Annotated in this window: 50 protein-coding genes (1 of these 50 running past the window's edge); 24 read left to right on the top strand and 26 right to left on the bottom strand. The window is 49.8% G+C overall.

All coding sequences use genetic code 11. The features are described 5' to 3' along the window. On the bottom strand, nt 1–1,403 hold the 5' portion of the coding sequence (locus KME12_15465; protein ID MBW4489187.1) for a hypothetical protein. The gene continues 73 nt to the left of window position 1, outside the view; only the first 1,403 of its 1,476 coding nucleotides appear in the window; the start codon lies at nt 1,401–1,403; its stop codon lies beyond the left edge, outside the window. A gap of 308 nt (nt 1,404–1,711) precedes the next feature. On the opposite strand from KME12_15465, the gene KME12_15460 reads away from it, so the two are divergent. Both KME12_15460 and KME12_15455 read left to right on the top strand, forming a co-directional pair. Then, nucleotides 1,712–2,284: a DUF721 domain-containing protein gene (locus KME12_15460; GenBank protein MBW4489186.1), complete on the top strand. Its 573-nt coding sequence runs from the start codon at nt 1,712–1,714 to the stop codon at nt 2,282–2,284. A gap of 497 nt (nt 2,285–2,781) precedes the next feature. After that, nucleotides 2,782–3,069: a hypothetical protein gene (locus tag KME12_15455; protein ID MBW4489185.1), complete on the top strand. Its 288-nt coding sequence runs from the start codon at nt 2,782–2,784 to the stop codon at nt 3,067–3,069. Nucleotides 3,070–3,358: 289 nt separating this feature from the next. Here the strand turns inward: KME12_15455 and menB are convergent, their stop codons facing one another. The 5 genes from menB to KME12_15430 form a co-directional block, all read right to left on the bottom strand. Next, nucleotides 3,359–4,192 carry a 1,4-dihydroxy-2-naphthoyl-CoA synthase gene (gene menB / locus KME12_15450; GenBank protein MBW4489184.1) on the bottom strand — a complete coding sequence of 278 codons (834 nt, stop codon included), beginning with the start codon at nt 4,190–4,192 and terminating at the stop codon, nt 3,359–3,361. Between the two features lie 134 nt (nt 4,193–4,326). Next, nucleotides 4,327–4,917 carry a TerB family tellurite resistance protein gene (locus KME12_15445; protein MBW4489183.1) on the bottom strand — a complete coding sequence of 197 codons (591 nt, stop codon included), beginning with the start codon at nt 4,915–4,917 and terminating at the stop codon, nt 4,327–4,329. Between the two features lie 52 nt (nt 4,918–4,969). Further along, complete coding sequence (gene menD, locus KME12_15440; GenBank protein MBW4489182.1) at nt 4,970–6,778, bottom strand: 2-succinyl-5-enolpyruvyl-6-hydroxy-3-cyclohexene-1-carboxylic-acid synthase; 1,809 nt, start codon at nt 6,776–6,778, stop codon at nt 4,970–4,972. A 77-nt stretch (nt 6,779–6,855) separates the two neighbouring features. After that, the gene (locus KME12_15435) at nt 6,856–7,245 is read right to left on the bottom strand and encodes a RidA family protein (GenBank protein ID MBW4489181.1); all 390 of its coding nucleotides are present in this window, start codon (nt 7,243–7,245) and stop codon (nt 6,856–6,858) included. Between the two features lie 360 nt (nt 7,246–7,605). Beyond that, nucleotides 7,606–8,037, bottom strand: a complete 432-nt coding sequence (locus KME12_15430; GenBank protein ID MBW4489180.1) for an NUDIX hydrolase — start codon at nt 8,035–8,037, stop codon at nt 7,606–7,608. A gap of 106 nt (nt 8,038–8,143) precedes the next feature. On the opposite strand from KME12_15430, the gene malQ (KME12_15425) reads away from it, so the two are divergent. From malQ (KME12_15425) to KME12_15405, 5 genes are all read left to right on the top strand, one after another. Continuing rightward, entirely contained in the window at nt 8,144–9,646 is a 1,503-nt protein-coding gene (gene malQ, locus KME12_15425) for a 4-alpha-glucanotransferase (GenBank protein ID MBW4489179.1), read from the top strand. Nucleotides 9,647–9,729: 83 nt separating this feature from the next. Then, entirely contained in the window at nt 9,730–11,046 is a 1,317-nt protein-coding gene (locus KME12_15420) for an ABC transporter substrate-binding protein (protein ID MBW4489178.1), read from the top strand. A 162-nt stretch (nt 11,047–11,208) separates the two neighbouring features. Beyond that, entirely contained in the window at nt 11,209–11,427 is a 219-nt protein-coding gene (locus tag KME12_15415; GenBank protein ID MBW4489177.1) for a hypothetical protein, read from the top strand. 408 nt (nt 11,428–11,835) lie between these two features. Further along, complete coding sequence (locus KME12_15410; GenBank protein ID MBW4489176.1) at nt 11,836–12,348, top strand: hypothetical protein; 513 nt, start codon at nt 11,836–11,838, stop codon at nt 12,346–12,348. Beyond that, nucleotides 12,341–12,568: a hypothetical protein gene (locus KME12_15405; GenBank protein ID MBW4489175.1), complete on the top strand. Its 228-nt coding sequence runs from the start codon at nt 12,341–12,343 to the stop codon at nt 12,566–12,568. The genes KME12_15410 and KME12_15405 overlap by 8 nt, the downstream gene beginning before the upstream one ends. A gap of 115 nt (nt 12,569–12,683) precedes the next feature. Here KME12_15405 and KME12_15400 read toward each other — a convergent pair whose 3' ends face one another. After that, nucleotides 12,684–12,926 carry a DUF1653 domain-containing protein gene (locus KME12_15400; protein MBW4489174.1) on the bottom strand — a complete coding sequence of 81 codons (243 nt, stop codon included), beginning with the start codon at nt 12,924–12,926 and terminating at the stop codon, nt 12,684–12,686. A 609-nt stretch (nt 12,927–13,535) separates the two neighbouring features. Between KME12_15400 and malQ (KME12_15395) the strand changes: the two genes are divergently transcribed. Continuing rightward, nucleotides 13,536–15,050: a 4-alpha-glucanotransferase gene (malQ, locus tag KME12_15395; GenBank protein MBW4489173.1), complete on the top strand. Its 1,515-nt coding sequence runs from the start codon at nt 13,536–13,538 to the stop codon at nt 15,048–15,050. Between the two features lie 83 nt (nt 15,051–15,133). On the opposite strand, the gene KME12_15390 is transcribed toward malQ (KME12_15395), so the two are convergent. From KME12_15390 to KME12_15370, 5 genes are all read right to left on the bottom strand, one after another. Then, nucleotides 15,134–16,105 (bottom strand): DUF4115 domain-containing protein, encoded by a 972-nt coding sequence (locus tag KME12_15390; GenBank protein MBW4489172.1) that lies wholly within the window; start codon nt 16,103–16,105, stop codon nt 15,134–15,136. A gap of 67 nt (nt 16,106–16,172) precedes the next feature. Next, complete coding sequence (locus tag KME12_15385; protein MBW4489171.1) at nt 16,173–16,928, bottom strand: rRNA pseudouridine synthase; 756 nt, start codon at nt 16,926–16,928, stop codon at nt 16,173–16,175. 75 nt (nt 16,929–17,003) lie between these two features. Next, nucleotides 17,004–18,512, bottom strand: coding sequence for a PAS domain-containing sensor histidine kinase (locus KME12_15380; protein MBW4489170.1), 1,509 nt, complete (start codon nt 18,510–18,512; stop codon nt 17,004–17,006). A 102-nt stretch (nt 18,513–18,614) separates the two neighbouring features. Then, nucleotides 18,615–19,367 carry a response regulator transcription factor gene (locus KME12_15375; GenBank protein MBW4489169.1) on the bottom strand — a complete coding sequence of 251 codons (753 nt, stop codon included), beginning with the start codon at nt 19,365–19,367 and terminating at the stop codon, nt 18,615–18,617. 107 nt (nt 19,368–19,474) lie between these two features. After that, nucleotides 19,475–21,820, bottom strand: coding sequence for a DUF4101 domain-containing protein (locus tag KME12_15370; protein ID MBW4489168.1), 2,346 nt, complete (start codon nt 21,818–21,820; stop codon nt 19,475–19,477). Nucleotides 21,821–22,312: 492 nt separating this feature from the next. On the opposite strand from KME12_15370, the gene pdhA reads away from it, so the two are divergent. From pdhA to KME12_15345, 5 genes are all read left to right on the top strand, one after another. Next, nucleotides 22,313–23,347 (top strand): pyruvate dehydrogenase (acetyl-transferring) E1 component subunit alpha, encoded by a 1,035-nt coding sequence (pdhA, locus tag KME12_15365; protein ID MBW4489167.1) that lies wholly within the window; start codon nt 22,313–22,315, stop codon nt 23,345–23,347. Nucleotides 23,348–23,611: 264 nt separating this feature from the next. Further along, complete coding sequence (locus tag KME12_15360) at nt 23,612–24,595, top strand: alpha-ketoacid dehydrogenase subunit beta (protein MBW4489166.1); 984 nt, start codon at nt 23,612–23,614, stop codon at nt 24,593–24,595. A gap of 79 nt (nt 24,596–24,674) precedes the next feature. Next, nucleotides 24,675–26,099: a protein translocase subunit SecD gene (secD, locus tag KME12_15355; protein MBW4489165.1), complete on the top strand. Its 1,425-nt coding sequence runs from the start codon at nt 24,675–24,677 to the stop codon at nt 26,097–26,099. After that, a complete protein-coding gene (gene secF / locus KME12_15350) occupies nt 26,096–27,085 on the top strand; it encodes a protein translocase subunit SecF (protein ID MBW4489164.1) in 990 nt (329 codons plus the stop codon). The genes secD and secF overlap by 4 nt, the downstream gene beginning before the upstream one ends. 45 nt (nt 27,086–27,130) lie before the next feature. Next, entirely contained in the window at nt 27,131–27,532 is a 402-nt protein-coding gene (locus KME12_15345) for a hypothetical protein (protein ID MBW4489163.1), read from the top strand. 70 nt (nt 27,533–27,602) lie between these two features. Here the strand turns inward: KME12_15345 and KME12_15340 are convergent, their stop codons facing one another. The 4 genes from KME12_15340 to KME12_15325 all read right to left on the bottom strand — a co-directional run bounded on the left by KME12_15340 (nt 27,603) and on the right by KME12_15325 (nt 31,679). Then, nucleotides 27,603–28,337 carry an ABC transporter permease gene (locus KME12_15340; protein MBW4489162.1) on the bottom strand — a complete coding sequence of 245 codons (735 nt, stop codon included), beginning with the start codon at nt 28,335–28,337 and terminating at the stop codon, nt 27,603–27,605. Nucleotides 28,338–28,502: 165 nt separating this feature from the next. Then, nucleotides 28,503–29,396 (bottom strand): ABC transporter permease, encoded by an 894-nt coding sequence (locus tag KME12_15335; protein MBW4489161.1) that lies wholly within the window; start codon nt 29,394–29,396, stop codon nt 28,503–28,505. A gap of 39 nt (nt 29,397–29,435) precedes the next feature. Further along, nucleotides 29,436–30,524: a spermidine/putrescine ABC transporter substrate-binding protein gene (locus tag KME12_15330; GenBank protein MBW4489160.1), complete on the bottom strand. Its 1,089-nt coding sequence runs from the start codon at nt 30,522–30,524 to the stop codon at nt 29,436–29,438. 27 nt (nt 30,525–30,551) lie between these two features. Further along, nucleotides 30,552–31,679, bottom strand: a complete 1,128-nt coding sequence (locus KME12_15325) for an ABC transporter ATP-binding protein (protein ID MBW4489159.1) — start codon at nt 31,677–31,679, stop codon at nt 30,552–30,554. Nucleotides 31,680–32,005: 326 nt separating this feature from the next. Between KME12_15325 and mrdA the strand changes: the two genes are divergently transcribed. From mrdA to KME12_15305, 4 genes are all read left to right on the top strand, one after another. Then, nucleotides 32,006–33,820 carry a penicillin-binding protein 2 gene (gene mrdA, locus KME12_15320; GenBank protein MBW4489158.1) on the top strand — a complete coding sequence of 605 codons (1,815 nt, stop codon included), beginning with the start codon at nt 32,006–32,008 and terminating at the stop codon, nt 33,818–33,820. 290 nt (nt 33,821–34,110) lie between these two features. Next, nucleotides 34,111–34,692 (top strand): biotin transporter BioY, encoded by a 582-nt coding sequence (locus KME12_15315; GenBank protein ID MBW4489157.1) that lies wholly within the window; start codon nt 34,111–34,113, stop codon nt 34,690–34,692. 91 nt (nt 34,693–34,783) lie between these two features. Then, on the top strand, nt 34,784–35,284 hold the full coding sequence (locus tag KME12_15310) for a lipoprotein signal peptidase (protein ID MBW4489156.1): 501 nt from the start codon (nt 34,784–34,786) through the stop codon (nt 35,282–35,284). A gap of 125 nt (nt 35,285–35,409) precedes the next feature. Further along, entirely contained in the window at nt 35,410–37,665 is a 2,256-nt protein-coding gene (locus tag KME12_15305; protein MBW4489155.1) for a transglycosylase domain-containing protein, read from the top strand. Between the two features lie 24 nt (nt 37,666–37,689). Here KME12_15305 and KME12_15300 read toward each other — a convergent pair whose 3' ends face one another. Both KME12_15300 and KME12_15295 read right to left on the bottom strand, forming a co-directional pair. Further along, nucleotides 37,690–38,013 (bottom strand): DUF1825 family protein, encoded by a 324-nt coding sequence (locus KME12_15300; GenBank protein ID MBW4489154.1) that lies wholly within the window; start codon nt 38,011–38,013, stop codon nt 37,690–37,692. 130 nt (nt 38,014–38,143) lie between these two features. Continuing rightward, nucleotides 38,144–39,049, bottom strand: coding sequence for a DnaJ domain-containing protein (locus KME12_15295; GenBank protein ID MBW4489153.1), 906 nt, complete (start codon nt 39,047–39,049; stop codon nt 38,144–38,146). A 559-nt stretch (nt 39,050–39,608) separates the two neighbouring features. Between KME12_15295 and KME12_15290 the strand changes: the two genes are divergently transcribed. Further along, nucleotides 39,609–40,022, top strand: coding sequence for an NINE protein (locus tag KME12_15290; protein MBW4489152.1), 414 nt, complete (start codon nt 39,609–39,611; stop codon nt 40,020–40,022). Nucleotides 40,023–40,030: 8 nt separating this feature from the next. Continuing rightward, nucleotides 40,031–40,591 (top strand): ComEA family DNA-binding protein, encoded by a 561-nt coding sequence (locus tag KME12_15285; protein MBW4489151.1) that lies wholly within the window; start codon nt 40,031–40,033, stop codon nt 40,589–40,591. Nucleotides 40,592–40,621: 30 nt separating this feature from the next. Here the strand turns inward: KME12_15285 and lepB are convergent, their stop codons facing one another. Further along, entirely contained in the window at nt 40,622–41,194 is a 573-nt protein-coding gene (gene lepB / locus KME12_15280; protein ID MBW4489150.1) for a signal peptidase I, read from the bottom strand. 538 nt (nt 41,195–41,732) lie between these two features. On the opposite strand from lepB, the gene KME12_15275 reads away from it, so the two are divergent. Next, complete coding sequence (locus KME12_15275; protein MBW4489149.1) at nt 41,733–43,505, top strand: PAS domain-containing protein; 1,773 nt, start codon at nt 41,733–41,735, stop codon at nt 43,503–43,505. On the opposite strand, the gene KME12_15270 is transcribed toward KME12_15275, so the two are convergent. Together KME12_15270 and KME12_15265 are read right to left on the bottom strand one after the other, a co-directional pair. Next, nucleotides 43,483–45,252 (bottom strand): metallophosphoesterase, encoded by a 1,770-nt coding sequence (locus KME12_15270; GenBank protein MBW4489148.1) that lies wholly within the window; start codon nt 45,250–45,252, stop codon nt 43,483–43,485. The genes KME12_15275 and KME12_15270 overlap by 23 nt on opposite strands. Nucleotides 45,253–45,391: 139 nt before the next feature. Continuing rightward, nucleotides 45,392–46,159, bottom strand: a complete 768-nt coding sequence (locus KME12_15265) for a DUF1350 family protein (GenBank protein ID MBW4489147.1) — start codon at nt 46,157–46,159, stop codon at nt 45,392–45,394. A gap of 109 nt (nt 46,160–46,268) precedes the next feature. Here KME12_15265 and KME12_15260 point away from each other — a divergent pair, with 109 nt between their 5' ends. Continuing rightward, nucleotides 46,269–48,122 carry an EAL domain-containing protein gene (locus tag KME12_15260; GenBank protein ID MBW4489146.1) on the top strand — a complete coding sequence of 618 codons (1,854 nt, stop codon included), beginning with the start codon at nt 46,269–46,271 and terminating at the stop codon, nt 48,120–48,122. A 150-nt stretch (nt 48,123–48,272) separates the two neighbouring features. After that, nucleotides 48,273–48,854, top strand: a complete 582-nt coding sequence (locus KME12_15255) for a L,D-transpeptidase (GenBank protein MBW4489145.1) — start codon at nt 48,273–48,275, stop codon at nt 48,852–48,854. Nucleotides 48,855–48,879: 25 nt separating this feature from the next. On the opposite strand, the gene KME12_15250 is transcribed toward KME12_15255, so the two are convergent. Together KME12_15250 and KME12_15245 are read right to left on the bottom strand one after the other, a co-directional pair. After that, nucleotides 48,880–49,428, bottom strand: coding sequence for a late competence development ComFB family protein (locus tag KME12_15250; protein MBW4489144.1), 549 nt, complete (start codon nt 49,426–49,428; stop codon nt 48,880–48,882). 118 nt (nt 49,429–49,546) lie between these two features. Next, a complete protein-coding gene (locus KME12_15245) occupies nt 49,547–50,440 on the bottom strand; it encodes a M23 family metallopeptidase (GenBank protein MBW4489143.1) in 894 nt (297 codons plus the stop codon). A 284-nt stretch (nt 50,441–50,724) separates the two neighbouring features. On the opposite strand from KME12_15245, the gene KME12_15240 reads away from it, so the two are divergent. Continuing rightward, entirely contained in the window at nt 50,725–53,067 is a 2,343-nt protein-coding gene (locus tag KME12_15240) for a cation:proton antiporter (protein MBW4489142.1), read from the top strand. 46 nt (nt 53,068–53,113) lie between these two features. Here KME12_15240 and KME12_15235 read toward each other — a convergent pair whose 3' ends face one another. After that, nucleotides 53,114–53,329, bottom strand: a complete 216-nt coding sequence (locus KME12_15235) for an RNA chaperone Hfq (protein ID MBW4489141.1) — start codon at nt 53,327–53,329, stop codon at nt 53,114–53,116. Between the two features lie 88 nt (nt 53,330–53,417). Here KME12_15235 and dapF point away from each other — a divergent pair, with 88 nt between their 5' ends. Then, the gene (gene dapF / locus KME12_15230) at nt 53,418–54,284 is read left to right on the top strand and encodes a diaminopimelate epimerase (GenBank protein MBW4489140.1); all 867 of its coding nucleotides are present in this window, start codon (nt 53,418–53,420) and stop codon (nt 54,282–54,284) included. Here dapF and KME12_15225 read toward each other — a convergent pair. After that, complete coding sequence (locus KME12_15225) at nt 54,276–57,170, bottom strand: DUF1565 domain-containing protein (protein MBW4489139.1); 2,895 nt, start codon at nt 57,168–57,170, stop codon at nt 54,276–54,278. The two genes, dapF and KME12_15225, sit on opposite strands and share 9 nt — an antisense overlap. Nucleotides 57,171–57,566: 396 nt before the next feature. Continuing rightward, a partial coding sequence (locus KME12_15220) for a transposase (GenBank protein ID MBW4489138.1) occupies nt 57,567–57,671 on the bottom strand: 105 nt, incomplete at its 5' end.

Below are 57,671 nucleotides of genomic sequence, written 5' to 3'. Positions count from 1 at the left end.
TCATCAAAGGCTCCTAACTGAATGCGGGCACCATCCGAGAAGTTTCGTACATAAGCATCCGGAATTGCCTTCTGAGCTTCTTCTAGCGTGGCATCCCCACTGTACTCAGTCACCACCTTGTAGTCGTAGGCGCTATTAGCTGCTGGAGCGGGGTTAGCAGCACTTTCGGCTTCTGGTTCAGCGGCTCGTGAGTGAGGTGCAGGCGGCTCTGGGGCGGCCACTACAGGGGCAGGTTCTACTCTAGGAGGTTCTGGAGCAGGTGCAGGCTCAGGCCTATATCGTTCAACGGGTGGCTCAGCGGCAGGTGGGTTATAAGCAGGTTGGTTGTAGATTGCGGCGGGAGGGGGTGCAGGTGCGATCGACAGAGGCGGTGCTACAGGCTGCACGACATAGGGAGCCGCAGCACGAGATGAATTTGTTTGAGGAGCAGTTGTCGTGGCTCTAGCCCCACTTACCGCCTTACTGGTGTTCGGTACCGCTGTCACCTTAGGCACCGCTACAGATTTACCAGGAGTGGCTGTAGTCTTGCCTGTACCCGAATTAGCCTTAAGCGTGCTCAAGCTACCCAGGTTCAAATCGACAAATTCTTTAGAGGCTAAGTTCGGTGAATTTGGCAGACCCACTGCTTCTGAGCGATTGGAGTTGCCACTCGTAGAATTAGTAGTTGTAGTGGATGGTGCAGTATTAGGCGATCGCCCTGCCCCTTGGCGTGGCCCCAAAGGATTCATCAACAGATAGCCTAAGGTCGCGCTAGATAGTAAAAGTAGCAGCATTAAGCCCAAACCTAGTGGAGTGAGTAGGTTTTGCATAAAGCCCCGCTCAACTCTGGCGACGGCTTCTTCTTCGGCTAAACTGCGTAACAGTTCTTCTGAAGACTCCAAGTAATCATCTGGCGGCATTCGAGTGCTAGCCAAGCTGATCAAGGGGTTAGCTTCAGAGTTGTGGGTTTCCGAAGGAGGTACTGCTGGTGCTTCTGGTTCTTGGACACGAGGTAGAACTGCTAGCTGGGAAGCAGGATGGGTACGAGCAGAAGTAAAAGATGATTCCGAGCGTGGTTCCTGACTAGGTGACCAGGTAGGTTCAACAGGTGGTGCAATGGGTGTTGTAGTAGATGGGTTAGCAGTAGCGGTATCAGTACTGGTGGAAACTCCCGAATTCATCGGCTGAGGCTGAGTTCTACCCCCTACCGCGCCCACAGAAATCAAGTCCAAGGTCTTTCGAGCTTGCTGGCGACCTAGACCCCGAGGCGGCGGTACAGAGCGACCTGTTCGCTGACGCCGATAGCGCACCAACTCCTCTTCTAGGTGCACATCTAAACTGCCTAAGGCCGTTTGCAACACAGAATGTAAGGATTTGTTTTGCTGGGATTGATTTGGGGATTCAACCGAGGGGCGTTGACTCATTACAGGATTCCTACCATCTTGACTAACCGCAAATTTTTCAAGGGGGCGTCCCTCAACTCATGACATTCATTGCATTCATAAACCTGTGCAATCCACCCTGGACTGGTTTGGTCAAAGCCTAGCTCTAATCTTGTCTCAGACGCAAGCTAGCTCTAGCTAGCCCTATCGATCACCACTAAATCACACACAACTAGCTTAGGTGTCAGGGTGAATTAGTAGATGCATCGTATAGTACTGCTGTTGATTTCGATCCTAAAGTAGAGAACCTTTAGAAAAAGGGTATACGATTTCTTACCGAGATTGGCAGCATGGCTTTTGAATCCCTTCATCATGTTTTAGGCAGCTTCGAAAATCAAGGGGGATGGCAAGAGCGACAGCAGTTCAAGCGCTTGTTGGCTTATTGGCCAGAAGTCGTAGGGCTAGCGGTTGCCAGCCAGACAAAACCAGTGGCAATTCAGCGGGGCGTGTTAAAAGTAGCCACTTCTAGCCCTGCCTGGGCCCAAAACTTGATTTTTGAGCGGCAACGAATCCTAGAAAAGCTCAATACTCGGCTAACCATCGAACTCACTGACATTCGTTTTTCTACCGCTCAATGGCACAGTAGCCGGAGAGAAAATTCTGCTGCTGCCCCTGAGTCAGAAGCCAACCCTTGGCAAGACCATCCTAGCCATGTAGCTAGCCCTCAGGCGCTCAATCCATCACTGCCACAGGTAGCAGCGCCAAAAGACCCTCAAACCGCGTTTCAGGCTTGGTCGGCGTTAGTGCAACAGCGATCGCAACATTTACCCGCTTGCCCCCGTTGCCACTGTCCGACCCCACCCGGCGAGTTGCAGCGCTGGTCTGTTTGTGCCCTCTGCGCCGCGCAACAATGGCGGGGGTAACTCGTCACTCTTGCAATGGGTGAATCCAACTGATGAATCGTGTAGCTAGTGAATTGAGCCCTGCATCTGGGTATCACTAAGTATGGGCGAACCACTCATTTCATAGCTTTTGGCCTGATTCGGGACTTGGAATAGCCCAGGTTGTAGATTGCCTTAAGGTACGTTGCACCTGTCAAATGGTTGACTTTTTAAGCTCAAAAAGTGACTGACGACCCCTGACTTTACTCGAATATTGGAGCTGTTTAAATTCGATTGGTTATCCTTTCCCTTGATCCCCAACTATTTTTGAGGGAAATCAGCTCGATTTGTTCAGGGCCAAAAAGCTGTAAATTTATCTGGTTTTAACAAGATTATAAAGATAATCTAAAAGGCGTTTTTTATCATGGATCGCTGAAAACCAGATGGAAAAGCGATCGCAGGTGTCCGAATCAACGCCCTCAAAAAAACTCTGGCTTAAAAATTAAAGACAACAGGTTACCTCCCTAAAAAATCCTTCTATGAGAACCATAAACCTCGAAACATCAGCATGTCGCCACTGTCGGTACTACACCCCCGAAGGGCGACGCGGCGGCTCTTGTCAGCAGCTAAATGTACCTGTTCGAGGCGCTTGGAAGGCTTGTTCCTTGGCGATCCCCCCGTTTGCGCCCTCTTGGGAGAATTCTGAAGAGATTATGAATTGGTCAGAAAGTACGTTAATCCTAGGAGATGTGATCTCATTGGATTGTTCTCCAATTAATTTTTCTGAAAGAAAAGATGATTTGGCGGTGCGATCGCTAACCAAATGATTCATTTTCTGTTCAATACTTGACCCGTAAAAATACTGAACCAATCTCGTTTTCAGATTAAATTTGGATTTCAAGCAATCCTTATTGGTTAATTTGTGATTGAAGCTTGAATGAAGCGGCTACAACAGCGACATAAGAAACTTAAGCTCAAATTTGCCATAGCGTGACGATTCAAATTGGCAATTGCACTCAAGCATTCGATTCCAGTCAAATAAAAATTAAAAACCGCGCTCCTGTACAGAAAGCGCGGTTTTTAAGTCCTTAAATTTTAGAATTGAGGCAATGCAGCTTAAGGTAACCAGGGGTATTGGCGGAAGTTAGGTTGACGCTTTTCTAAGAACGCTTCTTTTCCTTCAGCTCCTTCTTCCGTCATGTAGTAGAGCAAAGTCGCATTCCCAGCTAATTCTTGTAAGCCTGCTTGGCCGTCACAGTCTGCATTAAAAGCCGATTTGAGGCAGCGAATCGCGATCGGACTTTTCTCTAGAATTTCCTGTGCCCATTGGATGCCCTCCGCTTCTAACTGTTCCACAGGCACCACACAATTCACCAAACCCATTTCTAGCGCTTGGGCCGCGTCGTACTGACGGCAGAGATACCAAATTTCGCGGGCTTTTTTTTGTCCTACTAACCGAGCTAAGTAGCTGGCTCCAAACCCACCATCGAAGCTGCCTACCTTCGGCCCCGTCTGCCCAAAAATGGCATTATCTGCGGCGATCGTTAAATCGCAAAGAATGTGGAGAACATGCCCACCACCGATCGCGTAACCTGCTACCAAAGCAATCACTACCTTGGGCATGGAGCGAATCAAACGTTGCAAGTCGAGGACGTTGAGTCGCGGTACCCCTTCATCATCTACGTAACCGCCTTGACCCCGCACACTTTGGTCACCCCCGGCGCAGAAGGCATATTTACCATCTGTATGCGGTCCTGCCCCAGTGAAGAGAACGACTCCAATCCGGCTATCTTCACGGGCATTGGCAAAGGCATCATAAAGCTCAAACACCGTTTTGGGACGAAAGGCGTTGCGTTTGTGGGGGCGGTTAATGGTAATTTTGGCGATGCCATCCGCTTTGTGATACAGGATGTCTTCGTAGGTTTTGGCAACTTGCCATTCAACTTGCATAGTCTGTGCGTGAGTGTAAACAATTAGGCCATCTCTTATCCGGCGTTGAAGTTCTACCCTGAGATCAAGAAATGGCCTAGGCTCAGTGGTGCCATTTTAGAGCAATTTCACCAACGGACTCTGACCAGTCAGGCCTACGAAGATACCGATAGGCTAGTAGAAAATTGGTTGGCAATATCAACTAAGAGCGGCAGCTGAAATTGTTCTGGCAGCAGAAAATCTTTAATAGTGTTTGAGGCTTCTAGGTCGTCAGGTTCTGACGAATAACCATTCGCTAAAACCGCCACCTCAGAAGTAGATAGCGACAAACGGCTGGCGATCGCCTGTAAATACATACTCTCCCGCAGATCTACTTCACCATCCGCTGCGGCCATTTTGTAGCCTAAGCCAATGAGCAATACCTTTTCTGACTTAGAAAGGAGTACTGTGAGCTTGAGCAGCTCATTCGGAATGATGTAAATCTGATGCCGCTGCACTCCAGTGACCAGTTGTTGTGCCAGCTCACGGGTTTGGTCATCCAACGTCAGAAACGAGTTAAGCGTCTGCTGCAACTCTTGCTTCTCGGCATCTGCGATCGCCCGATCTACTAGCATGACGCCTAGGAGTACCGTGACCAAAGCCGCCAGAAACACTAGCAGGGGATTTAACTTGTCCTGCTGCAACTCTTGGCCCGTGATGCGGCAGAGAAGCTCTAGGGTTTCCGCGCTGATTTGTGATTGATCCATGCCTGAGAACCGTTGTTCGCCTTCAAGAGTAAAGCTGGGGTGCTTAGTTTTGTCAATTTTGGCAATTAGAGGCAAATTTTGCTAAGTGAGTCCGCCGCCAAGCACTGTCTGCCTTGCGATCGGTCCGCACCTCCAGCACTCGGATGCCGCTTTGAGGGAGGGGGTTCAAACGATCCACTAACTGGGGCCAGGTTTGAATTAGTTCATACTCCACCCCGTAGGTTTGGCAGAGTGGCGCGAAGTCAACTGCTTGAGGGGTCGCAAAGAATTCTTCAAACACCTGCTCAAACTGAGCGATCGGCAGCATCTCGAAAATACCACCGCCATTGTTGTTGACTACAATAATGGTCAAATGCCCTACCAGCTTGTTTCTGAGCAAAAATCCATTGGTATCGTGGAGCAGCGCTAAGTCTCCTGTCAACAGAACACTGCTTTGATTACCATGCGCCACCCCTAAAGCGGTAGACAACGTGCCATCAATACCGTTTGCCCCCCGGTTGAAGTAAGGCTTGATCGCTGTATTGCCTGGTTTCCAGAAAAACTCTACATCCCGGACAGGCATGCTGTTGGCAATAAACAAAGGCGCACCAGGGGCCAAATGCTGGGACAACAACCAAGCGACTTTGCCCTCAAACCACGCTTCTGTATCTGACATCGTTTGGTCTAGCTTTTGCCGCACCTGCGCCTCAGCACTACACCAATCCTTGAGGTAACTATTGGTAGACCTCACCCCGCCTATGGCACCCCTCTCCTGTAGGAGAGGGGATGGGGGAGAGGTTTGACTATATCCAGGCGGCAACAGCGGAGCCAACTGCTCGATCGCCAGCCGTAAATGAGTGGTGTGACCATGCAGCGGATCTAAATTGCGATCGCTCGGATCAACAATCCACTGCTGCGGCTGTACCCTTTCTAGCCAGAGCCGCAACTCTTTACTCGTCGGCATTTCTCCAATCCGGATCACCATCTCAGGCGCGAGTTTCGCTGCTAAGCGCCGATTCCGCAACAGCAAATCGTAGGTAGAAATCAGATTGTGATTGAGATCCGCGTAGTTTCTCAGCGGCGACAAGCCTTCCGTCAGCACAGGCCAACCCAACGCCGCCGACAGTTGTGCCACCGCTGTACAGTACTCCACAGGCGATCGCGGTTGAGCAGGGCCAGCAACAATCACACCCCGTTCGCAAGCTTGCCAAGTCGTCAGCGGCAACTGAATATTGCTCACCCCAGCCGTATCAACCTCCGTCATAGGCTGCACTGCTGCAAAAAACTGAGCCGAGTCAAACTGCGATCGCCCCCCCTCCACCGCCGGATCAGCAATCGGAGCCAACGGGTCACGCAAAGGCAGATTGAGATGCACCGGACCCGCCATAGGCCAAAGCGATCGTTCCCAGGCATAAACCATCGTTTGACGCAGATACCGAAGCAAACCCCCATCTAAAGCAGGGATCGCTAACTCCGCATACCAATTGGGAAAGTTCCCAAATAACTTTTGCTGATCGATCGCTTGCCCTGCATTGCAATCGCGCAACTCTGGGGGCCGATCCGCCGTTAGCACCAACAACGGCACCCGACTCTGCCGTGCCTCAATCACCGCCGGATAAAAATTTGCCCCCGCCGTCCCCGACGTACAAACCAACACCACAGGCAACCCCGACTGCCGCGCCAAGCCTAAAGCAAAAAACGCCGCCGATCGCTCATCCAACACTGGAATTGCTTCAACCTCAGGGTGCTGAGCAAACGCGATCGCCAATGGCGTAGACCGAGACCCTGGACAAACCACCGCCCTCCTCAAACCTAGACGAGCCAACGTTTCTGCCAGGATCGAAGCCCAAACAGAATTTGTATTACTGAAATCAATCGACATGGGGCAAGGAGGAAGGATGAGGGATGAGGGATGAAGGCTGAAAAATGCAGAGAACTAGGTGATAAGGGGCAAAAAGGTTAAATAACTGCGATGCAGTCAATTTCGACTCGAACATCCTTAGGAAGGCGAGCGACTTGAACACAGGCCCGGGCTGGTGCAGTAGCTTCGTCAAAATGGCGAGCGTAGATGCCATTAACCGCTGCAAAGTCATTCATGTCAGCCAGAAATACTGTAGTTCTGACCACATCTGCAAACGTTGCCCCCGCTGCCTTCAGGATAGCCTCTAAATTCGCCATCACCTGTTCCGTCTGCCGCACCACATCACCCTCACCCACGATCGCCCCCGTTTGAGGATCAAGCGCGATTTGACCCGCCACAAACACCATCTGACCACTCGCCGCGATCGCCTGATTATATGGCCCCACCGGAGCGGGAGCCTGCTCTGTCCGAATTACCTTGCGCGTCATATCCGTTTAGCCATCATTACGAAACCAAGGCATTTTCTCATAAGTGAGGAGAGAGGGGTGAGGAGAGAGGGGAAGGGATGAAGGAGGAAGGAGGAGGGATGAAAGGGCAGGACAGAGGGGAAGGGATGAAGGAGGAGGGATGAAGGATGAAGGATGAAAGGGGAGAAAACAGGAGCTGGAAGCCAGAAGGAAGAAGTACGTAAATTTGTCCCAGTATCGAAACACCCACACTCAACCTCGTCTGGAGGGGGTCTGGGGGACGCAGCCGTCCCTCAGCGGGAGTTTGAGGGCAGGTGCTCTCAAGGCTCGGATTTTAGTCAAAACCCAAACACCCACAAATCAACCCCTTCTCAAGCCCCACTAACCCAAACGAGGCCGCATCCCATAATGCCGATACCGCCAATAATCCCGCAAAATCCGATCGTGATCAAAACACAAATTCTCAGGCACCCGCCAAGGCTCAAATAGCGCAATCCCCTTCGCATCATCCCCCGCCTGCGGCTCTCCCTTCGCCACCGCAATAAACACCACACTCAGCGTATGTTTACGAGGATCGCGGTTAGGGTCCGAATACACCTGAAACTGCTCAATCAACTCAACCGCTAAACCCGTTTCCTCCTGGGCTTCCCGTCGGGCAGCTACCTCCACAGGCTCCCCATAGTCCACAAACCCCCCTGGAATGGCCCAACCATAAGGCTCATTCAGCCGCTCAATCAGCACAATCGGGCGATGAGGGCGATCGCTCATCTCAATAATGATGTCAACCGTGGGAATTGGATTACGGTAGGTCACAGGTTTCAACTCCTAAAAGGGAGGCAGAAGTGATTCTACCAAGGGAAGATTCCACTAAGATGAGGGGTGGCTACACTGACAGAGTATTTTTTGGAGGCAAACTTCTATGCCCTTTCCCCGTGCCAGTGGTATCCTGTTACATCCAACGAGTCTACCCGGTCGTTATGGCATTGGTGATCTAGGGCTGGAAGCGCATCAGTTTATTGATTTTCTAGCTCATAGTGAACAACGGCTGTGGCAAATACTGCCCCTTGGCTCTACGGGTTATGGCAACTCTCCCTACATGAGCTTCTCCACGATGGCAGGGAATCCGTTGCTGATTAGCCCTGACATCTTGAGAGACAATGGTTTCCTCAGCGAAGAAGATCTGCGCGATGTCCCCGATTTCCCGCTAGACAAGATTGACTTTGATCGAGTGATTGCCTGGAAGATGCCTTTGCTGCGGCAAGCTTGCGAGAATTTCAAGCAGAAAGCCAGCCCGATTCAGCAAACAGAATTTGAAGGATTTTGTCGCGGCAAAGCCAGTTGGCTAGAAGACTACGCCTTATTTATGGCGCTGCTGGACGCTCAGGAAGGCGGGAGCTGGGTGGAATGGCCCGAAGAACTGCGGTTGCGGAAGCCAGAAGCTTTGGATCTATGGCGAGACAAGCTAGCCGATGAAGTCTACTTCCAAAAATTCTTGCAGTTCGAGTTCTTCCGGCAGTGGCGAGAGCTAAAAACTTACAGTAATGCTCAAAACATCCGGATTATTGGGGATATCCCCATTTATGTCGCCCACAATAGCTCGGACGTTTGGGGCAATCCAGAAGTATTTCAACTAGACTCAGAAACTGGACAGCCGACAGAAGTTGCAGGCGTACCACCGGATTATTTTTCGGAAACGGGACAGCTTTGGGGCAATCCGCTCTACAACTGGAGCCATCTGGAATCCACTAACTTTGCTTGGTGGGTGGAGCGAGTCCGGGAAAATCTGGCCCATGTAGATATGATTCGGATTGACCACTTCCGGGGCTTGGAAGCTTACTGGTCAGTGCCTGCGGGTGAAGAGACGGCAATTAACGGGGAGTGGATTAAGGCTCCGGGCTATAAGCTGTTCGAAACGATTCGGGATCAGTTGGGCAGCTTGCCCATCATCGCTGAGGACTTAGGCTCGATCGATCAGGCTGTGTTGGACCTCAGAGACCATTTTGGCTTCCCTGGCATGAAGATCCTGCACTTTGCCTTTGGCAGTGATGCCAAGAATACCTATCTGCCGTTCAATGTAGAAGCTAATAGCGTCATCTATACGGGCACCCATGATAACGATACGACTGTGGGTTGGTATCAGCAAGCTCCAGATTATGAACGCGATCGCCTGCACCGCTACTTGGGCTGTACTGGGCCTGATGGAATTGCCTGGGACATGATTCGTTTGACGATGAGTTCGGTGGCGAATCAAGCGATTATTCCGATTCAGGACGTATTCAGCTTAGGGACTGATGCTCGGATGAATGCTCCTGGTACCGCAGAAAATAACTGGGCTTGGCGCTTCCGAGGCGAGGCACTCACGGAAGACTACAGCAACCGCCTCAAAGAGCTGGTTTACATCTATGGTCGTCAAGGAGATTAGGGCCATTAGGAGCGATCGCCTCTGGCATAAATACCAAAGCTTCCATCGTGTCAGCTTCTTCACCTATCCGGTATGGCCCCGTTATGAACAGATTTGCTTTGCTGAAGCAGTTGAGGTGTGGTTCGGTAGCGGTTGCTTGTGTGGTTGGTTTGGCGATCGCATCTTGCCAAAGCTCTAACAATCCTGACGGTGCTAATCAATCTCCTGCTGCTACTGATACTGCCAATGCCAAAGGGCTGAAGCTGGGAGCCTTACTACCTGCCACAGGTGATCTGTCTGCGGTGGGGCCACCACTTCTGGATTCTGTTTCGTTATTAGTGCAAACCGTGAATCAATGCGGTGGAGTGAATCAGGCTCCTGTGAGTTTGGTGTCGGAAGATGACCAGACTGAACCTGCGGCTGGTGCGGAAGCAATGGCCAAGCTGGTGGAAGTGGATCGAGTTGCGGGGGTGGTGGGTTCTTTCCCTAGTAGCGTTTCGAGTGCAGCGGTGGATGTGGCAGTCCGCAACCGAGTCATGCTAATTTCTCCCGCTAGCACTAGCCCAACGTTTACGGAACGAGCTAAAAAAGGCGATTTTCAGGGCTTTTGGGCGCGGACTGCTCCACCCGATACCTATCAGGCTCAGGCTCTAGCTAAATTGGCCCAGCAACGGAAATACCAGCGAGTTTCGACGATTGTGATCAACGATGATTACGGCGTGGGGTTGGAGCGAGAGTTTACGCAAGCTTTTAAGCAGCAGGGTGGCACGGTGGCTGGTGAAGACAAACCTGCTCGCTATGACCCCAAAGCAACAACTTTTGAATCAGAAGCCGCGATCGCCTTTGGTAATAAACCGGATGCTGTTGCGGCATTTATCTACGGTGAGACAGGCAGCTTGTTCCTCAAAGCCGCTTACCAACAAGGGCTGAGCCAAGGGGTGCAGATTATGCTAACCGATGGTGGCTATTCCGAGGACTTTGCCGAACAGGTCGGTAAAACCCAGGATGGTAAATATATCCTGGCAGGGGCGATCGGCACGATTCCGAGCGCAGATGGTCAAGCTTTGGCCGCTTTCACGAAGCTCTGGCAACAAAAACAAGCTAAACCCATAAGTGCTTTTGTCCCCCATGCTTGGGATGCAGCAGCGCTTTTAGTCTTGGCAGCAGAAGCGGCAGACAACAACACGGGCGAAGGAATCAAGAGCCAACTCCGGGAAGTGGCTGGCCCGTCTGGAACGCCTGTAACAGATGTCTGCGACGGTTTGGCCCGTCTGCAAAAGGGTGAGCAAATCGACTACCAAGGTGCTAGCGGCAATGTAGACATTGATGAGAATGGCGATGTGGTCAGCAGCTATGATGTCTGGACAGTCAAGGATGACGGCACGTTAACGACGATTGGCAAGGTGAATCCTGCTGAGTAGGTTTAGTAGAGGCGATCGCTTTTGTCTTGAACGTTTTAGGCAAGGGCGATCGCCCTTATGATTGTAGAGTTGTCTGTAACTAAAAGAGTAAATAAAGCAATACTATAGCTTTATTTCTATTTAAGGTATCTAGAATAAAACCTAACGTAGAAGTGATGAATAATGAAACGTAAAATTCATCCAAAAAGCTTGGCGAATTTGACTCACATGGGTAGGCCACCAATTCATGGCGAAGCCAAGCAAGGACGTAAAGTGAGAGTCACACGTGTTGGATGGTCTGGATTACAGGCAATAGCAGCCAGGTTGGGATTGTCAGTCTCCGAACTGTTGGAGCAGTTGGGGCGGGGGCAGTTTGAGGTGCGTCAGGTTGATATGCCTTGAACAGTATTAAAGCGCTGAATTCTTGGGCTTAAGGCAAAGCCACATTTTGGTATTTACTAGGATTTATGACATTTTTTTTCAACTTTAAGAATTGAAGGGATATGCCTGTGGAAAATAATAAGTTATGAAATTAATTATCGCTATCGAAAGCTAAAACCTCTACAGATTCTAACCTTTATTCTTTCATTAATAGCAATAGTTGTTGCCAATTTTTCGGATACGCAGTCGTTTTTTGTAGATTCAAATCCTCTAGTTTCAAAAAATTGGTTTTCTAGATTAAGTCCAGATGCATCTTGGAAAATATCAGTTTTTATTATTGTATTTCCAAGTTTAATTTCTTATATTCTCGATTTCCTAAACAAAAGAAAAGAAGCCGAAGAGTTATCAGAAACAACTAAAGATATTATTGTGCCAGCAATAGAAAATGAACTGAATGAATTAGGCACGAGGATCACAAAAAAGTTTAATCTAACTGGCAAAGTTCGATTGTCTATCTTTTTACCCGTTAGAACTGGTGTACTTAGATGGAGACTCCAAATGGTATGCAAGACCAAAAATATTGATAAGAGAGAATTAGAAGCAAGCTTTATTTTGAAAGAAGGAGGTATAGGGTATACTTTTCTTAAAGCCAGTGAGTACCACGTTGAGTTTGTTGATACATCCAATAGGTCTAAATTCCCTAGTACCTACGTAACTTTATCTTCCGTTAACCAAAACTTAATAGATACAGGGATTAAGGCAATTATGGTAGTCGCAGCATTTCAAGAAAACTCTATTTTAGGGCTACTCGCAGTTGATACAGATGAAATTCTAGATTTAGAAAAAATGAAAACCAATAATGTCCATCAATTGGTTTTGAGTTGGATTATTGATAGAAGAAAAATTATAAGGCTCTTGTGGAGAATGAAAAACAATGTCTGATAAGCTACCTGACATTCCTCTAAGAAGCTTTATTTTAATTGGTAGAAAGACTGATGGAAGTGCTGAGACATTTATATACAAGGAGGTTCGTGAGCAAAGTAAGAAGCAGGATCTATGGACTGTTCTTGCTAGCCCAGCCCTTCTGTTGAGGAGAAAAGCAAGACGAGGTCATCTGCGACTGCCTCAAGCACTCATCAAAAATCAGAAGCAAAAAGACTGAGCGTAAGCAAAAGAGACTAAAACAAAACCTCAGCAAGTTAATCGCTGAGGTTTTGTTATTTTTGCGAAATTTTTAGCTTTAATTAGTAGTAGTTAGCTCAGCATTTGAACGGATTTCAGTTCTCACGTTCAAATCGACCTTGCATGCGGTTCTCTACATATTCGAAGCGGGGAACTGAGCGTCCTTCATGCTGAACATGCTCCTGAAACATGCTTACGGGCCTTAGCCACAATTGATCATCACCAACCCGTCGATAAATCACAAGTTCTTCTTCAGTTTCCGAGTGCTTGCCAACTCCCATTACCTCGTAAGTCTTGCCTTTAAAGTGTTCATATCGACCTAGCTTGACATTGCTCATTACGTAATCCCTATTTAAGCTTCCAAGATAGCTAACTTCATATTGCGATCGCTACCACCTCTTCAGGATCGCCCAGTGATTCTCCTCTCGACAGCGGCAGGACTGCTTCATATGGATATAGAAAAAGCAAACTAAAGATAGGGTTGAGGAAGAGTCATGTCTTTAGTCGAATTACTGCAAACAGTGCCTGAGTTTCGCTGTGAGGATGAGACGCGGCAATGAGGACAGAACACGCCAGCGAGTTGGTCGATAGTGCGCAATTTCTTCATCACTGTGGCCCATTAGTTGGGCTTTACCTCAAGTGCTCAGGCAAACCGCCAACTTGCCAACCAAACTGAACGAGTTATGCTCTTTCTACAATAAAATAACCCTGCATACACGATGACATCAGGATCTCTTAGAACTTAGCGAGGAAAGGTGATCCTCAGTTAATCGCTTTTCTCCTGCCGTGAGAGGGTGATCGCTTCTATGTGGCTTTAATTAAAAATCCCTCTAGCTATCCAACCTTAGATAGACATAATTGCCCAAAGAGCAAAACCCAGGATTGATGCAGCCGAAATGACTGGGTGCTAAATTCAGGACGTTTGCTGTTTATTTTTCAGATTGTCTATGCCCTTTCCCAGAGCTAGCGGCATCTTACTGCACCCCACCTCATTTCCCAGCCGATTTGGGATTGGTGACTTAGGCCTAGAAGCCTACCGCTTCATCGACTTCTTAGCCGACAGCGCCCAACAACTTTGGCAAATTCTACCCCTAGGGCCGACGGGCGAGCCTTGGAATTCTCCTTACCTGTCGTCCTACTCTTCAATGGCAGGTAACCATCTGCTGATTAGCCTGGAAGTTCTGCGGGATAAAGGACTCCTCGCAAAAACAGACTTAACCGAACTGCCAGAGATGCCCCCATCCGTAGACTTTGGCAAAGTGCGGCAGATCAAAATGCCTCTGTTGCAAAAAGCTTGGCAGAATTTTCAGACGAACGCTTCAGCCGTACAGCAAAAAGAATTTGAAGGGTTTTGCAAAGGCACAGCTTACTGGCTAGACGATTACGCCTTGTTCATGGCATTGAAAGAGGCCTTTCAAGATACCAGTTGGCCCACTTGGGAACCCGCGATCTCCAAACGTCAACCAGACGCGATCGCCCAGTGGCAAGACAAACTCCAAGCCGAAATTTGGCTGCACAAATTCCTGCAATTTGAGTTTTTCCAGCAATGGTCAGCGCTGAGGAAATACGCTAACTTACGCGGGATCAAAGTAATTGGTGATATTTCTATTTACGTGTCTCAGGATAGCGCCGATGTCTGGGGTAACCCAGAAAACTTTTGCCTCGACCCTGAAACCGGAGAGCCTGCGTTGATGGCGGGAGTCCCACCCGATTACTTCAGTGAAACGGGACAACTTTGGGGCAACCCCGTATATAACTGGGAGCGGTTGCAGCAAACTGGGTTCAAGTGGTGGGTGCAGCGGTTCCAAGCTCTGTTCGACTACGTGGATATGGTTCGGGTTGACCACTTCCGAGGCTTCCAAGCTTATTGGGCAGTGCAGCAAGGTGAAACCACCGCGATGAATGGGGAGTGGATTGAAGCGCCAGGGGAAGCTCTGTTTGAGACCCTCCAGCAGCAGTTCGGCCAACTGCCTGTCCTGGCAGAAGACTTAGGTGTGATCACGCCAGAAGTGGATGCCTTGCGCGATCGCTTTGGTTTCCCCAGCATGAAAATTCTGCAATTCGCTTTTGGTGACATGGGGGACAAAAACTTTTTGCCCTTCAGATATTTGCCTAATAGCGTGGTTTATCCTGGCACCCACGACAACGAAACCATTGTGGGCTGGTTTAATCGCCTCTCACCCAGCGATCGCGACATGGTTATTAACTACGTTGGTTGTTTGAGCCCAGAGGGGATCAATTGGGACTTTACTCGCCTTGCTCTAGCCTCTGTCTCTAATCAAGCCATCATTCAACTGCAAGACGTTTTGGGCTTGGGGAATGAGGGCCGCATGAATGATCCCAGCGACAATGCAGGCAACTGGACATGGCGATACGAGGCAGATGCTTTGACTCCAGAAGTCCGCGATCGCCTCAAAAGCATGACCGAGTTGTTTGGTCGTGCCCCTCAAACTCAGAGTTAAAAGCCAAAATTCAGGTTGAACCCACAATGAGTTGGCCCCGTTAGTTAACTGTATCCAACTCGTTGTGATCCGCTAATTAAGAGCTAGCGAATCGCTACCTGGTCAGATGGAGCTGAAAATACGGCAACATTCGCAGTGTTTCGAGAGCCCTCTATGGCATCATCCACGATATTTGAGGGAAGTTGAGCAGCATTCGCATTGGCTTCAAACGTGACTTCTTCGACCGAGCCAGGATCACCTAGCTGCTTGGCTTGTTGCTCATTTAGCCCGACCAAGACACCCCCAGCATTACCCGCCCGCAGTGTTAGCTGTTCATCTGCCATCCAAACTCGCTGGGTGCCTTCCGGCAAGACGCCTTCGAATTCAGTTTTGCCGTCAGTCACGACCCGAATCCAAGATTGCGCTTTTAAGATCACGCTGACTCTGACGGGCTTGTTAGCATTGTTGACATTGTCAGCATCTGGGGGAGCAGAGAGTAGACCCGCTAGCCCTAGAGTTGTAGATCTTTGCTTACCTGAAGGAGTGGCGGTTGTTTTCGCAGGGTTAAAGGGGCCAAAAACCTGATTAGATGCCACTGGGCTAACTGCTTGTCCTGGTGGTTGATTACCCGATGGTTGATAAGCCTCTACATTGGCCAGCGTCGGCCTAGTAGAACGGTTCATCAGGTAAGACAAGCTATTGACTGCAAATACAATTAAACAGACGTAAACAACGTATAGATGGACGGGACGTAATTGAGCTGCGGGTAGATGACGCCAAGGCTGCTGGACAGGCCGCAAAATTGGTGTAGTGGGGAATGAACTCGCAAACGCTGCCCCATTGATCCCCAAAGCATCGGCAAACTGTTTAATAAAGCCCTGAATATAAACAGGTTCCGGTAATTCCTCTAGTTGACCTGATTCAATGGCGTTGAGGAGACGCATTTGGATCTTGGTTTTGGCAGCAACTTCCTCTAACGACATCGACTGTTTTTGGCGAAGCTGGCGTAAGTGAGACCCCATCTCTTGCAGTATTTCGATTCGTTCTTGCTCTTGTTGTAGGGCTGACTTCTTCATACGCTACGCTCCTTGACGTCTGCTGCACAGTTATAGTTTTGTTTAATGTTTTGTTTATCCATTGGTTCTAGGAACCAGTAGATCGTTTAGGACTAATAGTTTCCGTCTGTAAAAAATTGATTTCAAACTCGCTGAGGGCTCGGTAGTGACCGGGAAGGAGTTGTTGGAGTTGAATCGGTCCAATTGCTATCCGATGTAGTTGTAGGACTGGATGCCCGAGTTGTTCGGCCACTCGGCGAATTTGTCGATTTCTACCTTCGTTCAGCACGATTTCTAAGTGAGTTTTCCCCATTTGCCGCTCTATTACACGGACTTGTGCAGGTAAGGTTTTGCGATTCGATAAGACAACTCCCTGACGCCATTGCTGCAAAACTGACTCGGAAGGACGGCCTTGCACCCAAACATTATAAGTTTTGGGGATTTGATGACGAGGGTGAGTCAGATAATACGTTAGTTCACCGTCATTGGTTAACAGTAAAGCCCCAGTAGAGTCAAAATCTAGACGACCAACAGGATGCAGACCATGCCCTTGTTGTAGATCTTCAGGAAGTAAATCAAGCACTGTAGAGCGCTGCCAGGGGTCATCACAGGTTGAGACGACACCAGCAGGCTTGTGGAGCAGAAGGTACAGGTGTTGAGGCCGCTGAGCAGGCTGGATCGTGACTCCATCCACCTCAATGCGATCGCGTTGAGTATCCGCTTTCTGGCCTAGTTGCGCTACAGTACCATTTAAGCGCACTCGCCCATCTTGAATCATCTTCTCAGCATGACGACGAGAAGCAATGCCCCATTGGGCCAGAATTTTATGCAGCCGTTCTTCCATAGGGGACTGCTCAGCAGACTATGCGTTCGTTGATATGTACAAATATTACAGGAAGATCGGCCTGAGAAACGAGGCTCAGCCTTTTACCAGCGGATGAGGTTGTTGGCAGGGTAATAAAACCTGCAACCACGCTCCTCCAGTTTCGGGATGGTTGTTGGCACTGACCGATCCTTGATGTGCCTCCACAATCTGTCGGACAATGGCCAGCCCTAATCCACTACTACCACTCCGTTGAGCTTCTGCTTCAGGGGGGGTGAAGTTGTGTATCTGTCCACGCTCGGTAGAAACTGTCAGGCTCTTGTTTTTTTCTGCCGCGATCGCTTCTAGAGAGGCAGCCCCATCGCTATTCTGGCTATTGGAACTGGAGGCTCCCAGGGGAGTTGAGTTTGGCACCTTGATCCGTTTGACGGCGGTTTGTCCTTCTGGAGCAGAACTGGCCCCGGAAGGACGCGATCGCGAAGGGTCAACTTGATAAAATCTGTCGAAAACGTAGGGTAGAGCGCTTTCAGGGAAACCTGGCCCCGAATCAATCACTTCCAAACAGATCTGCTGGTTAGGTGGCTCTGCGGGCTTGAGAGTGGCATCCTGAACACTCACCTGCACCCTGATTTCCTGTTGGGGAGGGCTGTATCTGATACTGTTATCTAGCAAATTGATTAAGACCCGGAAAAGTCGAGGACCATCGGCTTGAATCAAGACCACTTCAGGGCCTCGGTAGAGCAGGTGTAAATGTTTTTTGCGAGCTAGCGGTTCTAAGCTGAGCCAAGCGGACTGAATCAGCTCAGAGAGATTGAGGCTGCTGAGATTGAGGCAGTAAGGCGCACCTCGCTCAATTTGTTTTAGGTCTAGTAGGTCTTGGACTAAATTACTCAGGCGAATGGCTTCGTTGAGTAAGCGATCGATCCAAGTCCTGAGGGGTGGCTCTAGTCGAGTTTGTAGGGTTTCAGCTACTAAGCGAATGGAGGTCAAAGGCGTTTTTAGCTCATGGGCGACGTCTGAAGTCCAGCGATCGCGTTGCTGTGCCAGGGTTGCGGCTTCTTGACGGTTTTCTAGAAAAACTCCGACTTGCCCTGCTAACAAGGGTAATCCGCAGGCTCGTAGGGGGCAGGTTGGTTGGCGGGAAATGCTGGCGGGATCGGGACTACTCAGGTGAAATACCCACTCGCTATGACAAGGTTGCTGAGCATCACGGGTTTGCTCAATCAGTTGATCGAGTTCGTAAGAGCGGACTAATTCCAGCAAGAGGCGAGGTTTGCTGGATTCCCACTGCTGGATGCCTAGGATCTGCCGCGCTTGAGCATTACACCAAATTAATTGATTATCTTCATCCACCTGTACATAGCCGACAGGGGCGCTAAAAACGACCTGTCTCCAGGTTTCAATTTCTCTTTCGAGCTGTTGACTCAGGTGTTTTTGGTGGGCGATCGCGAGCGTTAAGCGGGAAGTCAAAGAAGTAGGCGATCCCAGAATCTCCGACTCTAGTTCTCGGACCAAAAAGTTCAGTCTGCGGTTCAGCCGGAGGCGATACCACCCTAGCAGTGCTAAACCCAGTGCCAGTCCAAACAGAAACCCTAGGAATTCCACAGTTGCGGTAATTGCGATCGCAGAGGGCAGTAATGTCTTCGCGTAGCGTTTCTACCAAAAATTGCTGAATCTAGTGTCATCGGCGTTTTCTAGCTCCTAGCTTTAGCCAAACCGATAGCCAAAGCCTCGTACCGTCAATAGGTATTCCGGATGACTAGGGTCAAGTTCTAGTTTTTCCCGTAACCAGCGGATATGCACATCCACGGTTTTACTATCTCCCATAAAGTCAGGCCCCCAAACTCGTTCAATGAGTTGTTCGCGCGACCAGACTCGCCGGGGATGAGTCATGAATAGCTCTAAAATCCGAAATTCTTTAGGTGAAAGATTAATTTCTTCGCCTCTCACCGTCACACGACATTCTTGAGGATAGAGGGTAATGTCTTGAAACTTGAGGGTTGTTTCGTGGCTCGGAGGCTGCGCATGACGATGACGACGGAGTAAGGCGCGACAGCGAGCGATCAGTTCTCGCATGCCAAAAGGCTTGGTGAGATAATCATCTGCCCCAACTTCTAGTCCCACCACGCGATCGGTTTCGCTGCCTTTAGCACTGAGCATGAGAATGGGGACGCTGTTGCCTTCATGACGAATCAATCGGCACAGATCTAGCCCGTTGATGTAAGGCAGCATCAAATCGAGGATGACTAAATCTAGCTGGGTTGCTTCAGCTTCGCTGCCTGTTTCGGATTTGAGAGTCAGCTCTAAAACACTGCGCCCATCTTCCGCAACCAGAACCTCATAACCTTCTTCGGTTAGCGCTAGAGCAATCGTCTCACGAATCAACTCTTCGTCTTCGACAATCAAAACTCGTCCCAATTTCAAGTTAGGTTGTGCCCTAGCCGCTTCTAGCGATAACATAGTTGCCATTTTTTGCAGTTATTTTTGGGGAACCCAGGCTGATCTTATCACTGGTCTCTTAGGCAATTAGCGATCGCATATTGATCACATATTTCTCTAGAGTTTATCTAGAGAACATTCATTTCGCGAATCAACCACCGACCGTCACGGCGTACCAAGTTGTACTGCACTCGGATGCTGTCACTGGTATAAGACGAGCTGCGATCGAGCTGACCGTTGACATAGAAGGCCGCAGCCTCACTCACTTCGGCATCCACTCTGGCTTGATTGGGATCAACATCGCTCATTTCGACGCTATCAATAGATCGGATGGCATGTTGGTACTGCCGATAGGAATCACTGCGTCTGTCGTCTGCGGCTTGTTGTTGCCACTGAGTCAAGGCAGAATCAACCAAGATTTGGTTCAACTGAGCGGTGGCGCGATTAGGACCGAGAGCAGCTGCTTTGGTCGATAACCAAGTTTGAACCACCTGCTGAGCTGCCTCCTTAGTCAAAGGCCCTGTGGCTGACTGAGCAACAGTTTCCGGGTCGGGAACGGCAATCAAAGGTTGGTCGAGCGAGATCATCGGTTGATTGGCTTCCAACTTGGGGCCACGAGCGGCCTGTAAGCTACTGAAAGCTTTGGTGGTTAGATACCCTAACGCTCCCAGGGACAAGAGGGCAATCACAAATAACAAAACTGGCTTGAATTTGCTAGGTGATGCTGCACCTGTGCCACTACGACGGGGTGGTAGATCCTCTGGATCGGGAACACGGAATCCATTGGCCACTTGACCCCGCGATCGCTCCCTAGGCGGTTGTCCTGCTTGAGTTAAGGAAGTGGGACGTTGCGAATCATTGGTACCACTCCCACCTGTGACCACTACGGAGGTGGCAGGCGGGTTAGAAGTTGTTGGGTTTCGGCTGGAGGGGGATGACGTTGGGTTAATGCGCTCTGGCTCAGCTGGCCCTGTTGCTGGAGAAACCGTAGTAACGGCACGAGTGGCAGGAGGAACCCTAGGGTCTGTCTCTACTGCTTGCTGCAAGCGGGTATGGACGGCAGATTGCGTAGGAGGATAGCTAGTCGTGGTACGCCAGTTAGCCGCGTGACCTGCTGTCGTAGGGCTAGACTGTCCATTGCTTCCAGCTTGGGTGGCAGCCCCCCAGCCATTTTGGCTAGAAGCGTTGGTAGGAGAGTGATTTGGCGACTCGTTAGGAAGCTCCTCTAAGTAGGCTTGCACTTGCTCGTCGGCAAAGTAGTCTTTCAAGGAAACTTGCTGCTGAGCTAAGTCTCGGAAATGAGGAAAAACTTCCTCTTGCAGCCAACGCTCACTGTAGAGACAAAGACCTGGCAACAAGTCTGGCGAACTTTGAGAGTTTTCTCGGATGAAGACGAGTGGCTCGTAGTCGTGGCTCAGCTCTAAAGCGCGGCTCGCTTCCTCAGTTTGACCGAGGAGTAAGGCGCAAACCGCTTGCTCTAAATGCACATCTTGGCGGCTACCCAGGCGCACTAGCATTGACTTTGCCCGTCGGATGAGGGCTGGCTCACGTTGAGCAAACCCTTGAGCCAGCAAAGCATAAACCGCTAAATAGGTCGCCACCGCCGAAGGACGACGCGCTTCTTCTTCAAACAGAGTTTGTTGCTCGGCTGCACTCAAGTAACCGCGCAACTGCTGAATGAAACGCAGAAAGTCGTCAATGTTGAGGCCAGATTGATCGGTGCCAGTCCCGTCGATTCCACCACGCTCCTGCAACATTTCTCGGAGCAAACGGAGTCCTTGGCGGCGCTCGGTTGTGCTTTCTTCCGGTAAAGCAAGTAGCTCCAGAACGCGATAGGGCCGTAACTTATATAAGTCAGTCTGTACTTCGCCCCGGACAGTTGCAAACAAACCTTCGCGTAGTAACAACTCCTGCCCAGCTTCAAGGGATTCTGCGGCATTTTCATATTGGCCCTGTTGCCACTGCTCTCGCCCTAGTTCCAAGCAAGCTAAAGCAACGGTTAGGATGATATCGGCAAAGACAATGTCCGGTTCGCCAAAGCGGCCATTCTTTAAATTGCTGTTGTTGCTGAGATAGGTACGCCCCAGTTTCAACACCAACTCATACTCACCTAGCTCCAACCAAATCAAGAGAGCCCCGACGAGTTGATCGTCGTGAATATCAATGCTGGGGGTGTAGGGATCGCTACTGGTGTCTGTTGATTCTGGGGTTCTAGTTAACGAGGTGCCAGGGCGATCGGGCTCAAGCTCGTAGGTTTTGGCGAGGAAATTAGCGTCATAAGCCTGACGTTGATCCGGATCGGAGAGAACAGCATAGGCTTCGTCAAGCAGCTGCTTTCGGGCAGCGATCGCTGCCTCAGAATATTCACGCCGAGGAAGTTGCAAGGCGCGATCGCGATGAGCCTGTTGCAACTGTTCAGCAGTGGCCTGGATTGGTAGGCCCAAAATTCGGTAGTAATCGAGCGGAATTCGCACGGTTCACTTCCCCAGCGGCAAGAAATAAGTATTAATCTGTGACAACCAATAAAGTTGCCAAGATAGTGCCACAATCATAACCCGTGACCCTCATTGGGGGAGTGTACCAAGATAAGGAAAAATTTGCGCCAAGTAATATAACTTTTATATAAGTTTTAACAGGTCAGCTCAGGAAACTCCAATCAACGGCCCCTTTGTCAGTAGCATCTGCTTTTTGATTCCCATAGGTTAGGCAAGGGTGACAAAATTTGATTTTTGGTTCCGGAGGACGCTATTTTGATTCAGGTGCTAGTGGCAAAACGTCAACACTTCAGCACCTCAAAGATGCGGTGTGCAGCTTCGCCCGGTATTGCCAAAACACTGAGAGCGCTATGCCTTCGTTGTAAGTAGACTGGGAAAACCTGGCAGGTACAGGAAGCCGACTTTCTTTAAGGAAGTCAAACTATCTCGATAAAATTTAGCTTGGTATTGCTGCGAGGGTACTACAAATCAATGGTTCAGGAACGGACTTTACCAGTATTTCAAGCTGCTTCAGCACAAATTACTAAAGAAGAAGGCTTAAGGCTCTACGAAGACATGATCTTAGGGCGCTTCTTCGAAGATAAGTGCGCGGAGATGTACTATCGGGGCAAAATGTTTGGATTTGTCCACCTCTATAACGGCCAAGAGGCTGTGTCAACGGGTGTGATTCAATCCATGCGGCCCGGTGAAGACTATGTATGCAGCACCTACCGCGATCACGTCCATGCCCTCAGTGCTGGAGTCCCGGCGCGCGAGGTGATGGCAGAACTGTTTGGGAAAGCGACAGGTTGCAGCAAAGGGCGGGGTGGCTCAATGCACCTCTTTTCGGCAGAGCACAATATGCTGGGAGGCTTTGCCTTTATTGGTGAAGGAATTCCCATTGCTTTGGGGGCCGCTTTTCAGAGCAAATACCGTCGGGAAGTCTTGGGAGATGAGACGGCAGATCAAGTCGCCGCTTGCTTCTTTGGAGACGGTACCACTAACAATGGTCAATTCTTCGAGTGCCTTAACATGGCCGCCTTGTGGAAACTCCCCATCCTATTTGTGGTAGAGAACAACAAGTGGGCGATCGGGATGGCCCATGAGCGGGCGACTTCTCAGCCAGAAATCTACAAAAAAGCCAGCGTCTTTGGGATGCCCGGTGTAGAAGTGGATGGCATGGATGTGATGGCCGTGCGGTCTGTGGCTCAAGAAGCAGTAGCACGAGCGCGGGCGGGTGAAGGGCCTACTTTGATTGAGGCGCTGACTTATCGCTTCCGAGGTCATTCTCTAGCTGACCCCGACGAACTGCGTACCAAGGATGAAAAAGAAGCTTGGTTGGCTCGTGACCCCATTAAGAAGTTTGCGGCTTACCTGATTGAGCAAAACTTGGTCAATCCAGAAGAACTCAAGGGAATTGAGCGTAAAATTCAAGCCACCGTTGATGAAGGGGTTGAGTTTGCGCTGTCAAGTCCTGAACCTGACGCTAGCGAACTGTATCGATTTGTGTTTGCCGAGGACGAATAATCTAGTCACCCTTGTAGCTGAAATCGGACAGGTGAGTAGCTTGTCCGATTTTTGTATGCTGTCTTTTGTCGGGGTGATTGTTTGTCGGGGTGATTGTAGGGCGGGCGATCGCGCTGCCTGTGCCTTGTCTGTAAGGCCAAATCTAATCCACGTCCGATATAATCATGGCTGCCCTCAACAGCTATGATGATTAACTTGGATCACCAAAGTAATTTCGACCATTAGTTTCGATCATTAGACTGTTGCCGCAACTCAGAGGTATCGATGGCAGAGACTTTCTTGTTTAACGCCCTACGTGAGGCCATTGACGAAGAAATGGCCCGCGACCCCTCCGTGCTCGTGATGGGGGAAGATGTAGGCCACTACGGCGGCTCTTACAAAGTCACGAAAGATCTGTACAAAAAATACGGTGAGCTGCGGATTTTAGATACGCCCATTGCCGAAAACAGTTTTACAGGCATGGCAGTAGGCGCGGCAATGACTGGGTTGCGTCCCATCATTGAAGGCATGAATATGGGCTTTTTGCTCTTGGCCTTCAACCAAATTGCCAACAACGCCGGGATGCTGCGCTATACGTCGGGTGGGAACTACAAAATCCCGATGGTGATTCGCGGGCCTGGTGGGGTAGGCCGACAACTAGGGGCAGAACACTCCCAGCGTCTAGAAGCTTACTTCCAAGCAGTTCCTGGCCTCAAAATTGTGGCCTGCTCAACTCCTTACAACGCCAAGGGTTTATTGAAGTCTGCCATCCGTGACAACAACCCAGTTTTATTCTTTGAGCATGTGCTGCTGTACAACTTGAAGGAAAATCTACCAGAAGCTGAGTACACGCTGCCTCTAGATAAAGCAGAAGTGGTGCGGCAAGGCAAAGATGTCACGATTCTGACCTATTCTCGAATGCGTCACCATGTTCTCCAAGCAGTTAAAACCTTGGAAAAAGATGGTTATGACCCAGAGGTAATTGATCTTATTTCGCTCAAACCTCTGGACTTTGATACCATTGGCGCTTCCATTCGCAAAACTCACCGGGTAATCATTGTCGAAGAATGTATGAGAACCGGGGGGATTGCCGCAGAGCTGATTGCCTCGATCAACGATCGCTTGTTTGACGAACTTGATGCTCCTGTTTTGCGCCTCTCTTCGCAAGACATTCCCACCCCTTACAACGGCACCCTAGAAAACCTAACCATTGTGCAGCCCCAACAGATTGTTGAAGCTGTGCAAAAAATGGTGGCCTTACGGGTGTAGCTAAGATAGGTTTGAGTGTTGAGGTTGCAACTTGGATGTTTATTCCAGCTCAACACTCAAAATTCCAAACTCAGAACTTATGCAAAGACAGCGTTCATTATTAGCTTTAATTCTCGTCCTCGTCATTGGGGCGATCTTTACCATCGTGCAGGTTCCTACACGACTAGGACTCGACTTGCAGGGCGGCTCCCAACTGACATTGCAGGTGAAACCATCCGAGACTGTGAAAGAAATCACACCACGGGTGATGGAAGCCGTACAGCGAGTCGTGGAAGGACGGATCAATGGATTAGGTGTGTCTGAATCGGTGGTTCAGACGGTGGGAGAAGACCAACTCTTGGTTCAACTTCCCGGCGTGAGCGATCCTGAACAGGCGGAGCGGGTCTTGGGGGGTACAGCCCAGCTAGATTTCCGTCAGCAAAAACCAGGGTCAGAAGCTCAACTGGCGGTCGAGTTTCAAGTGCGGCAAGAATTGCTGGCTAAGCAGGCAGAACTGCAAAAGCCAGGTGCTGGCAATGAGGCTGCACTGGCGGAAAACCAAGCGGCGATTAAGCGGAGTAATGCTGCGATCGCGGAACTCTTTGAGCGGACTGGTTTGACTGGAGAAAATCTTCAGGATGCTTCGGCTGAGCCTGCTTCAGCGAGTGGCAATAGCTGGAATGTCTCTCTAAGATTTGATCCTAAAGGGGCAACGCTGTTTGCAGAGTTAACCAAGAGTTTGGCTGGAACTGGACGCAGCATTGGCATTCTGCTAGATGATCGCTTGATTAGTGCTCCTACGGTTGGGGTACAGTTTGCCCAAACTGGTATTACGGGTGGTGGCGCTGTCATCGAAGGCCGCTTTACCGCTGAAGAAGCAAACGACTTAGCGGTACAGTTGCGGGGTGGCGCTTTGCCTGTCCCGGTTGAAATTGTCGAAAACCGCACTGTGGGAGCGACCTTAGGCAGAGATAGCGTCCAACGCAGCATCTATGCTGGCTTGGGTGGTCTGTTTTTGGTGTTGATCTTTATGGTGGTTTATTACCGCTTACCTGGAGCGATCGCTGACTTGTCCCTAGTGATTTACTCGCTGCTGACGTTTGCCAGCTTTACCCTGCTGGGTGTGACTTTAACTTTGCCAGGAATTGCTGGATTTATTCTCAGTATCGGGATGGCAGTTGATGCCAACGTTTTGATTTTTGAGCGTACCCGTGAAGAGTTGCGGGCTGGCAAAACCTTGTATCGATCCGTCGAGTCTGGCTTCTATCGGGCCTTCTCTAGCATTTTGGATAGTAATGTCACAACGGTAATTGCTTGTGCTGCCTTGTTCTGGTTAGGGGCGGGCTTAGTCCGAGGTTTTGCCCTCACGCTCGGTTTAGGGGTAGTAGTTAGTATGTTTACGGCCATTACCTGTAGTCGAACTTTGATGTTGCTGGCATTAAGTTTTCCAGCTCTCCGTAAACCCGAATTCTTTTGTCCTCAGGTGCCAGCGTCTAATCAATCGAAGGCAGAGGTGACGCCATGAAACTCAATGTGATGAAGCGGCGATCGCTGTGGTGGAGCATTTCACTACTGATTATTTTGAGTGGATTAGTGGCAATGGCCATCTCCTGGACTCGCCCTGATATCAAAGCGCCTTTGCGGCCTAGCTTAGACTTCGTGGGTGGAACTCGCATCCAGTTTGAACTGGATTGCACGCAACCCAACAACTGTGACAAGCCAATTAATGTTGGCAATGTTCGAGAATTGCTGGATCAACAAGGTCTTGCTGGCAGCAGTATTCAGGTCGTAGGGCAAGATCAGCGGGCAGTTTCCATCCGTACCAAAACCTTGAATGTGGATGAACGCACCAAGCTACAAGCCTCTTTGAGTGAAGCGATCGGTAAATTCGACCCTACAACCACCCAAATTGATACTGTTGGCCCAAGCATTGGCCGTCAGTTATTTACCTCTGGTATGTTGGCCCTGATCGTCTCTTTTGCAGGGATTATTGTCTATCTGAGCTTCCGGTTTCAGTTTGACTACGCTTTTATGGCGATCGTTGCTTTGTTCCACGATGTTTTAGTAACAGTTGGCATGTTCTCAATTTTGGGCCTAGTTTTTGGCACCGAAGTTGATAGCTTGTTTATTGTGGCCCTCCTGACGATTGTGGGCTTTTCGGTCAACGACACAGTCGTGATTTACGATCGCATCCGAGAAACCATTACCCTCAATCCTGAGCGACATATTGATGATGTTGTAGAAGAGGCCGTCAACCAGACCTTAACTCGCTCCATCAACACTACGCTGACTGTTTTGCTCACGTTGTCTTCTATCTTCTTCTTTGGCGGAGAAACCCTTAAAAACTTTGCCCTAGCCTTGATTATTGGTTTTACAATGGGTGCCTACTCCAGCATTTTTATTGCTAGTACCCTACTCGCTTGGTGGCGAAAGCGTAATGGTCAAGCCATCCCAGCAATGGCAGCAGGTTCACCAGCGCTGGATGCCTCTGTGAGTTCCGAGGATGCTTAACTTCTTGTTGCCGTAGCAATTTTTGCTTCGGGTTAGCTAGCAATTATGGAGCAGTCTGACAACACAGAACTGAGCTACAACCCCAATCTTTCACCAGAATTGATGAGATTGCATCAGGTGACTGTTTGGGGCCGCTGGTTAGTTGTGGTTTGCCTGTGGCTGACTGTTGGGCTGCTCAGTCTGTGGGGATTGCGAGGGGAGATTGCCCTGTGGAGGCAGTACTTTACTTGGGCCGCAGTACGCTATGGGTTTGCTTATAACCCAATTCCCACGTTTGGGCTGGCTTTGTGTATTGGTTTAACCGTGGCTACCTTGGTTTGGCAAAGCCGCAATATTCTCTTCGGCCTGCCTGCTCTAGAAAAAGAGCGGCTAGAGCGCCAAGCATATCGGATTCGCCAACAAGGACCGAGCCATCCACTGTGGCGCTGGGTTCATGGCGATCGCTAGACCCACATGAGTCAATTTGCTGTGATGAGTGAAATGAGCTGAAATGAGTTGAATGGGTTGACCGCCGCAGCTACTTCAACCGTTTTTGGGTGCCCTGATAGCGAATTGATTCAGCGACGAACGCGACAAAACCAGAGGCCAAGATTAAAACGACGCTGAGCGCATTAATATCGGGCTTCACCCCAGTCCGAATGCGGCTAAAAATTTCCATCGGCAATGTAGTTACGCCACCTCCAGCCGTAAAACTAGCGATGAGAAAATCATCCATGCTTAGCACAAAGGCCAACAAGCAACCAGAGACAATGGCTGGCATCAACTCTGGAAGCAGAACCTGAATAAATGCCTGAGCTGGGGTGGCTCCTAAATCAAGGGCCGCCTCTTCTAGGTGGGAATCCAGCCCAGTTAAACGGGTAGATACCACGATCGCGACGTAAGCCAAACAGAACACGACATGAGCGGCGACAATTGTCCATAAACTGAGTGGGATTGCCACTACTGCCAAGAAAACTAGAGTCGCAACCGCGATCGCGATATCCGGAATAATTAAGGGTAGATACGCAACACCCCGATAAAGCCCTTTGCCCGGAAAGTGATAGCGAGCTAACCCAACCGTCATCAGCGTTCCGAGCACTGCTGCGATCGCCACCGCCAACAGCGCCACCATCAAGCTGGTTTGCAAAGCTGACAAAATGCGTTCGTCGGCAAAAAACTTGCGATACCAAGCTAAAGTAAATCCTGCCCAACTGGCACTGTAGGCTGACTGATTAAAGCTATAAAACGCCAGCACGAGGATGGGCAAATACATGAAACCAAACATGAGCAGGGAGAACCACGCCTGCCAGGAAGCACGAGGTTTGGTTTTGGCTTGCAATCCAGTCACAGAGATATGAATCCTTCCAGCGATAGTGACCCGTAATCATCGATGATTGCACCCAGATAACTCAGCGATCGCCCCGAACTAGCCCTAAAACTAGCGTTGGGCCGTAGAATCGCCATACTTGATTAACAAAGCGATCGCAAGACTGACCGCCAAAATTAACAGCATACTCAAGGCTGACCCAAAACCCCAATTTTGAGTTGCCCCTAGAAATTGGTTGTAGATCAGCCGCGCCGCAGTCATGCTAGACGCACCACCCAGCAGTTCGGGATCGACAAAATCGCCCAACCCTGTAATAAAAACCAGTAGAGAACCCGCCGCAATACCCGGTAGTGTTTGCGGTACCGTCACCTTCCAAAAAGCTTCACTGGGGGGAGCCCCTAAGTCAGCAGCAGCTTCTAGCAACCGTCGGTCAAGTTTCTCTAAAGAGGCATACAGAATCAGAACCATGTAAGGCAATAAGCTATAGCTCATGCCGATTAACACCGCAGAACCGCTATTGAGTAAATTCAAAGGTGGCAAGCCAATGCTGGTGAGCAAGGTATTCAAAACTCCCGTGGGTCTCAAGATCGTGATCCAGGCGTAGGAACGCAGCAGAGACGAGGTCCAGAGGGGCAGCACAAAACAGAGCAACAACAGATTGCGCCAGCGACTTGGTGCTATCAGCGCAATCCAATAAGCGACTGGAAAGCCGAGTAGCAGACAGATGAGGGTGGTGTTGATGGCGAAGAAGAGCGATCGCGCGATCACCTGCAAATAAATCGGCTGAAAAATCTGAGTGTAATTCTGTAAACCTGATGGGTTGACGACATCCCCCGGTCGGATTCCCGGAACGAAACTCAACTCCAAAATCACTAGCGTTGGCAGCACCAGTAAGAGCGCTAGCCAAATGCCAGATGGCCCTAGCAAGACTAATGGCCCTAGCCACTTGGATTCCGGACGACCGATATCCGGTGCAGACGGAGTATGTTTGGAAGCAAGCGTCATGCGGAGAACCTAGATGGAGAGATTGAGACGACTATTGGCTTAACTGCTGGTTAGCTGCGTCCAGTAGCGCTCGTAGACTTCACTGAATTGACCGATCGGAGCAATTTGTTCACATTTAGCCAGGATTGAATCTGGTGGAAACAAATTGGTGTTGTTGCGAACATCAGGGGGTAGCAACTTGATGGCAGCTTGATTAGGCGTCGCGAACTTAAGGCGGTAACATACTTGAGCCATGATAGATGGCTGCAAAATGAAGTTTAGCCAAGCATAAGCCGCATCGGGATTAGGAGCTGATTTAGGAATCACCATCGTATCAGTCCACAAGGAAGTCCCACTGCTAGGAATCACGTATCTAAGATTGGGATTCTCTTGGGCCGTCATAATGGCATCTGCTGAGTACCCCATTGCTAGCCATAGGTCTCCCGCTACTAGTTGATCGCGCCATGCATCGGAAGTAAAGGTGGCGATCGCGGGTTTCAAAGCCACTAATTGTTCATAGGCTTGCTGCAACTGCTCCGGTTGAGTGGCGTTGTAGGAGTGTCCCAGCATCCGTAACGTTGCTCCCATCACCTCCCGCACGTCATTAATCAAGGTGATGCGCTGGCTTAATTGCTCCTGATTGTCCCAAAGATAATTCCAGTCTGTAGGTGCTGCTTTCAGCTTTTGCGTGTTGTAAATCAGTCCAGTCGTGCCCCAGCTAATTGGAATACTATGCTGATTACCAGGGTCATAGATCGGATTTTGGAATCGGGGCAAAAGATTGTTAAGCCCATCTAAGCGGTTGTGGTCTAGCTCGCTCAAAAGACCCACTTCGCTCATCTGCCGCACCATGTAGTCAGAGGGTGAAATAATGCTGTACTCCGAACCACCCCCTGCTCGGATTTTAGCCAGCATCGCCTCATTGGAGTCAAAGACATTGGCAATCACTTCAATGCCAGTTTGCTCCCTAAAGCTCTTGAGCAGATCTGCGTCTGTGTAGTTAGACCAAGTATAAATATAGAGCTTATTGGAGGCGCTAGGCGGAGCTGCTGATTGCCTGACTTGGGCTAGGGTCCAGCCACAACTAGAAAGAGCCAGCCCAGAAACAGCGGATGCCGTAGAGTTAAGAAATTGTCGTCTCGTTGCCATGCTGTCTAGAAGAGGTGGTTGTGCTGCTTAGGTTGTCAAAGCTAGACAATCTGTAGCCGCCCAGTAAACGTAAATTGGAGTTTCAGAGTCGGGAAGGGCACCTACGGTATTCGGCTGCATGACAGTGACGCGATCGCCCGAAAGCAGTTCCACTACATAGTGAACATGCGTCCCCAAATACATCACATGCTTCAGCCGCCCCTCAAAACAATTATGGGACACACTAGGCGTATACAAGCTCACCTGCACCTTTTCAGGTCGAATACTCAGAACCACAGGTCCAGTAACCGTTGAAGTCTCAACCTCTGCCAGTTTGGCGATCACTTTAAGTCCAGTTTCTGTCTCTACCTGGACGGCCTCTGTATCTGCTCCTACCAGCCGTCCTCTAAAAAGATTGGTATCCCCAATAAAATCAGCCACAAAAGGAGTGCGGGGCTGTTCGTAAATCTGATTCGGAGAGCCAATTTGCTCAATTTTGCCTTCATGCATCACTGCAATTCGGTCTGACAAGCTGAGGGCTTCCTCTTGGTCGTGAGTCACCATCACAAAAGTGATACCCAACTCTTGATGTAAATTGGAAAGCTCCACCTGCATTTCTTTGCGCAGCTTCAGGTCTAGAGCGCCTAAAGGTTCATCAAGCAAAACCACAGCCGGACGATTGACTAAAGCCCTCGCCAAAGCCACCCTTTGTTGCTGTCCCCCCGATAACTGAGCTGGAAACCTCTGGGTATAAGACTCCATCTTAACCAGCTTCAAGGCTTCACCCACTCGGTCTCGAATTTCGGCTCGACTTTGACGTTTAATCCGTAAGCCAAAAGCAATGTTGTCCCAGACCGTCAAATGATTGAATAAGGCGTAACTTTGAAAGACTGTATTGACAGGGCGGCGATAAGGCGGAATCTGATTCATGATTTGACGCCGAATCAGTACTTCCCCCGCAGTCGCAGCTTCAAAGCCCGCAATTAAGCGTAGCGTCGTAGTTTTGCCGCAGCCAGAAGGCCCTAGGATGCTAAAGAATTCACCTTTGTGAATACTGAGATCAATACCTCGAACGACTGCCTCACCATTAAAGACCTTAAACACCTTGCGAAGTTCAACATCAAACTCGGTGTCGGTACTGGTAGTATCCTGACGCTGCACAGCAGTCTGAGACATAGCGGCGATTTCCTGCGCTGATTTCCCCACGAATCCAAGACCAGACTCGATTCCTGCCTTTCGGGCGAGTTTAAATCTGACTTTGGTTTATTTTATTCCGTCTAACCTAGGTTGCGAAATTGGACTGTTCTACCTTATAACTTGCCCAAACTAGCTTTCCCGATCGAAAGTTGAACACTGTTAGCAAATAACTTTAAACAGTTAACTCAGCAGATGTGCAATAATTCTTCACTCAATCAAGATTCCGATCCCGTCAGAGAGACTCGCTGTAGACTAGGTAAAAACTCACTGCGACGGCTCTCCCCAGACCTAATTTTTCGGACCCTATGACTCTGACACAATCTCATCCCGTCATTCAACAACCCGCTTCGCGTACCGTTGGCCGAAAATACCAATCCCTAGGTTTCATGCTGGTTGTCAGTTTATTCATGTTGGGTGGAATTGGCGGTCGCTTGGCTTATTTGCAATTGGTTGAGGGGGACCGTAATCGCCAGTTGGCAGAAAATAATCGCATTCGGTTAATCCCTAAGCAACCAGAACGCGGCAAAGTTTTGGACCGACAAGGCAACATCTTGGCAGGTAGTCGCCTATCGCATTCGGTTTTTCTATGGCCGTTAGCGCGTAAGCAGTCTGAGTGGCCTAGCACTTTGCAGCGACTTTCTCAGATTTTGCAAATTCCCGAAGCTGAGATCCAAAAGCGCTTGGAACAAGCAGGTTATACCTCTCCCTACCTGGTGCGGATTGCGAGAGGTGTGAGTCCTGCCCAAGTCACCGCTTTGGCGGAGTATTCCAGTGAGATGGAGGGAGTAGAAGTGGATGCTGAAGCTGTGCGCTACTACCCTCATGGTGACTTGGCCGCTCATGTGTTGGGCTATACGGGGGAGATGAGCGATGAGGAACTGGACAAGCGCAAGGATGAAGGGTACCGTCTTGGCGATGTAATTGGCCAAATGGGGGTAGAAGCCGCCTATGAAAAACAACTACGGGGAGAATGGGGCGGTCAGCAAGTCGAAGTTGATGGCATGGGCCAAGTCGTCCGTATTTTGGGTGAGAAGCAAACCCAGGCTGGTAAGGATGTGCGCCTAACGTTGGATTTGAAGTTGCAAAAAGCGGCAGAAACAGCATTGGGCGATCGCAAAGGGGCGATCGTGGCAATGGACCCGAGTAATGGTGCAGTTTTGGCAATGGTCAGCCGTCCTGCCTTCGATCCCAATCTCTTCTCGACCCGAATTACAGATGCTCAGTGGCAACGCTTACAGAGCGAAGACCACCCATTTGTGAATCGAGCGGTGCAAGGGTATCCCCCGGCGAGCACCTTCAAAATTGTGACGACCACAGCCGCGATCGAGTCGGGTAAATATTCTCCTGATACAGTCCTCAATACCTATCCTTCCATCACCGTTGGGGGGATTGAATTTGGTGACTGGAACCGAGCTGGATTTGGCGTTTTAGGCTTTGCAGGCGCTTTGAAATGGAGTAGTGATACATTCTTCTACCAAATTGCGATGGGGATTGGCGACCAAATTCTCATTCCCTGGACTCGACGCTACGGATTCGGCCAGAAAACAGGCATTGAGCTACCCGAAGAGGCGGCGGGTCTGGTGCCAGACGATGCTTGGAAACGCAAAGAATTAAGGGAAGGCTGGTATCTGGGAGACACAGTCAATATGTCGATCGGTCAGGGCTTTCTGCAATCTACGCCTTTGCAAGTAGCGGTGATGTTTGCGGTGCCTGCTAACGGTGGCTATAAGGTCAAGCCTCACCTCTTGAAAGACAATGAGGCTGCTCGCAACTGGCGCGAATCTCTAAATCTGAAACCTGAAACTATCGAGATTTTGCAAGCAGGGTTACGAGAGGTGGTGGACGGTGGTACGGGCGAAGCTCTCAATGTCACAACGCTGCCGCCCACAGCTGGCAAGAGTGGCACTGCCGAGGATTTTGGCCGAGAATCTCATACTTGGTTTGGGGCTTATGCTCCTCTGGATAAACCAAAAGTGCTAGTTGTGGCCTTTGGAGAAAACTCTGGTGGCGGTGGTGGCTCTTTTGCTGCTCCGATGGTACGGCAAGTTCTAGAAGCTTACTTTAATCCTAAGAAAACTGTGACTCAGCCAGCTGCAGTAGAACCAGTTTTGACAGATTAAGGCAATTTGGGTGCGACTACCTGCTGCATACCTGAAATTGCTGGGATGCCCAATGCCTTACTTTCGATCCAGAAGGATAGGTATTTCCACTCCAGTGATACAATGCCAACACTAAAGGCAAATCAATTGATGTTGCTTCTGATGCTAGTTGGTTCTCAAGCGCTGTAAATAGGCTTTTACAGGCTTAATTGATATCAGCGCTTTAGATCTTTGAGGTAGCTAAACCTCTAGCTTAAGAGAGGATAGTTTTGTTACTCCAGCCCCCCTCGCTTTGTATTCTTGAACCAATAGTGGCCGCTCCCATTGAACTGCTGTGGGCCTTCATTGGCCTAATCCTAACAATTGGTGGAACCCTTGTAGAGGCATCGATTACCAGTCCACCTTGGAGTTGGGATACCTCTGGCATTCAAGCTTACCCATTGGGAGTTTCTTGCCAAATTGGAGCGGTGTTACTGGCTAGTTGTTTGGGGGGTAAAAATGCTGGAGTTCTTTCTCAAATTGCTTACTTAGCATTGGGCTTGGCAGGATTTCCGGTTTTTACCCAAGGCGGCGGCATTGGCTATATTCGTGAGCCTATGTTTGGGTACTTGCTGGGTTTTGTCCCAGGAGCTTGGATCTGTGGCCTACTCGCCTTTAAGGCTCCCCCACGTTTAGAGTCGTTGACGTTTAGTTGTCTTTGTGGCCTGCTAACCGTCCACTTAGTGGGTTTAGTCTATTTGATTTTTGGCTATCTCTTTAGCTGGGTGAATACTAGTGTTCCGTTCCTAGAAGCAGTGCGAACGTACTCCTATAATTTTCTCCCCGAGCAATTGGCTCTCACCTGTGCTGTCACAGTTGTAGCCTTTGCCATTCGGCATTTGATGTTTTATTGAGGCAGCCTGAATCAAGCCAGCTTTTGTTGTGTATGCTCTGGCATTGCTCGGTGGTTACCCTGTTGGTTTTAAATTCTCTGACCCAGTTGCCATGAATTGGAAGAATCGTTTGTTTTGGCTCACGGCTCTCATCAGCTTAGTGTTAGACCGCGTCACTAAATATTGGGTTGTGACTCAGTTTGACCTCACGATACCGCCGGAGTCTTGGCCACTATGGCCTAATGTCTTTCACTTTACCTATGTAACCAACACGGGTGCTGCTTTCAGCCTATTTAGTCAGGGAGGCGACTGGCTACGCTGGTTGTCTCTGGGTGTTAGCCTGGTTTTGGTGGCGCTGGGTTTGTTTGGGCCTAAGATGAATCGGTGGGAGCAGGCTGGCTATGGCTGTATTTTAGGGGGTGCGGCTGGCAACGGCATTGATCGATTTCTGAACGGTCGAGTCGTGGATTTTTTGGATTTTCGTTTAATTAATTTTCCGGTCTTCAATATAGCCGACGTGTTTATTAATGTTGGAATTGTTTGTTTGTTGATTGCTACTTTTAGACAAGATTCCTCCCAGCCAGATTCTCATCCTGATTCTTCCCGAAAATAGTTAGGATGCTGTTATGTTTGCTTTGCGTGATTGGAACGGTTAACGGCAACCTGATTGGCCTAACTCCAGTCAAGACTGATTGATACCGTTACTCAGTTGTTCTAGCCGAATTTTGTTGATAGTGAATGACTCCTCCCCAGCCGCCTCGCCAATCTAAAACTCTGTTGGGTAACTTAACCCAAGCAGTGCAGACCATTCAAGCCAAAATTGACTTCTCGAAGCTGGCATTAAATCCGAATGCGAGGGTGCCAGAGCTTTGGGTTCAAGATGCGGGAGCAGATAAGGCAGAAACTTACCCGCTATTGGGCGATCGCTACCTGTTGGGACGGAGTTCTAAGTCCTGTGACATCGTGGTGCGCAATCCAGTAGTGAGTCAGATTCATCTCTCTCTGATTCGCGATCGCCAGCAGCAAACTCCTTTTGTGATCAAGGATGAGAACTCAACCAACGGCGTTTATCGAGGCAAGCGCCGCGTCACCACTTCCACGCTGTATCACGGTGATGTCTTGACGCTAGGGCCGCCGGAGTTGGCAGCAGCCGTTCGTATTCAATATCACAACCCACCCCCGTGGTATGTCAAAGCGTTTCGTTATGGCCTCTATGGGGTGAGTGGTCTGACAGCGATTACAGCCTTATTTGTTGGCGTTGAGTGGACTAAGTTTTCGGTGCGTCCTTTGCCCAACTCTATTCAAGGGCCAGTCATCGTCTATGCCCGCGATCGTGAGACTCCGCTGAGCCCTCCCCGCAACAATGCTCACTTAGAGCTGAAAAGGCTTTCAGATTTTTCTCCTTATTTGCCCAAGGCTGTGATTGCCTCGGAAGATAGCCGATTTTATTGGCATTTAGGCGTTGATCCGATTGGAATCCTACGAGCTTTATTAACCAATATTCGAGGCGGAGGAATTCGGGAAGGAGCTAGCACCATTACGCAGCAGGTGTCTCGTAGCTTGTTCCGAGACTATGTGGGCACTCAAGACTCCGCTGGGCGCAAACTCCGAGAAGCGATCGTAGCGTTCAAGCTGGAAATGTTCTACAGCAAGGACGCGGTGCTGAAGACTTACTTGAATCGGGTGTATTTGGGTAACGGTAACTTTGGCTTCGAGGATGCGGCTCAGTTCTACTTTGGCAAGTCGGCTAAAGATTTAACTCTCTCAGAAGCGGCAACCTTAGCAGGTATTTTGCCTGCCCCCAATAGCTTTAACCCGATCCGCGATTACCAAGCGGCAGTGGAGTACCGCGATCGCGTGATTAACCGGATGGCGGCAATGGGGATGGTGAGCTTAGAGGAGGCTCAACGAGCAAGGCGATCGCGAATAGAAATTAATCCTAGGGCTAGAGAAATTCTAGAGAGCATTCGGGCTCCTTACTTCTACAGCTACGTGTTTGATGAGTTACAAACTTTGCTGGGGCAGCAACTAGCAGAAGAAGGCAATTTTATTGTTGAAACCAACCTAGATCTGCAAATGCAGACCCTAGCAGAAACCGCTCTGCGAAACTCAGTAGCTAACGCAGGCGCAACCTACAACTTCTCTCAAGGGGCGATCGTCACCCTAGACTCTACGAATGGCTCTATCTTGGCTTTAGTCGGTGGCATCGATTATCAGCAAAGCCAATTCAATCGCGCCACCCAAGCACTACGCCAACCTGGCTCGACCTTCAAAATTTTTGCCTACACCTCAGCTCTAGAGCAAGGAATTTCGCCGGGAAAGCCTTATTCCTGTGCACCTCTAGATTGGGGTGGCCAATCGTTTAATGGGTGCGTGGCTGGGGGTGGCAGTTTGGACATGTATAGCGGTCTTGCTGGCTCCGAAAACCCAATCGCCCTTAGAATTGCTCAGGATGCTGGCCTTGACAAGGTTGTACAAACCGCCCGACGCATGGGAATTCAGGCCAACCTCAATCCTGTGCCAGGGTTAATCCTGGGCCAAAGTGAAGTCACACCGTTGGAAATGACAGGTGCTTTTAGCGTGTTGGCCGATCGCGGAGTGCGCCATCGTCCCCATGCCATTCAGCGCATTTTAGATAGCAGCGATTGTCAGGATCGCAATAACTTGCAAACCTGTCGAGTAATTTATTCCTACGACCAAGATTCAGAAGCCAATGTCTCGGTGTTGCCGCCAGAAGTCGCAGATACCATGACAGGGCTGTTACAAGGGGTTATCCAAGGCGGCACGGGACGCAGCGCTGCTTTAGGGTTAGGAGAAGCTGGAAAAACAGGAACCACCAACGATAACGTTGATCTCTGGTTTGTGGGCTATATTCCCAACCGCTCTCTAGTCACGGGGATTTGGTTGGGCAATGACAACAATGATCCCACCACAGGCAGTAGTGGACAGGCCGCTCAGTTATGGGGTGAGTACATGGGCCAGGTTGTTCGTTAATCTAGGTTTCGTGTACCGAAACTCTTAAGATGGTTTTTCGACCTCAGCCTTCATCCGCTCCAAGGTGAGGTGCATTTGATCGAACATTTGTTGAGGTGTCATGCCAAACTGGCCTAACTGAGTTTGCAGCTGCTGAACGGTCATTTGAGCCATGAAATCTTCTGACAACTCAAAGCGCTTCATGAAAATACGATAGCGCTCCATCATAGATTCCATTTGCTCAATGAAGAGCTTTTTACCTTCGCGGTCAAATTTGCCGTAGCCGCTTCCCAGTTGCACTAGGGATTGATAATCTTCGAACAACTGCTTGGCTTCTTGCTGAACAATTTCTGAGTCAAAAAATCCCATTGCTGTTTCTTGGGTCAACTACCGTGCTCACTCAATGAGAAGCGACGATAGGCTTCACATTGCTTATCTCAATTTTAGTGCAGCACTTGACAGCCGAATAGTTGCGCGAATCCGTACCTCAGTGGTTCGGTCAAGATTTTTTGGCTCCAAATAGGCCAAAGAGACCACTTTTTTTGGCAGTTTGAGTAGGCTGCACTTTATCTTCTAACTTGATATTGAGTTTAGCCGCATAGTGCAGCGCTAAAGGTTCTTGGGGATTGAGCTTGAGGGCTTGGCGAAAATGAACGGTAGCCATCCCTGGGAGATTCTGCTTGAGATAGGCAAGTGCTAGCAAAGCATGGTATTCGCCTTGATTGGGGTCAATTTTGATGGCATCTCGTAATTCCTGCACTGCCTGAGCCAAGTTTTCTTTCTTTAAATACTCTTTGGCCCGCTTGGCATGTAGATATGCATAGTCTGTTGCAGGGGCTTCTTGCTGGCTGGCTGGAGTAAACTCGATGGGTTGGGCAGATGTGCTGGAGACAAGCCCAGTGCGCTTCTCTCGCAGAATTACGTCATCCATTTTCAACTGCAAATACACTAGGTTGAGTTCCAGCAGTTGTTGGGTAACAGGGGCGAATTGATCCAAGGATTGATACTGGGCAGTTCCCAATTCTGCAACTGCCTGTTCATAAAACACCTCAGCATCTTTTAAGTTGAGCTGGCTGAGCTGTTGAGCTAGTTTGGTTTTAGGCGCGATCGCTCCTTCTCGCTTTAGACGACGCACCTGAAACCGTAGTAGCGCTAAAGATTCAGTGCGATCTTTTTCCTGCTTTAGTTTCTGATAAGCCGGATTGACCAAACGGGCAAAAACTTGGCTAGCTAACTGCTTGGTCTCACTTTCAGCAGGCCCAAAGCTATCAGGATGTAAAACTTTAGCAATATTGCGATAGCGCTTCAGGACTCGACTATCATCAGCTGCTACAGAAATCCCGATAATGGCGTAGGGATCGGAAAATTTCTGGAGCCAGTCTGCTGAAAAAGAAGTCTGTGGCATTGCTCAGCGGCCTTAAAAATTTTTCAATAATAAAATCAACGAGTCCCAGCAGATTAAAGGAACAGTTGCTACTTTTGAATCACCCGTTTCAGGCAATTTAGTCACTGGTTTCTGCTGGGTACCAGACTGCCAAGTTATTCTAAGTGTTATTGCTCAGAAGCTTTAGCAATGGCAGCAAAATCAAGGATAGGTAGATGTTAACTAGGGTGCTCGCCTTGGAGTGCATCTAAGGTTACGAGTTAACTAAGCTGAGAGCAGAGCTAGAGGCTACTCAGACCGCTGAGCTTGGTTGCTTGCAGCTTTTGCAACGATTTTCACAAGTTGGTTTCAGCACCCTTTGCTGATAAAACTCTTTTATTACTGTACTCTGTTTGCTAGAACTCGACATCAGGCACGTGGGTGATCCTTGGTAAGTGTCAGTAACTTAAATCACGGCTAATACACTCAGTGTTTAAGTCATGCTTTGCAAACTGAGATCTATTGCTAGTCAGACTGCTTCTGTTACCTTTAGATCCGTATGATCGACTGTGATGCATCTAGGGCAACCAGGAAGTGCAGTATGCTGACCAAGCCTAAAAATCGTCAAATAGCCGCAGCTCTAGCTTTTGCTGGGGTTATTGTACCGATCGCGGGACTACACAAGTTTTATCTAGGTCAATATCGTTGGGGTGTGCTATATCTACTGCTGTCTCTAGCCACACCTATTCCTAAAATTGCCAGTGCGATTGAGGGAGTTTGGTATTTGACTCAAGATGGGGAGCAGTTCGATCGCAAGTTTAATCATAGTTTGGGAAGTAGCGACGTAGAAGCTAGTCCCAGAGCCAACTACTCTCCGGGGCCAACAGTTGATCCGGCAAGAATTAGCGCGATCGCTACGGCAGTCCGCCAACTAGACCAACTGCGCCAAGATGGTTTGATTTCAGAGTATGAATTTGAGCAAAAGCGCCGACAGTTATTAGACAGCGTGACTTGAAACTTGAGATGGCATTTTTAGATTGGCTAACTTCTGTAGCTCGGACTCGTTCCCCGCTCGCGGCCTCCTCTACAACGCTGCGATCGCGATTGATCAACGATCCGTATTACCGTCTGCAATCGCTAGAAGAAGTGCAATTAGCTGTCTCTTTGGGAATTAAGATTGATGCCAATCAAGCCACTGTAGACGATTGGCTGCGTCTGCCAGGGATTTCGATTCATCAAGCGCGATCGCTGGCAGAGCTAACTCAATCAGGGGTGCAGTTTTGTTCTTTAGAGGATGTGGCCGCTGTTTTAGGGGTGTCTGTCTCCCGGCTCCAACCGTTTGCGCCGATTCTCAGGTTTTGTTATTACGATGCGGCCAGTTTGGTCACGGTTGAGCAGGTTAATCCCAATACAGCCTCTGTAGAAGCTTTGCTCAAGGTGCCACCGATTGATTTGTTTTTGGCGAGAGCGATCGTGCAAAATCGCTTAGTTGTCGGCCCCTATCGCAGCTTGGCAGATTTGCAGCGCCGACTTGCTCTTCCTAGCGCTGTAACTACTGACTTGATGCACTACCTGCGCTTCTAGTTGCGTTTCTAGTTGCGTTTCTGAGCAGCTCTAGAACTGTCCGATGCGGGGGGACGGCCAAAAGCGCCACCAAGCTCGACCAATAATATTCTGCTTGGGTAAGAAGCCCCAAATGTGGGAGTCGTTGCTGTTGTTGCGGTTGTCGCCCATCACAAAAAACTGCCCCTCCGGCACCTGCCTGGGTCCCCACTCGTAGGCTGGCGGCTCGGCAATATAAGATTCTGTCAGGGGTTGTTGATCTACATAAACCTTGCCTTCTCGCACCTGCACAGTTTGACCCGGTAAGCCAATGATGCGCTTGATAAAAGCTTGCTCTTTGCTATAACCCTGAGTTTGTAGTTGCAGTGGTGGATCGAAGACGACAATATCGCCTCTGTGTGGGGATTGCCAACGGTAAGATAGCTTTTCCACCACTAAGCGATCGCCGACGAGTAAGGTTGGCACCATTGAGTCGGATGGAATAAAGCGAGGCTCTGCCACAAAGGCGCGAATGAAGAGGGCCAGAGTTAAAGCGATCGCTAGAATCTGAAAATTTTCTCGTTGGGATTTCCAGAACCGGGACCACCAGGAAGAATCTGCCAAATCCTGTTTCTCAGATGTCATAGCAGTGATAAATAGAGTGAAACCATATCAAAAGCGGAACTCTGTCCAGTGGTCGGTGGCTCGATGGATGATCAAAAGCGATCGCTTAAGGCGATGCCTTCTGACGCTTGCCTGACACTTGCCTGACACTTGTAGGATCCGCCCTCAACTAATATACTCCGCTCCTTTAGTTTTTTCGTACCATGACTAGGCTGGTTCTAGGCCAGCCAAAAGCAGCGCCAATTAGATGGGCCAGCCAAAGAATTCTCTGCTAAAGAGTTAATATGACTGCTAATTCGGACTGTAAAAGTTGAGGTCTTAGTAATAAGAAATCTTTGGCTGAGCTAAAAAACATTGCGGTTAATTCAGTGTCATTACCGACCGATTGCTGAAAACTAATCCTGCCAATACCGAATAATTATCAGTTGGATTCTAGAGCAGATGGGGTATTACTGGATAGAAGCTTAAGAAAAGCTAGGAAGCGATCGTCTCAGCATTGAATTAGAGACTTTGACGATAGAGCACTACTAATTTTAATTATTGAGATTGAGGTAGATTCATGCCGGAATTCTTGAACATATTGTTAGATTCAAGTCAATTTATTCCGCATGGACATTGTTATCTTTGGCAACCTGGACTAGTTTGGCTACATATTGCTTCTAACTCAATCATTGCCCTAGCCTACTATTCGATCCCGTTGATGTTGGTCTACTTTGTCCACAAGCGGCGGGACATTCCTTTTAATGGGATTTTTATTTTATTTGGTATTTTTATTGTTGCTTGTGGTACCACCCACTTGATGGATATCTGGACGCTTTGGCACCCCCATTATTGGATATCGGGTTTGCTCAAAGCCATTACAGCAGCGGTTTCTTTCTACACTGCTCTGGAGCTAAGATCTCTGATTCCTCAAGCTTTGTCGTTACCCAGTTCAGCGCAACTCGAAGCCGCCAATCAAAAGCTGGAAGATGAGATTGTAGAACGCCAACGGATGGAAATCGCTTTGCGTGAGTCCCAACAAATGTTGAGGTTGGTGATCGACACAATTCCACAAGCGATTTTCTGGAAGAACCATAAGTCGGTTTACTTGGGCTGTAATCGTAGCTTTGCTCTGGATGCGGGTTTGGCGGCACCAGAGTCAATCGTGGGTCGCACAGATTATGAGTTAGCTTGGAAACCAGAGGAAGCCGAGTTTTTTCAAAGTTGCGATCGCCTGGTAATGGATACAGATCAGCCGGAAGCTCACATCATTGAGTCACAACTGCGAGCAGACGGTAAGCAAACTTGGTTAGATACGAGTAAAGTTCCTCTGCATAATGTTGAGGGTCAAGTCGTCGGCATTCTAGGGATATATGAAGATATTACGGAGCGACAACAGGCAGATGCCGTTCTACGTGAATCCGAAGAGTGCCTACGTCAACGCACCCAACAGCTAGAACAAACCCTCAAAGAACTACAAAAGACTCAATCCCAACTAATTCATACCGGAAAAATGTCTGCTTTAGGGCAGTTAGTGGCTGGTGTTGCTCATGAAATTAATAATCCAATTAACTTTATTTATGGCAACTTAAGTCATACCAACGAATATACTCAAGACTTACTACGTTTACTCGAACTGTATCGACAAAACTATCCCGCTCCTGCCACACCAATCCAAGTTAAAGGTGAAGAGATTGATCTTGAATTCTTAACTGAAGATTTACCTAAAATTTTGTCTTCTATGAAGGTAGGAGCGGAGCGTATCCGACAAATTGTTCTGTCTCTCCGCAACTTTTCTCGCTTAGAAGAAGCAGAGATGAAACCTGTGGATATTCATGAAGGTTTAGACAACACCTTACTGCTGCTACAACATCGACTGAAAGAACGAGTGGGGCGGTTTGGCGTTCAAGTGATTAGAGAATATGGCCAGTTACCAATGGTAGAGTGCTATGCAGGGCAGCTCAACCAAGTATTTATGAATCTTCTGGCTAATGCGATCGATGCCGTAGATGAGTTGCACCAAAGCGACACGGACCAATCGTATCAGTCAACCTTTATTCGCATTGAGACAGCAGTGATTGACTCCGATCGAGTCGTGATCCGGGTTGCTGATAACGGCATCGGCATAACAGAGTCCGTCCGACAAAAGTTATTTGACCCCTTCTTCACCACCAAACCTGTAGGCAAGGGCACTGGGCTGGGCTTATCAATCAGCTATCAAATTGTGGCTGAGAAGCATGGCGGTGAACTCACTTGTCACTCAGCCCCCGGACAAGGCACAGAATTTCGGATTGAAATTCCAGTTAAAGCTCAAAAACTAGCTCCATTGGCTAACTCTGCGTTGCTGGTTTAGCCAGTGAAGTTTGAAAGAGCTGAAACTGATCAAACTTAATTACAGCTGATTGCGGCTGGCGAGTATCGAAGTAATAACTACTAACCGTGCCATCGGCTGTGTTAAAGATGCTGAACGCGGTGAGATCATTGCTCGACAAATAAGGCAGCGATCGCCCGTTTTCATCTTTGAGGGGGGCAATTGTTGGAACCACAGGAGCTAAACCGTTAGGGTTGCCGATTGCGGTATAACTCGCTGAGTCAGAACTGGGAACTGCTCGCCTGGGCTGCTCTACATACGCGCCGTAGGAGTTGCCGACATTAGAAGTTTCGAGAAAATGCATGCCGCTGGGACTCACAAAGCGGTTCCACAGATGACAGTGACCGTAGAGCACTAACTGCACGCCTGCGGACTCTAGGAGTGGCATCACATCTCGGATCAAGTAGTCGTTCTCTGGCGGGTACTCATACCGCACCGCTTGGATGGTGCCATTCGGAGCGCGATCGCCCACAGTTACAGGGTCGGTGTAAGGGGGGACAATATTGCCACCTAAGGAATGAGGTGGATGGTGCAACATCACCACTTTGTACTGGGCTTGTTGAAACTCTGGGCTGTCTAGTTCCTGCTGCAACCACTGGTACTGGGTGCTTCCTTGAGCGATCGGCTCAAAAATGTGTTGCCCATAGCCCCAGGCATCTTGGTTGAGCTGAGATAACTCTTTAGCCTGCTGACTCCCCTGCGGTACTGGGTCACTATACTTGCCCCGAATTGTCGAGCCAGTTTCCGGGACCCGCCATACATTGGTGGCGTATAGCACCACTAAGCGGATGTCGCCAAACGTGACCGCGTAGTAAGTTTTGCCACCTGTCTCACTAGTGGGCAGCGTAAAGAGTTCTTCGTAGGTATCTGTGTTGAAGGATTGAGCTTTAATCCAAGCAGCGCGAGCTGTGGCATCATCTGCTGGTTGGCTGGATTGGGCCTGTTCTGCATAACGTGCTGAGGCGATCGCGTGAGGAATGGCATCCTCAACTTGGCTATTTAAGGAGTTCTCCATTGAGAAGCGTCCCATTACCTCATGATTGCCAATCGTGGTAAACAGAGGTGCATGCTGAATAATTTCGCCTCCTCGGTAAATGGTTTCCTGGCCTTGTTTCTCCAGTTTGTAGGCAGCTCGACCTTGCAGAGCTGGGAAGAAAGCTCCGCCGCGATTGTCATCAAACCACTCGGAGGCGCGATCGGGAATGTTAACCAGGTCTCCAGCCACAAACACCGCATCTACTGTGCCGACCGTCTCAACCACTTTTTGCAGGTTCGCTGATACTAAAGGCTTGAGCTGGTGGTCGGAGGTGAGCAGAATTTTGAGAGCAGCTTGCGGGGTAGGCTGAGCCGTCAAGCTAAAAACTCGGCTCGTAATCACTTGCCCATTTTCCTGCACACTCGTCACCTGGTAAGGCACCCGCAGTCCTGGCGTTAGACCGCTAACTTCTGCTTCATGCCGCCAAATCTGTCGCCGTTGGGGTTTGTCATCAATTAGAGTTTCAGCAATTGGAGAGCTAACCTGCGATTTTTGATCTTCACGGGTGCGACTGAGCTGGGTGCTGGTTGCGGTGGCGGTGTCACGATCCTTTTGAGCAGGTGTCGTTAATCCGGGGCCATAGGTGACAAAATGTCGAGAGCCAGGAAACTCGGTGAACCAGACCACTCGTACGGAAGTAGGGGTAGGCAGTTGCAAAAACGGATCAGTCAATAACCGAGGAGTCGCAGCCATAAACACAGAAGTGGAATTGAGGGCAGGTAGAAGCGTAGCTAGGATAGCGATCGCCAAGCCAAGGACTACGAGGGATAGCGACCCTCGATTCCAGCGTTGAAGCATACCTAATTTTCTCAATCGCCTATCCCCCGGTCTGTCAAAGTGACATAAATGGATCGAGCCAGAGCAAAATCGATTGCTTGAGTTGATTGAGTTCTCGATACACTTCTTGCTTCATCCATTGGGCGATCGCATCTAGCGGCGTAAAAACCGAGCCACTTTTCCAGGCGACATCTTGGCCCAGAGGAGTGGTATGGCTACCCGGTAGCTTTTGCAGCGTCACCATATCAGGAAAGCGCTCCTGCAAAACTTGACTCATGGTTATGGTTTGGTCCAGAGTATCGTTGGTAAATTTAATTAGCAAATTTCGCCGCACTTGATACCGCTCACCCACCAAAGCCATCGTTTCTAGAGGGGAGGGTGTGAACTCAACCGCAAAGCTAGGCGAAAGCTGATCCATCAAAGGAATGGCATCACGGGCCGCATAGTTATTGAAGGAAATTAAGATATTTCCCGCTCGCTCCACCGGAAACGAACTGCCAATGAGTAAATGCAGCTTACAACCCATACTGTGTCCCAAGCCATAGATTGGTAGGTAGCGCTTTTGCAGTAGTCCTCTAGTCTGGAGTTGTGCAAAGGCTCGCTCAAAATTCCGTAGTACCTGATGAGCGATCGCGCCATGATCCATCGTATTGACAAAAGGAGTAGCGATAATCACGTAACCTTGGCGGCTGAGATGTTCTAGCAACCAACGGTAAGTCACATGAGGAGCAGTGGCGACAAAGGCTCCTCCTAAGAAATGAATGATCGCGATCGGTCGCGGCGGAATTAAAACCCAATTACCCGAAACTTCCAGCCAGTCCATGTCCACAAAATGTAAACAATACGTTACCTTTCTGTCTTCATCCTAAACTTTGTTTTCCACTACCAGAAGGGAACTATGGATTTAGCTGGAGACCCATCCGAGAAAAGATATGGACGCCAAGCAGCGGGACATCCAAAGCCAGGAGCCAACCGAGCAGCCGCCAATTTTAGAAGAACGCTTACATTCAGAAGCGATCGCCCTCCAGCAGACTGAATGTCAGCAGTTGCAGACCCAGCTCAAAGACACCCAACAAGAACTGTCCAACATCAAGTTAGCGCTTGATGAAGCCGCTATTGTCGTCTTGACAGATACGATGGGTGTCATTCGGTATGTGAACGGCAAGTTCTGTCGGCTTTCGCAATATTCCCAGGAAGAACTGCTACAGCAAAATTATCGCATGATCAATTCTGGCTACCACCCGCCAGAGTTTTTTCAGGCTCTCTGGTCAACCATCAGCCAAGGCAAAGTTTGGCAAGGCGAAATTCGCAATAAAGCCAAAGATGGTTCCTACTATTGGGTAGACACCACTATCGTTTCTTACCTGGATGAGCAAGGGCAGCCCTTCCAATACTTAGCCATTCAGTTTGACATCACCGAGCGCAAACGGATTGAAGAGCGATTGCGGCACGATGCCTTCCATGACGTTCTTACGGGGCTACCCAACCGCGCCTTGTTTATGGCTCGCTTAGGTCGAGCGATGGAACAGGTGAAGCGGCGCTCTCTCTCATTTGCTCTGCTCTTTGTAGACCTAGATTACTTCAAAACCTTGAATGATACTTTGGGGCATTTAGTGGGTGATCAATTGCTAGTTGCGATCGCTCGCCGTTTAGAGTCTTGCTTGCGAATCGGTGACACCGTAGCCCGATTTGGCGGTGATGAATTTACCGTGCTGCTAGAAGACACTAAAGATGTTCAAGATGCAATCCGCGTCGCCGAAAGACTACAGCGAGAGTTACAACTGCCTTTTTACCTGAGTGGTCGCGAAATTTTGACTACGGCGAGTATTGGCATTGGCCTCAGCTCTCACGACCATCACCAACCTGAAGACATCCTGTGGGACGCTGATTTAGCGCTGTACCAAGCGAAAGCCGCAGGCCGCAACCGCTACGAAATTTTTGATGCTTCCATGCAGCGGGGTAATCTGGCTCACCTGCAACTGGAGCATGATTTACGTCGGGCGATCGCTAAAGCTCAAATGGATTCCCTAGAACCAGAATCCCAAGAACTATGGTTGCAGTACCAACCGATTGTGTCGCTCAAAACTAATCGGCTCATGGGTTTCGAAGCCTTAATTCGGTGGCAGCACCCAGAGCGGGGCTTAATCCCTCCTGCCGATTTTATTCCCTTGGCGGAAGAAACTGGCTTGATTATGCCGATTGGTCAGTGGGTTTTGCGACAAGCTTGCCATCAACTCTACACTTGGCAGCAACTGACGTCATTACCTTGGCCGCTCATGGTCAGCGTCAACCTTTCGAGCCGCCAATTTACTCAGCCAGATTTAGTCAATCAAGTCAGCCAGATTCTGCAAGAAACCCATTTAAATCCCCGTTACCTGAAACTAGAAATTACTGAAAGTGTGGTCATGGAAAATGCTGAGGTGGCTACAACGATGCTACAGCAGCTAAAAAGTTTAGGCATTCAACTCGCAATTGATGATTTTGGCACTGGCTATTCTTCGCTGAGCTATTTGTACCGCTTTCCGATTGATACGTTGAAGATTGACCGCTCCTTTATCAACCGTATCGATATTGATGGTGAGCACCTAGAAATTGTCCGTACCATCGTTACCTTGGCCTGGAATTTAGGGATGGATGTGATTGCGGAAGGTGTGGAAACAGCCAAACAATTAGCTCAACTTAAAGCCTTGAAGTGTGAGTATGCCCAAGGCTATTTCTTTGCCAGACCTCTAAATTGTGAAGCTGCAACCGCTTTGATTGCGACTGGAATCATCGCAGTCAATTAACGCTAAATCAATGCCAATTCTGGCAAGCCCCTGGGCTAACCTTGACAAGGTGATGGGTAAAAACCACCTGGATGATAGATACAGTCTTTTAGGCTGTGGAGAATAAATGTAAGAGTAGGGCTTTTAGCGCAGGGATGAAGCGACGTAGTTATGGTTAGAAATGAATCCATTACCCGTAGTTTCATGCTGCTGTGCTTGGGAGCAGCTTTTTTAACGTTGGTAGTGCGATCGCAAACTAAGGCCGCTTCTGTCACACCACAGCAACCTGCCATTAGGCTACCGCTTCAGCCCGTTAAGAGTGCTTCTGCATCCGCGAAGCCCAAACCGATGACGCCAGCCCAAGCTCAAACTCGCCTCGTCGTAGACTTGAGCGATCGCAAAGTTTCTATTTACCGCAGCCAAAAGTTGCAAGTGAGTTACCCAGTTGCAATTGGTCAATCAGGCTGGGAAACACCCACAGGCACTTTTGAAATTACCCAGATGCAAACTAATCCAGTTTGGCAGCACCCAATTACCGATCAGCTCATCACCGCCGGGCCTGATAGCCCTTTGGGACTGCGCTGGATCGGTTTTTGGTCTGATGGCTACAACCAAATTGGCTTCCACGGTACGAATCAGGAAGAGTTAATTGGTCAGGCGGTCTCTCACGGCTGTGTGCGCATGCGGAATCAAGATATTGTGGCGCTCTACCAACAAGTTGCAGAAGGAACGCCAGTCATAGTGAAGCTTTAAGCCTAGTGCAGCCTTAAGGTAGACCTTAACTATCCGAAGGATGGGGCTCAAACTTGGGTGCGTAAACCTGTAGTAGCGTGCTGACTTGGGTTAACACTTCATCGCCAGAGTTTTTACCGATCGCTTGTCGTTCAGGGAAGAATTCTGGTCGGTCTAGGTTTCGGGCGATCGCTTCACTCACCTGTTGCGCAATCAAACCATGCAGTTCTTCTTTGGCTCGACTCCGTTGATAGTTGGCTCCTTCTTCGGTGGTGGCGTAAAGGGGTGGTAGGCGGTTTAAGGCGTAGGCGGCAATATCACCCAAATCTAGCGTGCAATCACTGGTCGCTTCAATTTCGGCGACCCGAGCGATCGCTTCCGTCAGCACCAACTCTTCCATCACGTTAATGAACTGCTTTCGGGGTACAGCCACAACTTCACCCGTGAGTAACGCCCCCATTAAGCGATCGAGGGCCATATATTCCTCAATCGATAACTCGGAAGCCGTGTCACAGATGCGCCCCACCTCAGCTTCCATGGCTGGTGTGAGGTAACCGTCCTGCAAGGCCTGCTCTACAATTTTCTCAATACTCATACGCCTCTTTGTTCCCCGCCACCATTTTATAAATGGGCAACCTTGCTGCAAGCATCTTGCTTTAGTTTGCCCCAGAATCGTACTGTTAGACGAAATTTACCGAAACTCTTCCCTAAGATTATTCCAGTCCTTGATAACGCCAAGGTACTGGGTCCACAGCCTTTCCTTGCACATACAAGCCCCAGTGCAAATGTGGCCCGGTTGAAGCTCCACTAGAACCAACTGCCCCAATTACTTGTCCTGCCCGGACCATATCACCCTCTTTCACGTTAATGCGGCTGAGGTGTAAGTAAATCGTTTGTACTCCTTGGCCGTGGTCTAGTCCTACCACATTGCCATTAATCTTAAACCCTTGAGACTCACGACCTACCAGAGCCACTCGTCCCGCTGCTGCTGCAACGACAGGAGAACCTGTTGTGCCCGCATAATCTACCCCTGAATGGTAATAATCGTTGGCAAATACTCCGTTGTAGTAGCGCCGAATGCCGTAAATGGTCGTAATTTCTCCTTGATTAGGCCGCAAAAAAGGGCCGTTCCAGAATTTCTGGGGTGTGACTAATTGCTTAAAGGCATCCACTCGATTAAATTCGGCATCGCTAATGTCCTCGTCTTTACCGGGTGGTAACCAGATTCTTTGAGTGGGGAAAGCGCGATCGCGCAACCGGACAGCCAAATTTTTCACCTGCCCCTCTCCTGCAACCTGAATGTTTAGGGTGCCAGATTTGTTCAGTGGAGTCGTTGGCAATAAAGCCCGAAATCGATTGGGGCCGATCAAGTAAGTGTCAAAGGTTTGGTTCCCTAAAGTCACTCTAGGGCTGCTACTCACAGCAGGATTATCTTGCCGCACTACCACAGAAATTGTGTCGCCTAGCTGCGGTGATGTAGGTGTAATTTGTACTTGTAGAGCTTGCGCTGGAGTAATCGAGGCGATCGCTCCAGTTGCCACACCGAGCGGTGCTAGTACGAGCTTAAGTAACCAATTGCCAAAGCAGCGGGAGGGAGAGGAAGCGATCACGATCTCAAGATGTCCTTCACGACGACTGTCAGACTTAGACTCATCATCTCTTGTATCTGTTTCCAAGTCTGCCCAGCCATTTCGGGAAAAATTTTAGAGGAGTAACTTCCTCAGCGTCAATCACTCTCAGGTTCATGTGGAAGAAGGTTGGTGGAAGTAAATTAACAGTGCGATCGCGGCGCTTTCCTAGCCCAACTTAAGCTGTACTCTCCCCAGAGTCGTAAAAACCTCTTATTCTGAAGTTTGTATACCTTAATATTTCTCTCATTATTTAAAAACCTGTGCAAGAAGACTTTAGGCTGATCGTCGATCTGGTAACTGTTTTGGCTGCGGCTGCCTCAGGAGGGCTGATTGCCGCTTTACTCCGGCAGCCTCCATTGCTGGGCTACCTAATGGGTGGAGTGATCATCGGGCCCGCAGGTTTAGGACTGATTAAGGAACTCGTACAAGTGGAAACTTTGGCCCAGTTTGGGGTGGCCTTTTTACTATTTGCCCTAGGGGTCGAGTTCTCATTTTCTGAGCTAAAGAAAGTCCAAGCGATCAGTTTGGGCGGTGGCGGGTTGCAAATTGCCCTGACGATTTTGGTGACAGCGATCGCCTCGGTCACGATGGGTTGGGTGACTTCCCCCGCTCAAGGCGTCTTCTTGGGAGCCATCCTGTCTTTGTCGTCTACGGCGGTGGTGCTCAAGTGTTTGATGGAGCGCAACGAAACTGAAACCCCTCATGGCAAAGTAATGCTGGGGATTTTGGTGGTTCAGGACTTAGCACTAGGTTTGATGCTAGCCGTGTTACCTGCTCTCGATCAGCCTGCCGAAGCGATCGGAATTGCCGTCGGCTGGGCCTTACTACGAATTGGTTTATTTGCGGCAGGAGCAGTGGCGGTTGGTATCTGGATTATTCCGCCTCTATTGCGGTTGCTAGCCCGCACCGAGAGCCGTGAGTTGTTCTTGCTGGGTGTGGTGGCACTTTGCTTAGGAATTGCCCTGCTGACGGAGCATTTGGGGCTTTCGATTGAAATGGGAGCCTTTGTAGCGGGGCTGATGATTTCGGAGGTGGAGTACGCTGACCAGACGCTGACCTATGTAGAACCGCTGCGCGATATTTTTGCTAGCTTGTTTTTTGCCGCGATCGGCATGCTAATCGACCCCGTGTTTCTTTGGAACAATTGGGAACTGATTCTGGGCTTGGTCGCATTGGTTTTGGTCGGTAAGTTCCTGATCATCACGCCCTTAGTGACTCTATTTCGCTACCCACTGAAGACAGCCTTGATTGCTGGGTTTGGCTTGGCGCAAATTGGCGAGTTTTCTTTCGTACTGGCGAGTGAAGGGCAAGCCTTGGGGCTAGTGTCTCGGCGCGTTTACTTGCTGATTCTGGGGACTACAGCAGTCACCCTGGTAGTGACTCCCTTCTTATTGCGGTTGGTACCGCAATTATTTATTTGGGCTGAATCTTGGCCTTGGCTCAAGCGATATCTCGATCGCACTGATTTACCATTAGCTGCTTCCGAAGAGGTGCCTCTGCAAAATCATGTGGTGGTCTGTGGCTATGGCCGAGTGGGACGCAACATTGTGAAGCTGTTGCAGGAGCACCAATATCCAGTGCTGGTGATTGAGCAGTCGGAGCAAAGAATCCAGCAACTCCGAGACGCTGATATTCCCTATGTCTATGGCAATGCGGGCAGTTTGCATGTGCTGGAAAAGGCAGGCGTGGATAAAGCGCAGGGCATGGCGATCGCGCTACCCGACCCCATGAGTACTCGGTTATCCCTCAAACGCTCTCTAGAAATTGCGCCCGATTTGGATGTGGTGGTGCGAGCAAATAAAGATAAAGATATTGAATTGCTCTACCAACTGGGTGCCCGTGAAGTCGTGCAACCAGAATTTGAAGCCAGCCTAGAACTCTCGACTCACTTGCTCACGAGTATGGGCGCTCCTCTCTCTAGCATTCAGTTGGAGGTGCAGCAAATTCGGAACAGCCATTACTATGAACTGCGCCCGGAGCAGACAGCCAACCAAATTGCGCGGGAACTGCGAGTGGCCGCTCAGGATATGAACAGCAAGTGGTATGGCTTGCCAGAACATTCCCCACTGCTGGGAATGACCTTGGAAGAAACAGATTTGCGCCGCCTTACAGGTGTCAGTTTGATGGCAATTCGCCGCGCAGGTGGCAACGAAGTGGATTATCCAGACGCGCAGACAATTCTAGAGCAGGGCGATCGCCTCTTAATTGTGGGACAACCCGACGAGGTGGCCGCGTTTGATGAACTGGCTAGGGGAGAAGCGGCAGTTCCTAAAGAAAGTTCTTCTTGCCAATGGCTAATGGTGCCCGTAGACAGTCCGGTGGCAGGTCAAACATTAGCTGAACTAGATTTGCGGCGGCAGTACGATGTGCAGGTGCAAGCCATCCGCCGCGAAGGTAGATTTATCCGCTTTCCCAACGGTGACACTGATGTATTGGGGGGCGATCGCCTGCTGTTGTGCGGCAACCGAGAAACACTCGTGCAGGTACGCCAGTGGATCGCACCACCTTTACAACTACCGCTGCTTCAAATTCCTGTGATCAAAGTGAATGCTAGCGAAACCTTACAGGAGTTCCTGCCACCCGATAGTCTCCGTGAGCTTTAGCATGGGGAGCAGTAACAGGATGCTTCCCGCCAAGAGTTCGAGTTAATTACATTTTGGGTTTGATGAATGCGATCGCTTGCCGCCAAATAATCGTGGGCTGATCGTACTGATCGCTCAAGCAAAAGCAGTGTTGATCTTGCCAACGAATTTTGCCTGTGAGCAAATCCCCGGTTAGCAGCTTTAGCTCTACTTCTTTACCGTCTCGAATGAAGTTTTGGAATTGGCGAATGCTCGGCAGTCCTGTTTCTAGTTCACTGCTCATAACTTCAGATCCTTTGCTGTGGGAAAATTGCTAAACATTAGATTGCCCAGTTCAGCTTACAGTGCTTGCGACCTTGAAGGAGGAGTTTATGGGAATTGAGTTCACCAAGTATCACGGTTTAGGCAACGATTTTATCTTGATTGATAATCGTGCTTCGGCAGAACCTCGCCTAACGCCAGAACAAGCCGTGAAATGGTGCGATCGCCACTTTGGAATTGGGGCTGATGGGGTGATTTTTGCTTTGCCTGGTCAGGATGGTCACGACTACACAATGCGGATTTTTAATTCGGATGGTTCTGAGCCAGAAATGTGTGGCAATGGTATTCGTTGCTTGGCCAAGTTCTTAGTAGATTTGGAAGCGGCTGATGCCAACGTGAGTTCAGCCTCTTTATTGCCTCGATCCTACAAAATTCACACCCTAGCAGGCGTGATGACGCCCAAAATTGAGGCGAGCGGCCAAGTAACAGTCGATATGGGTCAACCCCGGTTATTGGCGGCAGAAATCCCAACTACCTTGACAACGGCAGACCAAAAAGTGATTGCTCAACCGCTAGAAGTGGCGGGCCAAACTTGGGATGTGACTTGCGTCAGTATGGGCAATCCGCACTGCATCACGTTTGTCGAAAATGTAGCTGCGATCGCCCTGGAAACCATCGGCCCCAAATTCGAGCATCATGCTGTCTTTCCGCAACGCATCAATACTGAATTTATTGAAGTGGTACGACCCGACTACTTAAAGATGCGAGTTTGGGAGCGTGGTGCGGGGATCACATTGGCTTGCGGGACGGGTGCTTGTGCAGTGCTGGTTGCAGGAGTGCTGAACGGCAAATGCGATCGCCGCGCCACGATTGAGCTTCCCGGTGGCCCTCTACAAATAGAGTGGTCAGAGCTAGATCAACGGGTTTATATGACGGGGCCTGCTGAGCAGGTGTTTGCAGGCCAAGCCTTAATTTAGGGGTTCGATCGCAGCCTTTAATCCTTGACTGGATAAGGTTTGCATCATTTTGCTTGCGTTGTCGCGGTTACTGAAGGAGCCAACCTGCATCACCATGCGACCATTTGATAGCGTGCGGAAAGCGCTGGGAGCGATCGCGGCAACTTCTGCTTGCTCACCTTCGCTCTCAACCTGTACTATCACTCGGTAGCGTGACCCTAAAGCCGCAGTTTGATTAGGTGAGGGAAGGCTATTGGTGCGATCGAGGGGATTACGCGCCACCAACACGCTGGGCAAATCTCCTCCCCCGTAACCGACTGGAATGTCTGGCCCTGGTACTGGCAAGACCTCACCACTAGCAGAAGGACTACTGGTTTGAGGGATAGCCGCGATCGCTGGTGCTGAAGTATCGACTGGAGACCCCGTTGGAACAACCACACTAGTTTCAGGCGCAGGCACTGGAATCTCGATACTGGTTGGCTGGGCAGTAGGTGCGACAGTGGGTGCGACAACAGCGGCAGTTGCTTGGGCTGGAACAGTTTTGGGCGGCAAGCTGGGCAGTTGCAGACTACGGCTAGGCCGAGCCGCCACTCTAGCAGGTGGCGTAGTACGCGTTGTCTCTGGCGGTGGCACCGGAATCGCGATCGCTGTGGCCCCAGATTTGGGGATGGGTGGCAACATGATCTGCTGAGCGGGTTGCCCCCGTTTTGAGCTAGTAGAGCGGGGGGCAACACTGGCGGCTGGCTGGGCAGAGGGTCGCGTCCGGAACGAGTAGGCGGAGATGGGCTGCGATCGCAATGCCGATGAGGGCTGCCTTGTTGCCTGCGGTGAGGGTGTTTGGGCCTTCTTGCTAGGTTGCTTCAATTCTGTAGGCACTGGAAAGGCTGCGGCAGTCAGGCTACTGGTAGCGGCTGGTGGTGTAGGGGAGGCAGTAGCGATCGCAGTGGCTGCTGGTATTTTAGGTGGAGCTGTGGCGATCGCCGAAACTGTTTCGGGTGGTGGCACCTCAATGGCGATGGCGTTGCTGGTGGCAGGTTTCTGAGCTGGCTGTACCACCGGAGTAACGACTTCTGGACGGGGCACCTCAATCGGAGTGGCGGCTAGCTGAGGGGTAGCAACTTCTGGCGGCGGCACGTCAATTGGGATGGCAGCAGGCTCAGGGGTGACAAGCTGAATCGTGGCGGCTGGGCTTGGGTTAGCGGCTACCACTGCCGGAGGAGAGAAAGGAGTTGCGATAGCAGTGCTAGTTGTAGGAGTGGTTGGCTGCTCTGACACCGCTGGCACACTTGGAACTGGACCTGGAGTTGGTGCTGGAGCCGCAGGAGTTATTTGGACTGGAACCTGGACTGGAACTTGGATTGAAACCTGTCTTCTGGGTACTGGGACTGCGGGTGCCTGGACTGTGGTTACCTGGACTGCGGGTGCCTGGACTGTGGCTGCCTGGATTGTGGTTACTGGGACGGCTGAAGTGGCGACTGGTGCGGTAGCAGTTGCTGGTTTGGCAGAAACGGTTGGCTCCGCTGGCGGTGCAGCTTTAGGGACTATTCCTAGCGCTGGAAAGTCGGGTCTGACAGTTGGTAAGGCTGGGGTCGTCGGAGCCGTAGCGATCGCCTGAGTTGTCGAGATCGGTTGAAAAGGCTGAACCCGCACTTCCAAGGGTCTGATTGTTTTGGTTTGCTGAGGTCTCTGCACTTCCAGCGGTCTGATTGTCCGGGTTTGCTCAGAACGGGTTTGCTCAAAATAGGCTTGCTCAGAACCAGTGGCTGAGTTGGTAGCCATGCTAGCAGGAGAAGGCGAGGGGGCAACGCTGACAGCATTGGCTGAACCCGCTAAATCGATGCGTCCGCTGATCCGATCGCTGCCTATTTCATTGCCAAAAGCGGAAATCGCTTGACTAGAAGCACTGCTGTTAATGCCAAAGCGACCGTTGTTGCTGAAGATATTAGCGCCGGGGTCGTTAGCACTGCCGAGATCAGGACGAGCTTGCGCGATCGCCACTACACCATCCCGCAGGTTTTGCTCGATCAGATTACCCCGGATAATCGGCTGGGCGTTGGCTTGAGCCACAATGCCGTCTTGGTTTTGTACAATCCGGTTGCCAATAATCGTCGGCGCGGCATCCTGAGCAATGTTAATGCCAAAGCCAGTTTTAATGAATAAATTCTCGCGCACCTCTGGCTTGGAGTTGCCGTAAATCGTGATGCCATTAGCTCCGTTGGCATAGAAATAGTTGCCCCGCACCACAGGTGCACTACTCCCCACTACAGAGATGCCATCATGCCTGTTACCCGTAAAGGTATTTTCCAAAATCACAGGGCTGGCTGATTCAATCCAGAGACCATACCCACGCGGATTTGGATTTGTGACCGTAACGCCTGCTAACCCTGCCTGATGGACTCCCAGAATTGTGATGTTTTGGCTGGCGAAGGTGGGGCTGAGATAAGGAGCACCGCCCTGAATCACAATATCTTTACCGCGATTGCGAGTATCCCCTTGAATCGTGACTCCGGGTTTCAGCTTCAGCGGAAAGACCTCGCCAGTTTCGGCGCTGTAGGTGCCCTGAATCAACACAATCACCGTGTTGGGCTGGGCTGCTTTGAGAGCTTGCGTAATGGTTTTGAAGGGAGCCCGCTCACCGCCATTGCCCACTGCGTCATCGCCTGCGACTGGATTAACGTAGAGCAAGTTTAGGCTAGACATGGCCCTAGCTCTAGCGGGCACCTGGGCTAGCTGCATTGACCCATCAGACCCATCAAACTGAGCGATCGCGGGCTCTGTGGACCAACCTGCCCAAGCCGCAATGGTCAGACCTACGCCCATCAAGCTGTGGGAAAAACGGTTACTTGCATACCAGCCAACACGAGCGCTGGGGGGCTGTATCAAGGATTGATAGTTGTCGGGGGTCATACTCACAAATCTCCTCTTGACCACACTGGGTGAAAGGCAGTAGTTGAATTTAGCGATCGCTGGCGCTCCACACAGCCCACCAATCAGCGATAAAAAACAAGCGATAAAAACGGGAGCTATCTTACCCTAGATACCCGCTAAAAATAACCGCCTCTTGCCCCATCTGCAAAGTTCGACTGAGAAACTTAAGAATATTTAAAGTAAACTACCGTTGAATGGCAAAATTTGTATTGCCCCTACCCCCACGTGTGCCTTGTGGTTAAGTTTTCATCTCAGCTAGCATACGGCTTCTCGGTGCGAGAAACTTTTTATTTAGCTAGGGACGGAAGCCCCGCGTTCTACCCGCCAGTGTGAACGTCGGGATAGGGAGTCCGGTGATGGAGTGAAACGGAATCGCTAATCAGGAGTATTTTGCCCCTGTACATACTGCTTCAATTGGGAAACTGTTACTCCACCACAGCTAGCAATGAAGTAGGCTTCATTCCACAACACAGACTTTTT

The organism is Trichocoleus desertorum ATA4-8-CV12 (genome assembly GCA_019358975.1).
Taxonomy (GTDB): domain Bacteria; phylum Cyanobacteriota; class Cyanobacteriia; order FACHB-46; family FACHB-46; genus Trichocoleus; species Trichocoleus desertorum_A.
Note: the sequence above shows the minus strand (reverse complement) of the source record. Positions and strands in the feature narration are given on the sequence as shown.

Excerpts from the sequence above, each read along its gene's own strand:
- KME12_15460 (MBW4489186.1), top strand. The coding sequence starts at position 1,712 with ATGGCTTTTGAATCCCTTCATCATGTTTTAGGCAGCTTCGAAAATCAA.
- KME12_15455 (MBW4489185.1), top strand. The coding sequence starts at position 2,782 with ATGAGAACCATAAACCTCGAAACATCAGCATGTCGCCACTGTCGGTAC.
- menB (MBW4489184.1), bottom strand. The coding sequence starts at position 4,192 with ATGCAAGTTGAATGGCAAGTTGCCAAAACCTACGAAGACATCCTGTAT.
- KME12_15445 (MBW4489183.1), bottom strand. The coding sequence starts at position 4,917 with ATGGATCAATCACAAATCAGCGCGGAAACCCTAGAGCTTCTCTGCCGC.
- menD (MBW4489182.1), bottom strand. The coding sequence starts at position 6,778 with ATGTCGATTGATTTCAGTAATACAAATTCTGTTTGGGCTTCGATCCTG.
- KME12_15435 (MBW4489181.1), bottom strand. The coding sequence starts at position 7,245 with ATGACGCGCAAGGTAATTCGGACAGAGCAGGCTCCCGCTCCGGTGGGG.
- malQ (MBW4489179.1), top strand. The coding sequence starts at position 8,144 with ATGCCCTTTCCCCGTGCCAGTGGTATCCTGTTACATCCAACGAGTCTA.
- KME12_15420 (MBW4489178.1), top strand. The coding sequence starts at position 9,730 with ATGAACAGATTTGCTTTGCTGAAGCAGTTGAGGTGTGGTTCGGTAGCG.
- KME12_15415 (MBW4489177.1), top strand. The coding sequence starts at position 11,209 with ATGAAACGTAAAATTCATCCAAAAAGCTTGGCGAATTTGACTCACATG.
- KME12_15405 (MBW4489175.1), top strand. The coding sequence starts at position 12,341 with ATGTCTGATAAGCTACCTGACATTCCTCTAAGAAGCTTTATTTTAATT.
- KME12_15400 (MBW4489174.1), bottom strand. The coding sequence starts at position 12,926 with ATGAGCAATGTCAAGCTAGGTCGATATGAACACTTTAAAGGCAAGACT.
- malQ (MBW4489173.1), top strand. The coding sequence starts at position 13,536 with ATGCCCTTTCCCAGAGCTAGCGGCATCTTACTGCACCCCACCTCATTT.
- KME12_15390 (MBW4489172.1), bottom strand. The coding sequence starts at position 16,105 with ATGAAGAAGTCAGCCCTACAACAAGAGCAAGAACGAATCGAAATACTG.
- KME12_15385 (MBW4489171.1), bottom strand. The coding sequence starts at position 16,928 with ATGGAAGAACGGCTGCATAAAATTCTGGCCCAATGGGGCATTGCTTCT.
- KME12_15375 (MBW4489169.1), bottom strand. The coding sequence starts at position 19,367 with ATGTTATCGCTAGAAGCGGCTAGGGCACAACCTAACTTGAAATTGGGA.
- pdhA (MBW4489167.1), top strand. The coding sequence starts at position 22,313 with ATGGTTCAGGAACGGACTTTACCAGTATTTCAAGCTGCTTCAGCACAA.
- KME12_15360 (MBW4489166.1), top strand. The coding sequence starts at position 23,612 with ATGGCAGAGACTTTCTTGTTTAACGCCCTACGTGAGGCCATTGACGAA.
- secD (MBW4489165.1), top strand. The coding sequence starts at position 24,675 with ATGCAAAGACAGCGTTCATTATTAGCTTTAATTCTCGTCCTCGTCATT.
- secF (MBW4489164.1), top strand. The coding sequence starts at position 26,096 with ATGAAACTCAATGTGATGAAGCGGCGATCGCTGTGGTGGAGCATTTCA.
- KME12_15345 (MBW4489163.1), top strand. The coding sequence starts at position 27,131 with ATGGAGCAGTCTGACAACACAGAACTGAGCTACAACCCCAATCTTTCA.
- KME12_15340 (MBW4489162.1), bottom strand. The coding sequence starts at position 28,337 with ATGTATTTGCCCATCCTCGTGCTGGCGTTTTATAGCTTTAATCAGTCA.
- KME12_15335 (MBW4489161.1), bottom strand. The coding sequence starts at position 29,396 with ATGACGCTTGCTTCCAAACATACTCCGTCTGCACCGGATATCGGTCGT.
- KME12_15330 (MBW4489160.1), bottom strand. The coding sequence starts at position 30,524 with ATGGCAACGAGACGACAATTTCTTAACTCTACGGCATCCGCTGTTTCT.
- KME12_15325 (MBW4489159.1), bottom strand. The coding sequence starts at position 31,679 with ATGTCTCAGACTGCTGTGCAGCGTCAGGATACTACCAGTACCGACACC.
- mrdA (MBW4489158.1), top strand. The coding sequence starts at position 32,006 with ATGACTCTGACACAATCTCATCCCGTCATTCAACAACCCGCTTCGCGT.
- KME12_15310 (MBW4489156.1), top strand. The coding sequence starts at position 34,784 with ATGAATTGGAAGAATCGTTTGTTTTGGCTCACGGCTCTCATCAGCTTA.
- KME12_15305 (MBW4489155.1), top strand. The coding sequence starts at position 35,410 with ATGACTCCTCCCCAGCCGCCTCGCCAATCTAAAACTCTGTTGGGTAAC.
- KME12_15300 (MBW4489154.1), bottom strand. The coding sequence starts at position 38,013 with ATGGGATTTTTTGACTCAGAAATTGTTCAGCAAGAAGCCAAGCAGTTG.
- KME12_15295 (MBW4489153.1), bottom strand. The coding sequence starts at position 39,049 with ATGCCACAGACTTCTTTTTCAGCAGACTGGCTCCAGAAATTTTCCGAT.
- KME12_15290 (MBW4489152.1), top strand. The coding sequence starts at position 39,609 with ATGCTGACCAAGCCTAAAAATCGTCAAATAGCCGCAGCTCTAGCTTTT.
- KME12_15285 (MBW4489151.1), top strand. The coding sequence starts at position 40,031 with ATGGCATTTTTAGATTGGCTAACTTCTGTAGCTCGGACTCGTTCCCCG.
- lepB (MBW4489150.1), bottom strand. The coding sequence starts at position 41,194 with ATGACATCTGAGAAACAGGATTTGGCAGATTCTTCCTGGTGGTCCCGG.
- KME12_15275 (MBW4489149.1), top strand. The coding sequence starts at position 41,733 with ATGCCGGAATTCTTGAACATATTGTTAGATTCAAGTCAATTTATTCCG.
- KME12_15270 (MBW4489148.1), bottom strand. The coding sequence starts at position 45,252 with ATGGCTGCGACTCCTCGGTTATTGACTGATCCGTTTTTGCAACTGCCT.
- KME12_15265 (MBW4489147.1), bottom strand. The coding sequence starts at position 46,159 with ATGGACTGGCTGGAAGTTTCGGGTAATTGGGTTTTAATTCCGCCGCGA.
- KME12_15260 (MBW4489146.1), top strand. The coding sequence starts at position 46,269 with ATGGACGCCAAGCAGCGGGACATCCAAAGCCAGGAGCCAACCGAGCAG.
- KME12_15255 (MBW4489145.1), top strand. The coding sequence starts at position 48,273 with ATGGTTAGAAATGAATCCATTACCCGTAGTTTCATGCTGCTGTGCTTG.
- KME12_15250 (MBW4489144.1), bottom strand. The coding sequence starts at position 49,428 with ATGAGTATTGAGAAAATTGTAGAGCAGGCCTTGCAGGACGGTTACCTC.
- KME12_15235 (MBW4489141.1), bottom strand. The coding sequence starts at position 53,329 with ATGAGCAGTGAACTAGAAACAGGACTGCCGAGCATTCGCCAATTCCAA.
- dapF (MBW4489140.1), top strand. The coding sequence starts at position 53,418 with ATGGGAATTGAGTTCACCAAGTATCACGGTTTAGGCAACGATTTTATC.
- KME12_15225 (MBW4489139.1), bottom strand. The coding sequence starts at position 57,170 with ATGACCCCCGACAACTATCAATCCTTGATACAGCCCCCCAGCGCTCGT.